The 56,187-nt window shown below is 65.0% G+C and carries 53 protein-coding genes (1 of these 53 only partly in view); 7 read left to right on the top strand and 46 right to left on the bottom strand.

Annotation, left to right across the window (positions count from 1 at the left end; all coding sequences use genetic code 11):
* Positions 1 to 1,533, top strand: partial view of a methyltransferase domain-containing protein gene (locus tag BW39_RS03710; RefSeq protein ID WP_043819890.1) — the final stretch only. The gene continues 2,259 nt to the left of window position 1, outside the view; only the last 1,533 of its 3,792 coding nucleotides appear in the window; its start codon lies off the left edge, out of view; its stop codon occupies positions 1,531 to 1,533.
* On the opposite strand, the gene BW39_RS03705 is transcribed toward BW39_RS03710, so the two are convergent.
* The 22 genes from BW39_RS03705 to BW39_RS03600 all read right to left on the bottom strand — a co-directional run bounded on the left by BW39_RS03705 (position 1,511) and on the right by BW39_RS03600 (position 23,933).
* On the bottom strand, positions 1,511 to 2,611 hold the full coding sequence (locus BW39_RS03705) for an acyltransferase family protein (RefSeq protein ID WP_043819889.1): 1,101 nt from the start codon (positions 2,609 to 2,611) through the stop codon (positions 1,511 to 1,513). The two genes, BW39_RS03710 and BW39_RS03705, sit on opposite strands and share 23 nt — an antisense overlap.
* A 23-nt stretch (positions 2,612 to 2,634) precedes the next feature.
* Positions 2,635 to 3,666: an acyltransferase family protein gene (locus BW39_RS03700; protein WP_043819888.1), complete on the bottom strand. Its 1,032-nt coding sequence runs from the start codon at positions 3,664 to 3,666 to the stop codon at positions 2,635 to 2,637.
* A gap of 7 nt (positions 3,667 to 3,673) precedes the next feature.
* A complete protein-coding gene (locus BW39_RS03695) occupies positions 3,674 to 4,534 on the bottom strand; it encodes a class I SAM-dependent methyltransferase (RefSeq protein ID WP_043819886.1) in 861 nt (286 codons plus the stop codon).
* A 40-nt stretch (positions 4,535 to 4,574) separates the two neighbouring features.
* Positions 4,575 to 5,474, bottom strand: coding sequence for a class I SAM-dependent methyltransferase (locus tag BW39_RS03690; protein ID WP_043819882.1), 900 nt, complete (start codon positions 5,472 to 5,474; stop codon positions 4,575 to 4,577).
* Between the two features lie 40 nt (positions 5,475 to 5,514).
* Positions 5,515 to 6,576: an acyltransferase gene (locus BW39_RS03685; RefSeq protein WP_081816120.1), complete on the bottom strand. Its 1,062-nt coding sequence runs from the start codon at positions 6,574 to 6,576 to the stop codon at positions 5,515 to 5,517.
* 3 nt (positions 6,577 to 6,579) lie between these two features.
* Entirely contained in the window at positions 6,580 to 7,863 is a 1,284-nt protein-coding gene (locus BW39_RS03680) for an ABC transporter ATP-binding protein (RefSeq protein ID WP_043819877.1), read from the bottom strand.
* Positions 7,860 to 8,660 (bottom strand): ABC transporter permease, encoded by an 801-nt coding sequence (locus BW39_RS03675; RefSeq protein ID WP_043819875.1) that lies wholly within the window; start codon positions 8,658 to 8,660, stop codon positions 7,860 to 7,862. The genes BW39_RS03680 and BW39_RS03675 overlap by 4 nt, the downstream gene beginning before the upstream one ends.
* Before the next feature lie 174 nt (positions 8,661 to 8,834).
* Positions 8,835 to 9,743 carry a peptidylprolyl isomerase gene (locus BW39_RS03670; RefSeq protein WP_052155272.1) on the bottom strand — a complete coding sequence of 303 codons (909 nt, stop codon included), beginning with the start codon at positions 9,741 to 9,743 and terminating at the stop codon, positions 8,835 to 8,837.
* 99 nt (positions 9,744 to 9,842) lie between these two features.
* A complete protein-coding gene (locus BW39_RS03665) occupies positions 9,843 to 11,510 on the bottom strand; it encodes a hypothetical protein (protein WP_052155271.1) in 1,668 nt (555 codons plus the stop codon).
* A gap of 223 nt (positions 11,511 to 11,733) precedes the next feature.
* On the bottom strand, positions 11,734 to 12,204 hold the full coding sequence (locus BW39_RS03660) for a hypothetical protein (RefSeq protein ID WP_235264145.1): 471 nt from the start codon (positions 12,202 to 12,204) through the stop codon (positions 11,734 to 11,736).
* A gap of 23 nt (positions 12,205 to 12,227) precedes the next feature.
* Positions 12,228 to 14,717: a type II secretion system secretin GspD gene (gene gspD / locus BW39_RS03655; RefSeq protein WP_043819873.1), complete on the bottom strand. Its 2,490-nt coding sequence runs from the start codon at positions 14,715 to 14,717 to the stop codon at positions 12,228 to 12,230.
* Positions 14,718 to 14,755: 38 nt separating this feature from the next.
* A complete protein-coding gene (locus BW39_RS31620; RefSeq protein WP_200871499.1) occupies positions 14,756 to 15,436 on the bottom strand; it encodes a hypothetical protein in 681 nt (226 codons plus the stop codon).
* Positions 15,433 to 16,008: a type II secretion system protein GspM gene (gene gspM / locus BW39_RS03645; protein ID WP_152547181.1), complete on the bottom strand. Its 576-nt coding sequence runs from the start codon at positions 16,006 to 16,008 to the stop codon at positions 15,433 to 15,435. Before gspM ends, BW39_RS31620 begins: the two co-directional genes overlap by 4 nt.
* Positions 16,005 to 17,249, bottom strand: coding sequence for a PilN domain-containing protein (locus BW39_RS03640; protein WP_081816119.1), 1,245 nt, complete (start codon positions 17,247 to 17,249; stop codon positions 16,005 to 16,007). Before BW39_RS03640 ends, gspM begins: the two co-directional genes overlap by 4 nt.
* Complete coding sequence (locus BW39_RS03635; RefSeq protein WP_052155269.1) at positions 17,204 to 17,944, bottom strand: hypothetical protein; 741 nt, start codon at positions 17,942 to 17,944, stop codon at positions 17,204 to 17,206. Before BW39_RS03635 ends, BW39_RS03640 begins: the two co-directional genes overlap by 46 nt.
* 50 nt (positions 17,945 to 17,994) lie before the next feature.
* Positions 17,995 to 18,657, bottom strand: coding sequence for a prepilin-type N-terminal cleavage/methylation domain-containing protein (locus BW39_RS03630; protein WP_043819869.1), 663 nt, complete (start codon positions 18,655 to 18,657; stop codon positions 17,995 to 17,997).
* A complete protein-coding gene (locus BW39_RS03625; protein ID WP_268749020.1) occupies positions 18,654 to 19,058 on the bottom strand; it encodes a type II secretion system protein in 405 nt (134 codons plus the stop codon). The genes BW39_RS03630 and BW39_RS03625 overlap by 4 nt, the downstream gene beginning before the upstream one ends.
* The gene (locus tag BW39_RS03620; protein ID WP_043819865.1) at positions 19,058 to 19,504 is read right to left on the bottom strand and encodes a GspH/FimT family pseudopilin; all 447 of its coding nucleotides are present in this window, start codon (positions 19,502 to 19,504) and stop codon (positions 19,058 to 19,060) included. The genes BW39_RS03625 and BW39_RS03620 overlap by 1 nt, the downstream gene beginning before the upstream one ends.
* A gap of 52 nt (positions 19,505 to 19,556) precedes the next feature.
* A complete protein-coding gene (gene gspG / locus BW39_RS03615; protein ID WP_043819862.1) occupies positions 19,557 to 19,997 on the bottom strand; it encodes a type II secretion system major pseudopilin GspG in 441 nt (146 codons plus the stop codon).
* Between the two features lie 32 nt (positions 19,998 to 20,029).
* The gene (locus tag BW39_RS03610) at positions 20,030 to 21,250 is read right to left on the bottom strand and encodes a type II secretion system F family protein (protein ID WP_043819860.1); all 1,221 of its coding nucleotides are present in this window, start codon (positions 21,248 to 21,250) and stop codon (positions 20,030 to 20,032) included.
* Entirely contained in the window at positions 21,243 to 22,949 is a 1,707-nt protein-coding gene (gene gspE, locus BW39_RS03605; RefSeq protein ID WP_043819858.1) for a type II secretion system ATPase GspE, read from the bottom strand. Before gspE ends, BW39_RS03610 begins: the two co-directional genes overlap by 8 nt.
* Before the next feature lie 171 nt (positions 22,950 to 23,120).
* Entirely contained in the window at positions 23,121 to 23,933 is an 813-nt protein-coding gene (locus BW39_RS03600; RefSeq protein ID WP_034390266.1) for a type III pantothenate kinase, read from the bottom strand.
* Between the two features lie 185 nt (positions 23,934 to 24,118).
* Here BW39_RS03600 and lysM point away from each other — a divergent pair, with 185 nt between their 5' ends.
* The gene (lysM, locus tag BW39_RS03595; protein WP_012203227.1) at positions 24,119 to 24,589 is read left to right on the top strand and encodes a peptidoglycan-binding protein LysM; all 471 of its coding nucleotides are present in this window, start codon (positions 24,119 to 24,121) and stop codon (positions 24,587 to 24,589) included.
* A gap of 169 nt (positions 24,590 to 24,758) precedes the next feature.
* On the opposite strand, the gene BW39_RS03590 is transcribed toward lysM, so the two are convergent.
* Positions 24,759 to 25,517 (bottom strand): maleate cis-trans isomerase family protein, encoded by a 759-nt coding sequence (locus BW39_RS03590; protein ID WP_012203226.1) that lies wholly within the window; start codon positions 25,515 to 25,517, stop codon positions 24,759 to 24,761.
* A gap of 1 nt (position 25,518) precedes the next feature.
* Positions 25,519 to 26,493 (bottom strand): Bug family tripartite tricarboxylate transporter substrate binding protein, encoded by a 975-nt coding sequence (locus BW39_RS03585; RefSeq protein ID WP_013804238.1) that lies wholly within the window; start codon positions 26,491 to 26,493, stop codon positions 25,519 to 25,521.
* A 105-nt stretch (positions 26,494 to 26,598) separates the two neighbouring features.
* Between BW39_RS03585 and BW39_RS03580 the strand changes: the two genes are divergently transcribed.
* The gene (locus tag BW39_RS03580) at positions 26,599 to 27,534 is read left to right on the top strand and encodes a LysR family transcriptional regulator (RefSeq protein WP_043819856.1); all 936 of its coding nucleotides are present in this window, start codon (positions 26,599 to 26,601) and stop codon (positions 27,532 to 27,534) included.
* Positions 27,535 to 27,556: 22 nt separating this feature from the next.
* On the opposite strand, the gene BW39_RS03575 is transcribed toward BW39_RS03580, so the two are convergent.
* The 6 genes from BW39_RS03575 to glyQ form a co-directional block, all read right to left on the bottom strand.
* Positions 27,557 to 27,997 carry a rhodanese-like domain-containing protein gene (locus tag BW39_RS03575; protein ID WP_043819854.1) on the bottom strand — a complete coding sequence of 147 codons (441 nt, stop codon included), beginning with the start codon at positions 27,995 to 27,997 and terminating at the stop codon, positions 27,557 to 27,559.
* A gap of 90 nt (positions 27,998 to 28,087) precedes the next feature.
* Positions 28,088 to 29,023 carry a M48 family metallopeptidase gene (locus tag BW39_RS03570; RefSeq protein WP_043819853.1) on the bottom strand — a complete coding sequence of 312 codons (936 nt, stop codon included), beginning with the start codon at positions 29,021 to 29,023 and terminating at the stop codon, positions 28,088 to 28,090.
* 16 nt (positions 29,024 to 29,039) lie between these two features.
* A complete protein-coding gene (locus BW39_RS03565; RefSeq protein WP_013804242.1) occupies positions 29,040 to 29,780 on the bottom strand; it encodes a lysophospholipid acyltransferase family protein in 741 nt (246 codons plus the stop codon).
* A gap of 150 nt (positions 29,781 to 29,930) precedes the next feature.
* Entirely contained in the window at positions 29,931 to 30,500 is a 570-nt protein-coding gene (locus BW39_RS03560; protein ID WP_012203220.1) for a D-glycero-alpha-D-manno-heptose-1,7-bisphosphate 7-phosphatase, read from the bottom strand.
* Between the two features lie 166 nt (positions 30,501 to 30,666).
* Entirely contained in the window at positions 30,667 to 32,778 is a 2,112-nt protein-coding gene (glyS, locus tag BW39_RS03555) for a glycine--tRNA ligase subunit beta (protein ID WP_043819850.1), read from the bottom strand.
* A 34-nt stretch (positions 32,779 to 32,812) separates the two neighbouring features.
* Positions 32,813 to 33,751, bottom strand: a complete 939-nt coding sequence (glyQ, locus tag BW39_RS03550) for a glycine--tRNA ligase subunit alpha (protein WP_012203218.1) — start codon at positions 33,749 to 33,751, stop codon at positions 32,813 to 32,815.
* A gap of 358 nt (positions 33,752 to 34,109) precedes the next feature.
* Between glyQ and BW39_RS03545 the strand changes: the two genes are divergently transcribed.
* On the top strand, positions 34,110 to 35,225 hold the full coding sequence (locus BW39_RS03545) for an SPFH and helix-turn-helix domain-containing protein (RefSeq protein ID WP_043819849.1): 1,116 nt from the start codon (positions 34,110 to 34,112) through the stop codon (positions 35,223 to 35,225).
* 79 nt (positions 35,226 to 35,304) lie between these two features.
* Positions 35,305 to 36,477 carry a zinc ribbon domain-containing protein gene (locus BW39_RS03540; protein ID WP_043819846.1) on the top strand — a complete coding sequence of 391 codons (1,173 nt, stop codon included), beginning with the start codon at positions 35,305 to 35,307 and terminating at the stop codon, positions 36,475 to 36,477.
* A gap of 12 nt (positions 36,478 to 36,489) precedes the next feature.
* On the opposite strand, the gene BW39_RS03535 is transcribed toward BW39_RS03540, so the two are convergent.
* The 6 genes from BW39_RS03535 to BW39_RS03510 form a co-directional block, all read right to left on the bottom strand.
* Complete coding sequence (locus BW39_RS03535; RefSeq protein WP_043819845.1) at positions 36,490 to 37,605, bottom strand: TIGR03364 family FAD-dependent oxidoreductase; 1,116 nt, start codon at positions 37,603 to 37,605, stop codon at positions 36,490 to 36,492.
* Between the two features lie 33 nt (positions 37,606 to 37,638).
* On the bottom strand, positions 37,639 to 39,417 hold the full coding sequence (locus BW39_RS03530; protein ID WP_043819843.1) for a putative 2-aminoethylphosphonate ABC transporter permease subunit: 1,779 nt from the start codon (positions 39,415 to 39,417) through the stop codon (positions 37,639 to 37,641).
* Complete coding sequence (locus BW39_RS03525) at positions 39,414 to 40,487, bottom strand: ABC transporter ATP-binding protein (protein WP_043819841.1); 1,074 nt, start codon at positions 40,485 to 40,487, stop codon at positions 39,414 to 39,416. The genes BW39_RS03530 and BW39_RS03525 overlap by 4 nt, the downstream gene beginning before the upstream one ends.
* Positions 40,488 to 40,501: 14 nt before the next feature.
* The gene (locus tag BW39_RS03520) at positions 40,502 to 41,545 is read right to left on the bottom strand and encodes a putative 2-aminoethylphosphonate ABC transporter substrate-binding protein (protein WP_043819839.1); all 1,044 of its coding nucleotides are present in this window, start codon (positions 41,543 to 41,545) and stop codon (positions 40,502 to 40,504) included.
* 197 nt (positions 41,546 to 41,742) lie between these two features.
* Positions 41,743 to 42,492, bottom strand: a complete 750-nt coding sequence (locus BW39_RS03515; RefSeq protein WP_043819837.1) for a GntR family transcriptional regulator — start codon at positions 42,490 to 42,492, stop codon at positions 41,743 to 41,745.
* Positions 42,493 to 42,502: 10 nt separating this feature from the next.
* A complete protein-coding gene (locus tag BW39_RS03510) occupies positions 42,503 to 43,954 on the bottom strand; it encodes an NCS1 family nucleobase:cation symporter-1 (protein ID WP_043819835.1) in 1,452 nt (483 codons plus the stop codon).
* 213 nt (positions 43,955 to 44,167) lie between these two features.
* Here BW39_RS03510 and BW39_RS03505 point away from each other — a divergent pair, with 213 nt between their 5' ends.
* Positions 44,168 to 45,049: a LysR substrate-binding domain-containing protein gene (locus BW39_RS03505; protein ID WP_043819832.1), complete on the top strand. Its 882-nt coding sequence runs from the start codon at positions 44,168 to 44,170 to the stop codon at positions 45,047 to 45,049.
* Positions 45,050 to 45,055: 6 nt separating this feature from the next.
* On the opposite strand, the gene rfbC is transcribed toward BW39_RS03505, so the two are convergent.
* From rfbC to BW39_RS03455, 10 genes are all read right to left on the bottom strand, one after another.
* Positions 45,056 to 45,604, bottom strand: coding sequence for a dTDP-4-dehydrorhamnose 3,5-epimerase (gene rfbC / locus BW39_RS03500; protein WP_043819830.1), 549 nt, complete (start codon positions 45,602 to 45,604; stop codon positions 45,056 to 45,058).
* Complete coding sequence (gene rfbA / locus BW39_RS03495) at positions 45,601 to 46,491, bottom strand: glucose-1-phosphate thymidylyltransferase RfbA (RefSeq protein WP_043819827.1); 891 nt, start codon at positions 46,489 to 46,491, stop codon at positions 45,601 to 45,603. Before rfbA ends, rfbC begins: the two co-directional genes overlap by 4 nt.
* Before the next feature lie 41 nt (positions 46,492 to 46,532).
* On the bottom strand, positions 46,533 to 47,435 hold the full coding sequence (rfbD, locus tag BW39_RS03490; RefSeq protein ID WP_043819825.1) for a dTDP-4-dehydrorhamnose reductase: 903 nt from the start codon (positions 47,433 to 47,435) through the stop codon (positions 46,533 to 46,535).
* Entirely contained in the window at positions 47,432 to 48,502 is a 1,071-nt protein-coding gene (rfbB, locus tag BW39_RS03485; protein WP_034390233.1) for a dTDP-glucose 4,6-dehydratase, read from the bottom strand. The genes rfbD and rfbB overlap by 4 nt, the downstream gene beginning before the upstream one ends.
* A gap of 165 nt (positions 48,503 to 48,667) precedes the next feature.
* A complete protein-coding gene (gene fabB, locus BW39_RS03480) occupies positions 48,668 to 49,891 on the bottom strand; it encodes a beta-ketoacyl-ACP synthase I (protein WP_043819823.1) in 1,224 nt (407 codons plus the stop codon).
* Positions 49,888 to 50,412 (bottom strand): bifunctional 3-hydroxydecanoyl-ACP dehydratase/trans-2-decenoyl-ACP isomerase, encoded by a 525-nt coding sequence (fabA, locus tag BW39_RS03475; RefSeq protein ID WP_012203203.1) that lies wholly within the window; start codon positions 50,410 to 50,412, stop codon positions 49,888 to 49,890. Before fabA ends, fabB begins: the two co-directional genes overlap by 4 nt.
* 178 nt (positions 50,413 to 50,590) lie before the next feature.
* Positions 50,591 to 52,231 carry an apolipoprotein N-acyltransferase gene (gene lnt / locus BW39_RS03470; RefSeq protein ID WP_043819820.1) on the bottom strand — a complete coding sequence of 547 codons (1,641 nt, stop codon included), beginning with the start codon at positions 52,229 to 52,231 and terminating at the stop codon, positions 50,591 to 50,593.
* Positions 52,232 to 52,304: 73 nt separating this feature from the next.
* A complete protein-coding gene (locus BW39_RS03465; protein WP_013804259.1) occupies positions 52,305 to 53,186 on the bottom strand; it encodes an HlyC/CorC family transporter in 882 nt (293 codons plus the stop codon).
* Between the two features lie 105 nt (positions 53,187 to 53,291).
* A complete protein-coding gene (locus BW39_RS03460; protein WP_013804260.1) occupies positions 53,292 to 54,017 on the bottom strand; it encodes a GNAT family N-acetyltransferase in 726 nt (241 codons plus the stop codon).
* Positions 54,018 to 54,154: 137 nt separating this feature from the next.
* Entirely contained in the window at positions 54,155 to 54,637 is a 483-nt protein-coding gene (locus BW39_RS03455) for an Lrp/AsnC family transcriptional regulator (RefSeq protein ID WP_012203199.1), read from the bottom strand.
* Between the two features lie 375 nt (positions 54,638 to 55,012).
* Between BW39_RS03455 and BW39_RS03450 the strand changes: the two genes are divergently transcribed.
* Positions 55,013 to 56,095, top strand: coding sequence for a Bug family tripartite tricarboxylate transporter substrate binding protein (locus BW39_RS03450; protein ID WP_081816118.1), 1,083 nt, complete (start codon positions 55,013 to 55,015; stop codon positions 56,093 to 56,095).
* The last annotated feature ends 92 nt before the right edge of the window (positions 56,096 to 56,187 follow it).

Raw genomic sequence — 56,187 nt, 5'->3', positions numbered from 1 at the left:
CACACAGGCGGCGTGAGCTTCGGAGAAAGCAAGAGCCCGCGCGAACGTGCCGCCATGGAAACCCTGCGCCGCCTGCATCCGCGCTACGAAGCCGATGTCATGGCCTTCGTCCAGGCCGACCCTGCGCGCACCGCACGCCTTGCGCTGGACGTGGCGCGCCTGCAGGCAGAGGCCGCACACCAGCCTGTGGTGCTGGCCGTGCTCCACGACCGGGCGGGCGGCACGGTGCGCCATGTGCGCGAACTGGCGCAGTTCCTGCAAGGCAAGGCGCTGTTCCTCATGCTCTCGCCAGCCGCAGGTGGCACCGTGGTATTGCGCCGTGCCGAGGAAAAGGAAGCATTCGAGCTCGCCTTCCGCATCGCCGACCAGATGGAGGAGCTGGTGCAGGCCCTGCGCCAGCTGGGCGTGGTGCATGTGCACTACCAGCATCTGCTGGGCCACAGCGAAGCCATCCTGGACCTGCCCGCCCGTCTGGGTGCGGCCCATGACTTCACGGCCCATGATTTCTATACCTACTGCAAGAACATCTCGCTGACCGGCATAGACAACCGCTACGTCGTGTCGCCCCGCGCGGGCGAGTGCGGCTGCTGCGAACCCACGGACACAGCCCCCTATGCCGGCACCGTGGCCCAGTGGCGCCATCGCAATGCGCTGCTGCTGAACAACGCTCGCCATGTGCTGGCCCCCAGCCAGGACACGGCCAACCGGATTGCCGGTTTCGTGCCCGGTGCCCGCGTCCAGGCAGTTGCCCACACCGACCTGCCGGCACAGCTGCCGGCCCCGGTGGCACACCCGCTGGCCGCCACGGCCCCGCTCAAGATCGTCGTACTGGGAGCCATGAGTGCCATCAAGGGGGCTGACGTGCTTGAAGCCGTGGCCATCGAAGCCGCCAAACGCGGAGCTCCTGTGGAATTCCATCTGCTCGGCTATGGCTACCGCAGCCTGCAGACCCAGCCGCGCGCACGCCTGACCGTGCACGGCGGCTACAAGGAAGAAGAACTGCCTGCTCTGCTGCAGTGGTTGCAGCCCGACCTGGCCTGGTTCCCCGCCCAATGGCCGGAGACCTACAGCTACACCCTGAGCGCCTGCCTGGCCGCCGGGCTACCGATCGTCGCGCCCGACATAGGGGCCTTTCCCGAAAGGCTGGCGGGCCGCGACTGGTCCTGGGTCATGCCCTGGGACGCCAGCGCCGCCCAATGGCTGGACTTCTTCGCGCAAATACGCGAACGCCACTTCATTGAAGGGCAGCCACCGCAGCAACCCACCGCGACAGGGAGGGCGGCCGCCCAGCCGGGAGCCACTTTCTATGGCGACGGTTATCTCCAGAGGCTGCAGCCGCGCGATCAGGCCCTGCTCCAGCCACTGGATGCGGCCTTCCTGGCCACACATCGCCTGCAACGCCAGGACCATGCGGCAAGATCTGGGGCCTTGATCCTGCTGGCCCATCTGCGCTCGCTACCCATCCTGCGCGGCGTGGCCAGGCGCATTCCCGCGCACTGGCAGCGCCGGGTCAAGAATTGGCTGCAGGCCTAGGCTGTGCCCCTCCAATGGCAGGCCAGCGCTTCAACCAACGCTTGGCCGCCTGAATGCAGGGGCGCTCCACACAATGCCAGGACAGCAGGGCCAACGCCAGGATCAGCCCCAAAGACAACAGCAAGCTGACCCACAGCGGCCATACCCTGCGCAGACACAGTTCAACGACGGCTTGCTGCACAGGGAAAGCGTAGATGTATACGCCATAGGACAAATCTGCGCGCCAACGGCTGCCAGCCTTCGGATTGCCCACGAAGGCCACATAGAGCGTCCCGCAGGCAATCAGGACCCAGACGGCAACCTGCCGCCAAAGCGCAACGTCAGCCAGCAATGCGCATACGATGGCGCCCAATGCAATTGCAGCCATCCATGCACGGGGACGAACGCGGTAGACTGCCATCGTGCTGCCCAGAAAAAACGGCACGCCAAAGCCACAGAAATCCCGCCATCTGAACAACTCGGCCACCGGACCACCTGTGGCGGCCAAGGCTTCATCCCACCCGCCGCTGCGGGCAAGTTGCCACGCAATCGCCAGCAGGAAAGCCGACAGGGGGTAAATCCAGCGGCGTCCACTGGCAAACCATGCCAGCGACGCCAGCAGCAGGTACATGAAAAGCTCGTAGCGTATGGTCCACAGCGAACCATTGACTGCGCGCGCAAACGGATTTGACTCGAACACACCTGGCAGGGTCTGGACGGTCGCCAAGCCCATCACATTGTTCAGGAAGTTGTTCCAGGTTCCTCGCGCGGCCCAGTATTCAGCAGACGGCATCGTGGTGACGGCCCAGCCCAGCACAAATACCGAAAACGCGACAGCTACCGCCAGACCCGGGAAGATGCGCATCAAGCGCTTCAGCCAAAAGGCGCGCCACATGGGTGCCCGCATCCAGCTCTCGCAAACCAGATAGCCGCTGATAAAGAAAAACACATAAACCGCCAACGACCCCAGGCTATGGCCCGGAAATGGCACGGGCAGATGGAGTCGATACAGAAAATCTCCGTGCGCGGCGAAGACGGCCAGAGCCGCCGCAAGGCGCAGAAGATCAAAGCGGTTGCCGATGCTTTGGGAATTCTCCATGCAGCATTAACCCCCTGCCAAATTCAAAAACGATGCGCCAGACGTTTGAAGCGCAAGGCGGGAGCCTCCACCAGATGCCAGGAGGCATAACCAGCAACCAACGCCAGCATGATCGCGGCCAGAAGGCTCCAGGCAAACGGCAAATGGGGCCACGTCGCCTGCACTGCCTGCTGTATCGGGCATCCCAATACATAGATGCCATATGAAGGGTCTCCTGCCCGGTGCAGCCAGGAAAAGACAGGGGCGCGCAAAGATCCAAGATAGACCAGAAGCGGAGGAAGCAGCAGCAGCCCCGCCGTGTGCTGAAGCTTCAATCCGAAGAACAGCACGGCAGACAACGGCAGCAGTACCAGCACCATCACACCGCCGTGCTCAGCAAACCGCTGTTGCCACAAGGCAAGCAGACTGCCGAAGGCAAAGTAGGCAGGATACTCAAACCAATGCCGCATTGACCCTGTCAGGTCCGCATTTCTCATTGCCAAAAAGAAGGCCAGATAGGCCAGAAGCAAGGTACATGCCAATGGCCTCCAGCGGAAAACCCCCAGGGCGCCCGCACCCACAAGGACGGCGTAGCACAACAGCTCCAAGGGAATCGTCCATAAAGGGCCATTCATCAGTCCTGCCAGTGGATTTGCAGGGAACACCCCAGGCATCACGACATAGGCCTTGACAAGCAAGAGATTGCGCCAATGCGCCAGCGTTTCCGGATGAATCAGGAATTCGCCCAGTGGCAATGACGTGAAGATGGGACCGAACAGAAATACGCCCAACAAGACGGCGACAAGCATGCCTGGCCAAAGTCGCAGCAACCTCTTGAAAACGAATGCCAGAACCCGAGGATCGCGCAACCAGCTCAATGTGACAAGAAAGCCGCTGATGCTGAAAAAGGTCATCACAGCCACTCCGCCCACCATGTCTGCGTGCAGCCACCCGGGAGGCTTGGTGCCCGTGATGTGGAAGTGATGGCTGAATATCACGGCAGACGCTGCAGCCATGCGCAACACATCAAAGCCATTGTGATGCGCAGGCCGCGCCGTGAGGCCAGGAGCACTCATCGCAAGCTCAGCTCTTGCCCAACAAAAGCAAAATCTCGTTGTTGCGCAGCCACTCCTCGGGATAGCGCCCCGCCAGCGCCTCGGGAATGGCCATGTCCACCTGGCGCCGCTCCTCGCGCAACACCTCAAAACCGGCCTGACGAGCGATATCGACCAGCTCGTCTGCCGTCAACCGGTTCAGCGCCTGGTACTCCTTGAAGACAAAGCGCTTGTAGCCATCGACACCGAAATCGGCAAAGCCGAAGTCCACCTCGGCGGCGTCCAGCGGACCTTCATGCTTTTCGATGATGCTCCACAGTTCCTCCTCCGACGCCAGCAAGTGGTGCCAGGGCACATCGTCGTAGCGGCGCAGGTGCGAGCCCCAGGGAGAATGAAACAAGGGCTCGATCTGCAGGAAGAACACGCCTCCCGGGCGCAGGCAGGCATGCAGGTCGGACAGGATCGGCAGCACCTTGTCGCGCTGCACATGCTCGAAGGTAGACCAGCTGAGCAATCCGTCATAGTTCGCATGCCGGCCGGCCAATGGCGAATTCGGCACGATGGTCTCGAAGCTCAGCGCAGCGGGAATACGCGACATGCCCAACTGCTCGCGTGCAATGCGCGGCAGCTTGGCGTACTCCTGGCGGATATCGATGCCATGGATGGAGGTTGCGCCATGGCGCAGCACCAAAGCCAGATCGGTGATGCCATCGCCACATCCGAAATTCAGCAACCTGGCCTTGGACAAATCCAATGACTGTCCCAGCCAGTCATGGGCCAGATCCGCTGCATAGTTGAAATGCGCACGAAACCACTCATCGGTGATCTTGCCGGCATCCCATGGCGCCAGGCCGAACAGCCTCTCCTGCAAACGCAGCATCCAACTCATGCAATCGTCCTCTTTGTTCTATATACAGCCCTGCCAGCGCTCACAGCCGCTGAAGCACATAGGCATCCTGGTGGTTCCAGAAATGCACAAGTGATCGATGGCGCAGCGCATCGGCGCCCCAGGTTTCGGCAATGCGATCCAAGACGAATTGCTCGGAAGTGAACGCCGTTCCATACTCATTGGCATCGATGGCATTCGACTCGCTGGACGGGGCAAAGAAAAATCCCTCGTCATCCAGCTTCACGCTGTCGAAATCTGCGGCCTTCATGCCGTGCGTGCTGAAAACCAGCAACCCGCCAGGAGCCACCGCATCACGCAGCACCTGCAGCCAGCGCGTCCAGGTCGAGCGCGGCAGATGGCTGAACAGCGAGAGCACGAACACCAGTTCGTACTGCTGCGGCCAGCGTACCTGCTCCGGCACGCTGGCCGAAGCAAAGCCCTTCACGCCGAAGGTCTGCTGCGAAAAATCCACAGCATCGACCACGATGTCCGAGACTGTGACCCGTTCCGCCCCCAGCGCCTTGACCAGGTGCCGCGTAAAGCGGCCGTGACCGCTGGCGAACTCCAGGACGCTGGCCGTACGCAGCAAGGGCTTGTCCACAGCCTCCAGCAGCAGCATCAGCTCCGACAGCGTGCGCCAACCGTCGGCGAAGTAGTCGCGCAGGGGATTCAGGCTGGAAGGGTGGCCGCAGAAAAATCCGAAAATATCGTCCTGGGGCGAAATCCGGCACTCCAGCCCCATGATGTTGGAGAACGAGCCCACAAGGCCATGGGCCTCGATCAGTTCATGCGCCTGAAGCAGCGTATCGCGCTCGCTGCGGGCCCGCATCAGGACCTGCGCTGCTCCAGCCAAGTCTCCTTGAACCAAAAGCTGCTGCGCCTCAAGCAACAGTCGCTGTCCTTCACTGGTTATCGCGGGAGAAGAATTCGTTGTATTCATCGGTATATCAAAAATTGCGGGAGAGGCTTTGCCGCCGATCTCAGCTCACCAGGCGTCTCAACCCGGGAATCGAAAAAAGAGTCAGCGAGGTCAGGGCAGACAAGGCAAACACCACCAGCGTCAGCACTGGCCAGTATCCGCCTGCCTGCGGCAGGCCATAGCCCCAGCGCGCCAGCATGTCGATCCAGAATGGGTGAATGGCATAGATGCCCAGGGTCGCCTTGCCCAGGTGGTTGACCCAGGCGGGCACGGCTTGAGGCGGCAGGCGCAATGCCAGCAAAAACACCGAGAAAGTCAGCAGCATCGCAAAGGGGCTACGGTTGCTGTAGAAAAGCACGAAGGCCCAATCCTTGAGCACCGGATAGGCCCCCGCCACGCCAACCGCCATGCCCGCAACACCCAGCACTACACCGGCCACAAGCTGCCAAGTGGCAATGCGCACCGGACGCCGCAGCAGATAGTAGCCACCCAGGAAATAGACAACAAACAAGGGTGCCAGACCGATGAAACTGGCGTGTGATGTCTTTTGCAGCGTCTGAGCGATGGAGGCAAACCAGGTCATCCCTGCCGCCACCATCAAAAGGTGACGCCAGCCTGGCCCCTCCCCCACGCCCAGGACCGCGTAACGCATGGCCGGCATCATCAGATAAAGGCCCAGCATCATGTACATGAACCACAGGTGGTACCAGGGGCTACCCAGCACGACATCCTGCACGATACCGGGCCAGGTGATGCCGCCCCACATCCATTCACGCCAGGCGAAATAGAACACCGACCAGAACAGCAGTGCAGGCAGCAGGCGGGACAATCGCTGGCCGACAAAACCCCAGGGATCACGCTCTGCAGGACGCGCCAGCAATACGGCTCCCCCGACCATCACGAACATCGAGCTGCCGAAACGCCCTGCCGCATCGCCAATATTGGCCACCCACCAGCCCAGGCTGTGCACGTCTACCTGAGAGACCCGCAGAACCGCCGTGTGCACCATGATCACGGCGAACGATGCCAGCACCTTGAGCAAATTCAAGCGCGGATCAACGCCCCTCCTCGCTTCGCCGGTGGGTGACGCGTGCTGCTGCAATCGTGCCGACTCCTGCGCCATCGTTCAGCTCCAGTGATGAGGAAGGCGCACAAGCCCTGGCAACGGCTTTGGGAAGATAAAGCGCAGATGCAGGAACTGGAACCACTCGTCATAAACGGCAAGTCCCGTCTCATCGAACAGGAAGGCACTGATCACATAGTCCCCGCTGTGCAAAGGCAACTCGGGAAAGGTCAGCACCGTCTGCCAGCTTCCGTCCGGCAGTTGCCGCGGGAACGCATTGTCTTCGTGGGTGGCCAGCGATGTGATTCCCACGCCTTTGGATTGCTCGATCATGAAGCCTATGTGCGGCCGCTCATTGCCACGCCCTCGCGCCGTGATGGTGACCACCAGATCCTGGCTCTGCAGCAGTCCAGGTTGGTCGCCCACGGGCTCCGCAAGGTCCTTCACATCCACCGACAGGATGCAGGCCGTGCCGCTGTCCACCGCAGCCACGGGGCTTGCAGGAGACGCCGTGGCCTCGCATGCATTTTCCTCCTCATGGCCCGGCACCCGCGGCGCGACCGCGCCCTCCAGCGCAAGCTGCTCACGCTCCTGGCGTTCGCGGGTATGCAGATCGTAGGCGGCCAGCACCGGCTCGGTATCGCCGAACTGTGCCACCTGCCCACCGCGCAGCCACAGCGCAGCATCACAGAGATGGCGAATGTGATACGGACTGTGGGAGCAGAACAGGATGGTGCAGCCGCTGTTGCGGAACGCCATGATGCGCTCTATGCACTTCTTCTGGAAATGCTGGTCGCCCACGGCAAGAGCCTCGTCGATGATCAGCACATCAGGCTGCACCGCCGTCACCAACGCAAACGCCAACCGAACGGTCATGCCTGACGAATAGGTCTTGACCGGTCGCTCCATCGCCTCGCCCAGCTCGGCAAAGGCAGCAATCTCAGGCTCCAGCTCGCGCATGCGTTCAGGACTGATGCCGATCAGGCTACCGCCGAAATACAGATTGTCCCGGCCGCTGAAATCAGGATGGAAGCCCGCGCCCAACTCAAGGATGGCCGTCACCCGGCCCACCCGCTCGATCGTTCCGAAACTGGGCTGCAAGGTGCCCGCCAGCAGCTTCAGCAGCGAGCTCTTCCCCGCACCGTTATCTCCGATCACGCCAATGCACTGGCCGCGGCGCAGTTCGAACGACACATCACGCAGCGCCCAATGGCTACGGTGCGTGGCAGCGCCCGTCAGCAGCGCCTTGAACCGTGCACGCGGCGACGGGTAAAGCTTGTATTCCTTGCCCAGGTCACGCACGCGCAGGACCAGATCTTCGGGCAGCTCGACATGCTTGGCGTTCATAGCCAGTCCACCAATTGATCGCGGCTGCGCCGCACCAGGCCGTTGAGCAGCACGGCCAGCACCAAGAGCCATGCGACAAGCGCCACCCACACGGAGGCCTGCGGCCACAATCCCTGAAGCAACACGTTCTGGTAACCCAGCACCAGCGCCGTCATGGGGTTGGCCCAGAGCACCCAGCGCCACCGCTCAGGAAACAAGGCCAAGGGAAACAGAATGGGTGACAGATAAATCCCCACCGACAAAAGGAAGGTCACCAGCTGGCCTACGTCACGCAGCGCCGCCGTCAGGATGGCCAGTGCATAGGCCAGCAACGCGCACAGCAGCAACTGCCCCAGCAGCAGCGGTACCAAGGCCAGCATCGATGCGTTCAATCCATGCTGCGGCAGATAGGCCAGAGCCACCAGCACGAGCAGCGGCCCGAAAATCACGCTGCTGGCCAATACGGCGCGCAGGGGGAAGAGCACAGGTGGCAAAGGATTCTTCTGCAGGATGCCGCCCGCCTCGACAAGACTGTTCATGCCGCGCGACGTGGCATCGCAAAACGCCATCCAGGGCAAGGCGCCCACGACCAGGAACGCACCCACGGCATGCGTGGGCGCGTTGTCCCCCAGGCGCATGGAGAACACCACGTCGAAGACAAGATAGTAGGCAGCCACCGTGAGCAGCGGCTGCAGATAGGGCCAGAGCACGCCAGCGGCCGTGCCTGCATGGCGAGCCGCCACCTCGCGCCGGGTCATCACCCACAGCAGGCTGCGGGCCTGCCACAGCGCGCGGCATTCGCCGAGTAAAGAGTACATGCGTTGTAAAGCAAAAGCGCCGCGCCCCAGAAACGGTAGCGCAGCACTTCATTCATGCCAAACCTGCGATTTTCGCGCATTACACACGCAATGTGTCACTGCCGCATGGGCAGCTTGCGCAAAGATTGTCAGTTTTTGCAGCCGCAAGACAGTGCCACGCGGCCCCTGTGGCGCTCAGCGCTTGCCTAAACCCGCGCTGAAGGCGCGGATTGCCTCGGCATCAATCTTGCCCTTACCTTGCAGCTTCTCGACTTCTGCATCGATTGCATCCTGCACGGCCTTGTTGCGCACTTCGGTCAGCAGCTGCTCCCTAACCTCGGAATAGGGCTTCACACCGGCAGGACGGCGCTCCTCAAGACGAAGAATATGGTAACCAAACTGGGTCTTGACCGGCTCGCTGAGCTCACCAGAGGTCTTGAGTGCAAAGGCCACTTTGTCGAATTCGGGAACCATGCGCCCAGGCTCGAAAAAACCCAGATCTCCACCCTTGGCTCCGCTGCCCTTGTCCGCAGAATTCTCCTTGGCCAGTTCGGCAAAGTCAGCACCTTTCTTGAGCTGGGCCAGCAGCTCATCTGCCTTGGCTTTTGACTCTGGCTCAGCGCCAGCAATCAGAATGTGGCGCACATGAACCTGATCCAAGTGCTCAAAGCGCGCGGGGTTCGCGTTGTAGACATTGCGAGCCTGCGCCTCTGCCAACTGGTCAGGCAGCTTGTGCTTGACCTGCATCTGCTGCAGCCACGCATCCGACAGAACCTTGTCCCGCGCCAGCTGCAATGCAGCTGCAACATCGCCCTGCTTCTGCAGACCTTGCGTTTGCGCCTGATCCGCCAGCGCACGACGCACATAGAGGTTGGAGACAACCTGCTCAACCTTCTTGGGATCGGCGAGCAACTGGCTGCGCAGCGGCTCAGGAACGCGCTGGGCATCCGCAGTCACGTCAGCTGCGGTAATCCTGACACTCCCATCCATCAGGGCCTTGCCATCATCGGCCCAAACCGAGGAGTTCAACAGGCCACCCGCAAACAGTGCGACAGCTATCGAAGCTCGTGGCAGGAAAGGAAAAACAGACTTGGTCACTTGCATGGTTGGTATGTTCTCTCGATACAAATAAAAAAAGCGGGACTTGCGTCCCGCTTTTTTGAGTGCTACTTAGCGTGTAAGTTGCTTGCCTAGGCAAACAATTTACTTCACGTAGCGGTGGGGCCAGGTGATGCCGTAGGTGCCGGAGAAGTTAGCACCAGCACCGGGGTTGGTCAGCTTCAGGAAAGCGGAACCGATCACGGGCAGGCCAACGCCGCCGTTGGTCACGTCGACATTAGCCCAGCCGCGGTTGAAAGCGGAAGCGCCAGTGTCTTGACGAGCAACGGTAGCACCCAGAACCGAGACACCGCTATCAGCGAAGCTCAGAACGCTGGTTTCGCCGCAGAAGCGAGCTTGAGCGACTTCACCAGGCGACAGGATGGCGCCGGATTCGATGGCTTGCTCTTCACGGCCATAGAAGGCTTGACCAGCAGCGTTCACGCAGATCTTGGCGTCAGCACGGGCTGCCGTCACTTCGGTGTTGCTGCTGTGGAAGAAGGCAGTAGTAGAGCCATCACCCAGGATGCCTGCCGAGAACACGGAGACTGCGGGCACCGTGGTGTCCGAACCCTTGTAATCCAGCGCAACGCTGTAACGGCGTGTGGGCATGGAGAACACCCAGTCAGTCTTGCCGGAGACGCTGGCGTCGTTGGCGTACTGATTCATCACGCTACGGGTTGCCAGAGCGTTGGACAGCGAGGCAGCCTGAACCAGAGGAGCGGTTTCAACAGTTGCGGGAGCCAGGTAAGGCGTCGACATGTCAGGCAGGTCGTACAGGCCAGCAGTGATCACCGCAGTGGTGATCGTGGTGCCGGAGATCACACCAGTGCTGCTCTTGGTAGTACCAACAGTAGCACCCGTACGGAACAGCGGGTCGGCCGTAACGTTGTTCACCACTGCCGAGCCAGCAGCAGATGCCGCCTTTTGCGGGAACAGCACGAAGTTGCCACGTGCGGCAGCGCGAGCAGCGTTAACAGCTGTCAGAGCAGTTGCAGCGCCCGAGAACGTCGTGGTCTGGGGCACATTCATGATGTACCAGTCGCCCATCAGACCGGTCGTGGGCGTAGCCAGACCAGCACCAGCTGCTGCAAGTTCCGTCGTGTAGTCAGTGTTGAGCACAGCGGGGTTCAGAACCGTGCTGTCGCAAGCTGCCACGCCAGAGCTGTTGTGCTTGATGGTCTTGTACAGAGCCGATTCAGTGCCGCGGACATTGGCGTTCGGGATGTCAGCCATGTTGAAGATTTCAACATAGCCTTCACGCGTACCGGCAGCCTTGCCTTCGGTCGACAGCTTGGGGTTCAGACGGTTGGTGCTGGCCTTGAAAGTGCCGATGCCGTTGGCTGTCTTGCCGGTCAGGGCAGGCAGCGTGCAGGTGTTGTCGGAGCTGGTCAGTTGCAGGATGCCATCGGCACCTTGCGTGACGGCAGCGGTCCACACGTCTTGGGGCGACAGGAAGACTTGGAAGTCCATCAGGTCGTCAGAGTTGGCGGCGCCGCGGAAACGCACCTTGACGGCCTTGCCGTTCTGGGTGTCGGTGTTCACCAGGTGCAGAACGGTCATGTTGCCGTTTTGCGCGTTGAAGTAAGGCACCACCAGGTTGTGGCCCGTGCCGCCTTCGGACACCACGAAGTCCGTAGCGTTGGAAGCACCCAGCACAGTAGCGGAAGGAGCAGCGCCGGTACCGACGATCACACCAGCCGAAGCCGCGCCTGCGAAGCCCAGGCCACCAACCATGGCAGCAATGCTCAGGGCCAGAACATTTTTCTTCATAAGAACTATCTCCAGTAAAAAAGATAAGGTAGTTGCAACCACCACGATTGATCGCCGAGGAATCGTAGCACAGCCAGTTCAGCCCCTCTGTGGCTTTTTAGAGGCGCTCAAGAGCAGTTTTGCGAAAAAAACAACACTTGCCTGACTTTGCGCCGGTATACAGGGACGGCGAATTATCCCTGATATTTACTTTTGTGCACAAGGAAAGCCCTGCAGGCGGGGCTCAAGGCAGGAACAGCCACCACTGCCCATCTTCGCTCACCCAGGTCTCAGTGACGCTCATTGGGACCTGGGCATTGCTCATCATCGGCACCAGAGCCGTGAAGTTGCGCCTTACCACGCAGCGTGTTGGCTCGCACGTGGCAGACAACAGCTCCCCTCCCTGGAGCGTCGTGGCAGCGCCGTTCTCAAGGCGGAATCGGTCTTTGTCCTTGACGGCACGGTATGACGGAGGCAGATACCCGTAGGCCTTGTCCACATCTCCGGCCTGGCGGGCCTTCAGATATTCCGACGAACGCTTGGTCACGGCGCCTTCCGGTCCCTGGCCCGAGGTCGTGGCACATCCACCCAGGACTGCAGCACAGACCAATCCCACACCACACATCAGCCAGCGCGAGCGGCGCTCAACCAAAGAAGTAAATGTCGAGTTTTTCATAAGGTTTTTTCTCTCCAAAAAAGAGGGTTGGAGGTTCATGCCCCTCGAATGTTCCGAATTCTTCATCGCAAAGCCGGCGTGAGCGGCCCAACCTCCACCGAGGCCTTTGAAGAGCCACCAGAAGTCACGGACGACGAAGACGGCGATTTCAGAATGGGTGCCAAGGCACGCATCTGCTCACGCAGATCATCGCTGACCTCACGCACGTCGATGTCCGTTCGCACCACACGAGGGGTGATGATGACGATCAGTTCGGTTCGTGCACCCGAGTTGTTGGTGGAACCAAACAGGTTGCCGACCACGGGCAAATCATACAAATAAGGTATCCCCGAACGGCCCTCACTCGAATTCTCCTGAATCAGGCCACCCATGACGATGGACTCCCCAGACCGCACAGCCACACGGCTCGATATCTGCCGCTGCAAGAACGCACGTTGTTGAGTCACTTCATCCCTGGCTCCCACATCTGTCACGGATTGATTGACTGTCATAGTGACAAGATTTCCGGCATTGACAGAAGGGACAACCTGCAAATTTACCCCTGTGTCCTTGTAGGAAAAATTGTCGATGGTGGTCCCCGAAGTACCAGTCACGGTGGTGCCGGATTTGTAGGGCTGCTGCGTACCGACGGCGATAGCCGCCGGATGGTTATCCAGCACCATCAAAGTGGGACTAGCGACCACCTTCACTTGGGTCTTGCCCGCCAGAGCAGTCAGCACGGCTTTGATATTGCCCAGGGAGTTTTTGAGCGTGTAGTTAAAGCCCTGCCCAAGGCTCAAATCGGCCAATCCTCCTGTGGCAGCGTCCAAGGCTGCAGCACCGGGCGGGCGGCCGTCCCCACCTTGACCCAACACCCCACCATTCCCGCTATAGCCTTTATTGCCCACATCGCCGCTAAAGGCCCACTGCAATCCGTAGCGCAATGTGTCATTGAGGGTCACTTCTACAATGCTGGCCTCGATCAACACCTGAGTGGGCGGCAGATCCAGCTTCTTGAGTGACGCTTCAATGCGCTCGTACTCTGCGGGCGTGCCCCAGACAAGAACGGAGTTGTTGAGCTCATCCGCCATGACCCGGACGCTGCCCAACGTGGCAGTGACCGAGCCTGTACCTTGGCCGACGCCCGTCTGGTTGCCGAACCCGGATGTCATGCCGGACCCGAACCGCTGACCCGAATTCGAGCCGAAGCCACTATTGCCGAAGCTGCCGCTGCTGCCAAAACCGCTGTTGCCGAAGCTGCCGCTGCTGCCAAAACCGGTATTGCCGAAACTGCTGCCACTGCCAAAGCTGTTGTTACCGAAGCCGCTGCTGCCAAAGCCCGAGGCTCCCGATGTGGACGTTCCCAGCCCGGGGGCAACTCCACTGTTCGCCGTGCTGCCAGAGGAGGCGCCGCCGAAGATTCCTGCCAAAACGCCGGCAAGGTGCTTGGCATTGCCGTTCTGAACACGGTAGATGTTCAATTGCGGCTGCGATCCGCCCGAGCCGGGCTGGTCAAGCTTGGTCAGCCAGCGCCGCGCTTCGTCGAGATAGGCGGCACGCGGAGTGATCACGATCACGCTGTTGAGCCGCTCAATGGGGATGATGCGCAAGGCGCCGAACATCGGGTTGCCTTCGGTCAACGCCGTCGCAGCACCTGCGCCAGCTGCTGCCGCAGCGGCGCCCGGCCGGGCGGCTCCTGCCGAAACGCCAGGCGCTGCGGGCGCCGATGCCCCCGCTCCTCCGCCGTTCATGACTTGCAGCGCAAGGCTGACTTCCTGGATGGACACATACTTGAGAGGAAATACGCCCACGGACATGCCTTCGAGAAGGTTCACGTCAAATGTACGCACCATGTCCAGCCACCCCTCGGCCTGTGCCCGTGAACCTGACATGACAAGCAGGTTGCGGATGTTGTCCACACGCAAGATGGCATCACCTGGCACCATGGGCCGCAGAATGGCAGCCATTTCATTGGCGCCTATATATTGCAGCGGCACGATGATGACGCCATAGCCCGGCGCCAGCGGCGTGGTGGGCGATGCCTGTCGAACAGTCGCGCCTATGCTCTTGAGCGCATCCACCCGACCCACATGGTAGGTGCCGCGTGCATCGCGCACCATTGCCATGCCATTGGCCTGCAGCGCCGTCTCAAGCAAGTTGAGCGCCTGATCGGCTGGAATGTTGTTGCGTGTGCTGAGAGTGATCGTGCCCGAGATGGGCGGATGAAGCACATAGTCGAGCGAAAGAATATCGCCCATCACTGTGCGAACCACCTGCGCCAGCGGGGCGTCCTCGAAATTGAGCTTCACAGGAGAACCCGTCACAGGGGGCAGGGTCTTGGCCTCGCCCAGCAGTTTTCCTGTTCCCTCAAGAATCCGTGGCTGGGGCGACTGCACCGAGGCATCCGGCTTTTTACTGCCCTGCTCCTCCTCAGGGAGAAACACATAGTCCCCCTGGGCCAGATCGCTGCGGAAATGATTGACAAAATTGTTCTTGGGCTGCGCACAGGCCAGCAGCAACTGGCACACGGCCAGTGCCAATACGGTTCGGATAGGACGATTAGGCAGTTGCATAGCTTTTCTTAACTGATTGTTGGGTTCCTGGCGCCTCTTCAACGCACGATTCCACCACCCAGGGACGCGCCCTCTTCGGGTGGAGGAGGTGCCGCCTGCGCAGCCTCTCGGGCGTCAGGCGACGGAGGTTGCCCTGCAGAAGGCCCCTGGTAATTGGGCAGCCTTCCACCACGACCACCTCCTGCGGGCACAGGAGGGCCTTTCTCAAGCGCAGCCCTGGTAAGCGACAATTTGCGCTGCACACCATTGCGCTCAAGCTCAATCTCTCGACCTTGCACGCGCAGCAGCTTCCATCCGCCCAAGCTTTGCCCCACCATCAAGCGCTGCTCCTTGCCGTCGTACTGCACGATTGCCCCGGTGACGGTGCCATCAAAGAGCCCTGAGACCTTGGCCATAGCCCATTGATCCGGCTCCGGCGGGGGCTCTTGTTTCTTGGGCGGTGGCGGCGGCGGCGGCGGTGGTGGGGGCCTGCGGCTGAGCGCAAACAGAGGCCTCTCCTGCATCTGGAGCAGCAATTGCTCTTCCTTGCGCGCCTCGGGCGGCAAGGCCTCGACCTGCTTGGGAAGCAGCGCCTGGATATCCACTTTGACAGGCTCGGGCGGTTGCCATTCGCTGTCCTTGATCTGCAGTTGCGGGGTGAACCAGGCCCAAGCCAAGGCACCTCCGAGCAGTACCTGGGCGGATGTCGTGGCCCAGCCCAGCCAGTTGATCTGCTTCACGATGTCTTGCTCCGGAGAATGCTGAAAGTGAATTGCGCACTCAGCCGGGGAGCCGCCTTGGGGTTGGCGTTCTGCAGGCCTGCCTGCAGATTGAACTCGACGTCGTCCAGCCAGACGGTAGGCGAGATGTCACGCAAAGACATGAGCGCCAATTGAATGGCGGGCCACTCACCTTCGGTGGACATGATGACGTCAATACGCTCGTAGGGACCCTCTTCCGGATTGGGGCGGACCTGACTGCTCACGATGGACAAGCCCGCGCGATCCATTGCCGTACGCAGCCTCTGCTGTATGGCATTGCCGGTCTGGGTGGTGTCATTTTCTCCGGGATATATGTGATTGGCCTTGACATCAGCAACGCGCTCCAACGCCTGCTGGATCTCAGCCTCCTGCTGCTGCATGCCCAGCAGCCGGGCATAGCGTGGCTCCAGAGTAGCCAGTTGCTCTTCGGCCCATTGGTGTTTTGCGTACACCCACAGGCCCACCAGAACCAGCGGAAGCAGCAGCAATCCAGCCAACAGGGCCAGGATTGCTCCTTGCCGCCAGGCCAGCCTAGATTTCATTTTTGTCATGCGCCTTCCTTCGGAGCGTTCTGCCCGTCGGGCTCATCCGGCGCTGCTTTGGGCTCTTCCGGCAAGACATTCAAACCAAGGATCGCCGGATCGATCACAGCTTCCAGCGTGAAGCTCTCCTTGCTGGAGCGCGAGGCACGCGTCACGGCGCTGGGCAGGCGCACCTCACGGAAGCCGGGCTCGCGCGACAGCAATCCGACCACCTCGGAGGTATTGTCGCTCAGGCCCTGTACGCTCAATTTCGTGCCTTTGATCTGCACCCGCTGCACTGCAGTGTCGTCGGGCAGCACCCTGGTCAGTGCAGCCATCACCCGCACATGATCGACCTGCTGCTGCTGGCGTGCCAACAGTTCTGAAACGCTTTCCGCCTCCGCCACCAATCCCTGCCGCTTGGCTACTACCTCTGACGTGGACTTGGTCAGCTTGCCGAGCTGGTTGACGGCGTCTAGGGCTCGCAACCTCAGTTGCATCGTCGGCGTGACGGCCAGCCCAAGCGCCAGTACCGCCGCACTGAATAGGCCTGCTCCCAGCCAACGCCGCTGCCTTGCTTCGCTCGCCAACCTGCGCTTCTCGCCAAAGCCAGGCAGCATGATCGATGCGGCACCGGTACTAATCCAGACTTCAGGCTCTACCCCTTGGGACAATCGCGCCTGCTGCTCGCGCAAGTCCTCCGCCACCAAATCACGCGAAGTGATCACGACATCCACCTGCTGTGTAGCGGACGAGTCAGCGCCGGGGCGCACAGCATAAGCCCACAACGTACGGTCTTCCCCAAACGGCGACATCATCTGCACATCAAGCAACACTGCCCCCTGAAGTGCCTTGGGCGACATGGATGGGAGGTGCAAGGTGCGCAACAGCGCATTGTCGGCAGACAGAAGAACGGCCGCATACGCAAGCTCCCTCTGCTCACCTGCCTGCGTGCTCCCATCCCAATACAGGCGATCTGAACGGACCCAGGCAACAGCGCCAGGACCCGCGTCGGCACTCAAAATCTGGATCGGGCTGGCCGGCAAGGTGCGGCGAAGCAACGGCAGCTGCTCCAGATGCCGCAAAGCATCGCGCACCTGGCCACCCAGAAAACCCAGATCAAGGCCGAACAGCTTTGCGTCGGAAGTCAGCAATGACATACGTCCCGCCACCTCATCAAACTTTGTGCCATGTTGAAATTCTTCCTTTCTTGGCAAATGGGACGCTACATGCGCCCCCTCCAGGCCTGGGATGCCGAGAGAATGATCCATGGCAGGCGCCCCGGCCGGCCTCCGCCTTCCAGATCCACCTGACGCACGACCAAGGCATCCCCCGCTCCTTCGAAGGGCACCTTGGCAATGAATGAAAACCGGGGGCTTCCTATACCTTGTTGCGAGGCCATGCCACCCTCTCCAAGCCATAGTCGCAATGGCTCAGGCGCCGCCGCAGGATTGATACCGCCTCGCCCATCGGAATCTGCGACGATGAAGTCGCGGATGCTCGCCAGGATTCCGTAGGTCATGCCGGGCACCTGCAGCAGGTCTTCCGGAGCGTCCCAGGCCGGGCGCAACGGCCGTGTCCCACCCGACACCAGTCGCGCCTGGACGATGGCCTGAGCCAAAGCATCCGCAGCGCCACCATCAAGACCTGCCGCGCGGGAAAGCAGCAGAGATAGAAGGGCTGGCTGAGCATCATTGATGTTGACCAACCCGCTCCAGGGAGTGATGGAAACCTCTATTATCCTGTCCCCCAGCGATACGGGCACGACCGTGTACTCACGAAAATCCAGAGGTTTGAGCACCATGCGTTGCAATAGCTGATAAATAGCGGCCTCCCCTATGGCCCGTCCTTCCGCCATTTGGCGCGCAACTCCTGCCACCGCAGCCTCACGCCGCACTACACCACCTAGACTATTGGCAAAAATTGCCAACGCCGCCACGATCCAAAGCACCAGAACCAGCGCCATGCCACGCCCTCTGCGTGAAGGCCAAACAGCTTTGGAGCCAACGTATCTCACTAGAACGAACCTCCGCCCAGCACGGCACCGCCGGAGCTTTCGGGATTCGAACCCGCCGGAATACGCATGGCAATAATTGTCAAGGGCCATGGCCCGCGATCCGTCTGCACCTCGATCTGTACGGCAGATGGCAGTTCCTTGTCGTTGTCCTTCTCGGGGCCCCATTGCGGCTGCCAATGTGCCACACCCACCCGGGCGTTCTGGTAACGCAAGGCAAAAGCAGTGACGCCACGATCGAGCACATAAGACTGGCTTTGGCCCCAGTCAGGCTCGACATCCTGGCCCTGCCATGGTGCGAAGCGCAGCACCAGCGCATCGCCTTCGACAGACAGTTGAAAATGGGTACGCCCGCCCGCGCCGAAGCGTGCAGGCATGATGCCCAGCCAGCGCATCCCCTGGGGCCCGCCCTGGAAGAACAGCTCGCTTTCCCCCTGCTTGCGAATGCCTGCCATCCGCCTTACACCCGAGGCCTGACCCATGACCGAGCGCAGAAAACCAACGGACACGCGCAGATGGTCCATGCGATCAAGCCGTGCATCGATACGCTCCTGCGTCTGCGATACGGTGGACATCACAGAGGCCAAACCCAGCGTCAGCATGGACAGGAGCACCATGGCCACTAGAAGCTCGACCAGAGTGAAGCCTTCTTGGCGCCCCGTCATCGCGTTACCTCACCGGGCTGCACAGGCCGTTGAGGGCGCAGCGTTTCATAGAGCCAGCTGCGCCCCTCTGCCGTAATGGTGATGCGCAAGGCATGCAACGGCACAGCCCTCTCGGGCAGATCACTAACAGGAAAGGGCGCCGATAGGACTTGCCATGCATAGAGCCCATCCTGCCCGGAGGCCTGCACCCCTGCCGCATCGACCATGGGAAAGGCATCCATCAAAGAGTCCGCCAACAAGGCTGCCCCCTGGGCCTGATCGAGCTTGGCAACGCCACGCGCCGATCCACCTACAGCGCGATAAATCATGGCAACCGAGATTGCCATGATGGTCAGCGCCACCAGCAACTCCAGCAGGGTCATGCCCCGCACCCTGGGGCGGGAACCAGCGCGCCGACGCACTACAGAGCCTCTTTGGTGACCTGGCCGGACAGCCAGTCCACGCGCAGACGCACACCGCCGCCGCTTTGCGCGCGGGCGAGCGAAATGCTGCCGCCCGTGGCGCCGCCTTCAGGCAGAAAGACGATGGTCTGGCTGCCGTCGGGCAGCGCCATTCCGGCTGCGGTGGTCAATTGCACTGTCAAGGTGTCCGGCAATTTGGCAGTCGCCTGCCCGGCAATGCCGTACTGGCGGCTATTGGTATTGACGGCAAACGCCACGGGCATGCCCTGCAGCGTCGCCTGCTGCCGTGCCTTGCGCAGCAGGGCCGTGACGTCCTGCACGGTCTGGCGGTAGGCGACCGCATCCCGCAGCTTGCCCATGGCAGGCGGCACGATGCCGATGATCGCGGCAAGGATGCCGAAGACCACCAGCAACTCGATCAGCGTGAAACCATGGGCGCGCTTCAAGACATATTCCCGGCACGGAGGCAGCGTTGCACTACGGCGTCAGACCAGCAACTTACTTGGTGTTGCGGATATCGGAGGCCTCGCCGTCGCCACCGGGTGTGCCGTCGGAACCCAGCGAGAGGATTTCGAGGTCGCCATTGGCAGCCGGGTAGGTGTAGCGGTAAGGATTGTTCCAGGGATCATTGGGCACGCCGCCCTTGAGGTAGGGGCCCGCCCAGCCGGCAACGCCGGCAGGCTGCTTGACCAGCGCGTCCAGGCCCTGCTGCGAGGTGGGATAGCGGCCCACGTCGAGCTTGTACAGCTCCAGCGCCTTTTCGATGTCGGCGATCTGCACGCCGGCCGTCTTGGTCTTTGCTCCACCCAACTGGTTCAGCACCTTGGGGCCGACCAAGCCTGCCAGCAGGGTCAGGATGGCCAGCACGACCAGCAGTTCGATCAGCGTGAAGCCACGCTTGCGGGCGCGGGAGGACAGTTGCTTTTGCATGCGCATCATCTTCTACATACCTTTCAGTCAATTCAGATTCATCAGACGGCCAGATCGTTGACGGACAGGATTCCGAGCAGGATCGACACGATGATGGAGGCGATAAGGATACCGAGGACCAGGATCAGCGCCGGCTCCAGCATGGTCAGGAGGCGTTTGATCGCGTTTTCGACCTCGCGGTTCAATATGTTGGACAGCTCCAGCATCATGTCGCCCAGGCGGCCGGTTTCTTCGCCGACCCGCACCAGATTCAGGGCCAGGGGCTCGAATTCTCCGGTTTTCTGGGCGGCATGGGCCATGCGATGGCCTTCCTTGACCATGGGACCCATTTTTTCCAGGCGCTCGCGGATGGCGACGTTGGAGACCGTGTCGCTGGCAATGCGCAGTGCGGTCAGCAGCGTGACGCCATTGCCCAGCAGCGTGCCCAGCGAGCGGCTGAACAGGGTGAGCTGGTACTTGCGCACCACGCCACCCAGGCCCGGCAGGCCCAGCAGCCACGATTGCCAGGTCTGGCGCCCGTGCGGACTGCGCATCCAGCGACGCAAGGCCCATCCAACGACAACAGCAACGATCAGCACGACCCAACCATAGCTGCGGAACGTCCTGCCGAGCCCCATCACAAACTGTGTCGGCAGCGGAAGAGCATCACCCATGTCGTTGAAGAGTTGTTCGAACTGAGGAACCACGAAGCCCAACATGGCCACCAGCGAGAGCACGGCCACCGCCAGCAAAATGGCCGGGTAGATCGTGGCCGAGACCACACTGTCACGCAGCGCTCTCTGGCGCCCGATGTGCTCGACCAAGCGATTGAGCACCGCCGACATTTGTCCGCTGGCCTCACCAGAGCGAATCATATTGATGTAGAAATCGCCAAACAAATCGTGGTGCTTGTGCAATGCCTGGCTCAGTGGCATCCCGGCCTTGACGCTCTCAAGCACTGACTGCAGCATGCCCTGCACCTCGATTTTGTGACTCATCTCCACAAGCACTTTGAGTGCGTTGTCCAGCGACAGACCCGCACGCATCATGATGGCCAGCTCCGTGGTCATTGCCTCGATGTCATCGGATTTGATGCGCCCCTTTTTGAGGCGATGGACACTCCCCACCGGCTGCTTGGCCAGCCCCGCAGCCTCCTCGACTTTCACGGGGGACAGGCGGCTCTTGCGCAGATGGACGACCACCTCGGCTACGGTGGCCGCGGCATGGGTACCCTTGACCATTTGCCCCCTGCTGTCGAAGGCCTCCCAGCTGTAATCAGGCATCGCTCTGGTCCTGGGTCACGCGCAGCACTTCGTCCAGCGTGGTGGCGCCCGAGGCCACCTTGCGCAGGCCGTCGTCGTAGAGGCTCAGCATGCCGCTCTTGGCCGCCATGGCATGCAGGGCGTTGGCGTCCTGGCCTTCGATGATGGCGCGGCGCAGCGGCTCGTCGATGACCATGAGTTCATGGATGCCGGTACGGCCCTTGTAGCCCGTGCCCCGGCAATGCTCGCAGCCGACGGCGCGGTAGATGGGCGAGCCCTCGCGCAAAAAACGCTTGAGGCCGCTGCCCTCGACGGCGGCGGCCGGCAGCGTGTCGGGCTGCTTGCAATGCGAGCACAGCGTGCGCACCAGGCGCTGGGCCAGCACGCCGTTGACCGAGGACGTGATCAGGTAGCTCTCCACCCCCATGTCGCGCATGCGGGTGACGGCGCCTGCGGCCGTGTTGGTGTGCAGCGTGGACAGCACCAGGTGGCCTGTCAGCGCGGACTGCACGGCGATCTGCGCGGTTTCTCCGTCACGCATTTCGCCGATCATGATGATGTCCGGGTCCTGGCGCAGGATGGAGCGCAGGGCGTTGGCAAAGGTGAGGTCGATCTGCGGATGGACCTGGATCTGGTTGATGCCGTCGAGCTGGTATTCGACCGGGTCCTCGACGGTGATGATCTTGTTGGAAACCGCGTCGATCTTGGACAGGGCCGCGTACAGCGTGGTGGTCTTGCCCGAGCCCGTGGGCCCAGTGACCAGCACGATGCCGTGCGGCTTGGCCAGCAAGGTGTTGAAGCGCTCCAGCGTATCGACCTCGAAGCCCATGCTTTCCAGGCGCAGGCGCACGTTGGCGCGGTCCAGCACCCGCATGACGATGCTCTCGCCATGCACCGTGGGCGCGGTGGAGACACGCAGGTCCAGTTCGCGGCCCTTGGCGCGGGTCTTGATGCGGCCGTCCTGCGGCAGGCGCCGCTCGGCAATGTCCAGATGGGCCAGCAGCTTGACGCGCGAGCCCACGGCTGCGCTCAGCCGGGGCGGCACGAGTTCGGCCGCATGGATCACGCCGTCCATGCGGTAGCGCACCTGCAGGCCGGCTTCGAAGGGCTCAAGGTGGATGTCGGAGGCGTGCAGCTCGATGGCGCGGGAAATGATGCCCGTGACCAGGCGGATGACCGGCGCCTCGCTGGCCAGGTCCTTCAGGTGCTCGACGAAGTCGCCACCCGTGGCGTCCGACTCCCAGTCCTGGCCTTCTTCGCCTTCGGGTTCCTGGCCGGCTTCGGACAGGGCCTTGCGGATGTCGGCTTCCAGCGCCAGCACGGGCTTGATCTGCAGACCCGTGGCCAGGCGCAGCGCCTTGGTGATGAAGGGATCCTGCGGCACGGACATGGCCACTTCGAGCACGCCGTCCTGCAGCGAAATGGGGCAAACGCACTGCGCATCCAGAAAGCTGGCCAGCAGGCCCGGCACATCGGGCAGCAGGTCAGGAAACTCTTCCGCGCGCAGCCAGCGCATGTGCAGCTGCTCGGACAGCGCCTGGGCCACGTCGGCTTCCGCCACCACGCCCAGCTGGACCAGCACCTGGCCCAGGTAGCCGCCCAGCTCCTGCTGCGCCTGCAGGGCGTTTTGCAGATCGCGCTCGTTCAGCTTGCCGGCGGAAAGCAGGCGTTCGCCCAGCCGCCCCTTGATCGGGGCTTCGACACCGGCAATCGGTTCCATGACGTGATTGGTGGAAGACATTGCCGCGGATTATCCACTGTCGCCGCATCCCCCGCGAAAGGCTTCGGATGCGAGGTCCACGGCCGCCCCTGCACCCGGCACCAGCGCTGTCATCAACTGTTACGCAACGGATATAACGGCGCGATGCTGCGCCGCACGATCGAAGTGGCTTCAGGCCGCTTTGACCGCGTCGGCAGGCAGGCCGCTGGCATCGCCCCAGCGGCGCTGCGCCATGACCAGCAGGCCTTCGAAGATGAGGTTGTCCACCAGCTCGAAGGGCCGCGTCATGCTGGGCACCATCTTCCAGCCTGCACCGCCGGCCATGACGCAGGCAGGCTCCATGCTGCAGTGCATGTACAGATGCTGGTACATGCGCTCCACGGCCCCGGCGATGGCGTAGGTGCCGCCACTGGTCAGCGCGTCGCTGGTGTTGGTGGGGAATGGCGTGACTGCACCCGTGGGCACGTGCAGGCCGGCCGTGCCGCTTTCCAGGGCGCGCAGCATGATGCCGTGCCCCGGCAGGATCAGACCGCCCATGAAGTGGCCGTGCTGGTCCAGCGCATCTACGGTGACGGCGGTGCCGATCATGACCACGATCAGGGGCCGCTCTGGCCCGCGCTGCAGGATGTGCTGGCGCGCGCCGATCATGGCCACCCAGCGGTCCGCCCCCAGGCGCGAGGGGAAGTCGTAGCCATTGGTGACTCCGGCCTCGGCCGCGCCGGGCACGGCCCACTGCGGCTCGAAATCCCATCCCAGCATCATGTCGATCTGGTCGTGCACGCGCCGGCGCGCCGTGTCGCCGGCCACCACGCAGCCCAGCATGCGCGTAGGCGTGGGCAGGTCGCTCCACGGCCCTTCGGCCAGGTGCTCGATGTGCTCCAGGAACTCCGCGCCGTGCGCCAGCAAAGCGGCGCCAGGCCGATGCGCGTCGTACATCGCCCATTTCAAGCGGGTGTTGCCGATGTCTATGGCCAAAAAAGTCATGGGCGCGATTATCGGAGTTTTCCGGAGGATAGCGTCAGCCATGGACGACAACTGAGTGAGGACGTGAACGCAAGAATGGCGCAAATGTCAAAAATCCGGGAGCGCTCCTGCCCGGCAGCGCGCGCTGCCACTGTTAGGCGTTACATTGGCCTTTCCGTTTTTCCACCCACCAACAGGAGTCACCCATGGGACTTTTCAGTTTCATCAAGGAAGCCGGCGAAAAGCTGTTCGGCGGCAGCGCCGCACAGGCAGCCGAGCCTGCGCAAGACCTGAATGCCAAGGCTGCCAAGGCCATCGAGACCTATATCGGCACGCAGAACCTGGGCGTCAGCGACGTGAAGGTGCAGTTCGATGGCTCGCAGGGCAAGGTCACGGTGCTGGGCACGGCCCCCACCCAGGCGGTCAAGGAAAAGGTGACGCTGTGCTGCGGCAACGTCTCCAGCGTGCAGTCGGTGGACAACCAGATGACGGTGACCAACCCCGAGCCCGAAGCCCAGTACCACGACGTGGTGCGCGGCGACACGCTGTCGGCCATCGCCAAGAAGTTCTATGGCGATGCCAACAAGTACCCCGTGATCTTCGAGGCCAACAAGCCCATGCTGAGCCACCCAGACAAGATCTACCCCGGCCAGAAGCTGCGCATTCCGGCAATCTAAGCCCCCCCTGAGCGGCGTCGCCGCTTCCCCCTGAGGGGGACGACACCCTCGCGGCGGGGCGGCCCTTGCTCGGTGTCTCTGACCTGGCTCATGCCAGTTCTGGATGCCGCGAATTAGACCTACCCCGCTCCGAGAAAGGCCGCAATAGCGGCCTTTCTCAAGGAAAGATTCAGTATTTACCGCTCAACAGCGCACCGAATCCCGGAACGGCTGTAGGCAAGCCCAGGCGCTTGAGCATCATGAACGTCGTGGCCACCGAGGAAGACAGTACCGGCAGGCCCACGCGGTCCTCGATGGGCTGCACCGAGGCCAGCGAGGGCATCTGCACGCAGGCCGAGGCGATGACCGCATCGGCATTGGCCGTGTTCAGGCGCCGCGTGATCTCGATGGGTGCGCGCGCATCCTGCGCACCCACCTGCAGGTTGTCGGCAATCTCCAGCGAGATGCTGTCCACCACTTCGATGCCCTCGTTCTCTATGTAGTCGATGACCAGCTGCGTCAGCGGCTTCATGTAGGGCGCCAGCAGCGCCACCTTCTTCGCGCCGATGGCGTGCAGGCCATCGACCAGGGCACCGGCGCTGGTGACCACGGGCGCGGGGCCGCCGTTGTCCACGGTGCGCTGGTGCAGGCGCGCTTCCGAGACACGGTGGTAGCCGCGCCCCATGCTCATGATGGCCACCAGGCAGGCATAGCCGAGCACATCGACACGCGCATCCGACAGTTCCAGCGCGCAGCGGTCGCTGTCGCCGTCCATGGCGGCCAGTTCCTCCTTGGTCACATGCTTCATGCGCATGCGGCTGGAGTGGAAGGTGAAACGCTCGGGCGCCAGCGCCTCGCGGGCGCGCAGGATGGCGGGGATCTCGGTCTCCATCGTGGTGTTGGAGCTGGGCACGATCTGCCCGATGCGGAAATGGGTTTTGGCTGTCATGTCAATCCATCGTGATGTGGTTGGCCTTGATGACCTTGCCCCAGTGGTCCGTCTCCCGCTGGACCAGGGCGCCCAGCGCCTGCGGGCCGAGGAATCGCGGCTCCACGCCCTGCAGGGCCGCGCGCTTTTGCACGTCGGGCGACTCCAGGGAGGTCTTGAGCGCGTCCGACAGCCTGGCGATGGCCTCGGGCGGCGTGCCCGCAGGTGCGAACAGGCCGACCCAGGCTTCCAGTTCGAAGCCCGGCAGGCCCGCTTCGGCCGTGGTGGGCACATCGGGCAGCATGGGATGGCGCGTCTTGCTGGTCACGGCCAGGGCCCTGAGCTTGCCCGTCTGCACATGGCCCAGCACTGAAGGCGGCGTGGTGATGAACATCTGCACCTGGCCGCCCAGCACGTCCTGGATGGCAGGGCCGGACCCCTTGTAGGGCACATGCGTGATCTGGGTCTGGGTCACCTGGGCGAACACGGCCGTGCCCACATGGGACAGCGAGCCATTGCCCTGCGACGCGTAATTGACCTTGCCCGGGTTCTTGCGCAGATAGGCAATGAACTCCTGCAGATTGTTCGCCGGCACCGAAGGATGAACGGCGATCACATTGGTGGCGGCCACGATCAGCCCCACGGGCGCCAGCTCGGACTGCGCCCAGGGCAGCTTGGGGAACAGTGCCGGATTGCCCACGTGGTAGGCCGAATACGAGGCCAGCAGCGTGTATCCGTCCTTGGGCGACCGGGCCACCATCTGGTAGGCGATGTTGCCGCTGGCGCCGCCCCGGTTGTCCACCACCACCGACTGCCCCAGCAGGCGCGACAGCGGGTCGGACGCCAGGCGTGCAGCCGTGTCCACCACGCCGCCGGGCGGATTGGGGACCACGAGGGTGATGGACTTGGTTGGAAAGGCCTGGGCCTGGACGGTTCCTGCGCCCAGCAGGGCGGCCGCTGCCAGGCCGGCGGCCTGCAGCACAATGCGTCGATTCATGCTTGTCTCCATGTTCTCTTTGTACCGGCGCATTCTTGCGGGCCTGCGCACGGCCGAACAGCCGTATCTCGTTGATCCATCCTTCGTCTGCGGTGGAGGATGGGAATGATCAACCTGCACCGATTCGATCTGCTGACGCTGCGCCTGTATGTGGCCGTGGTCGATGCCGGCAGCCTGACGGCCGGCTCGCGCACGCTGGGGCTGTCATTGGCGGCCGCCAGCAAACGCGTAGCCGAGCTGGAACAGCACTGCGGCGTGACCCTGCTGGTGCGCAGCAAGCGCGGCGTCACGCCCACGCCCGCCGGTCAGAGCATGTACCACCATGCCGTGGACGTGGTGGCCCGGCTGGAACATCTGGCCCTGGCCATGGACGACTTTCGCAGCGGCGCCACGGGCCAGTTGCGCCTGTGGGCCAACAACTCGGCGTTCGCAGGCTTTCTGCCCCGGCTGCTGGCCGACTTCATGGCGGCCCACCCGGGTGTGTCGGTGGACCTGGAAGACGCGCTGAGCGAGGAGTCCGTGCGCGCCGTGCTCAGCGGCGTAGCCGAGCTGGCCATCATCGGGGAGAACACGCCCCTGGAAGGACTGAGCACCCAGGTCTGCGATGTGGACGAGCTGGTGCTGGTCATGCCGCGCGGCCATGCGCTGGACACGGACGACGACTCCCCCGTGCCCCTGGCCACCGTGCTGGACCACGACTTCGTGAGCCTGGCCCGCTCCACCTCGCTGATGCGGCGCATTGCGGCCGAGGCCGAATCCATCAACCGGCCTGTGCGGATCCGCATCCAGGTGCGCAGCTTTGATGCCATGTGCCACATGGTCTCGGTGGGTCTGGGGCTCGCCATCCTGCCGCGCGCCGCCACCGCGCCGCACCTGGCAGCGCGGGCACTGCGGCTGCGCCCGCTGGGGGCGCTCAACACCCGGCGCCGGCTGCTGCTGGCCATGCGCTCGCAGGCCACGCTGTCAGGACCGGCCCAGGCCCTGGTGGACATGGTGGCTGCCCGGGCGGCGGCGTTGGGATTCGCGGAGCCGCCGCTCTGAACGACGCCAGGTCGGCGCCGGCTTACTGGCGCCAGGGCAGGCCGCGCAGGCGCCAGCCGCCGACATGGCCGCGCTGGCCGTTGGCGTCCACATCGCCCTCGAAGCCTTCGAGGATGTTGTAGGCCTCGATGCCCAGTTGCGCCGCGCGCTGGGCAGCGGCCACCGAGCGCACTCCGCTGCGGCACAGCAGGACCACCTTGCCGCCTTCAGGCACGGCGGCGCGCAGCTGGCTGTCGAAATCGGGGTTCATCGCCATGGACGGCCACTGCTTCCAGGCCACTGCCACGGCACCCGGTACGCGGCCCACCCAGTCGCGCTCGGCATCGGTGCGCACATCGACGAGCACGGCTTCGCCGGATTGCTGCCATTGCCAGGCGAGTTCGGGAGGAATGTCGCCGGCATAGCCCTGTGCGGGCTGGACGGTCAGGGGAATGGCTGCGGGAACGGGAGCGCTTGCGGACATGGATTGGCTTTCTTGATAGGACGCGGTTGTGTGCCCGGCAAGAATAACCGTCCAGCCCGACTGGCGCCGGCTCGCCGGTGCCCGAATCGCCTATTCCCAGGGAGGCAGCAGCCTGTCACGCAGCACCTGGCGCTGCGCCTCCCAGCCCGGCATCACGCTGGCCACCGTGGCCCAGAAGCGCGGGCTGTGGTCCATGTACCGCAGGTGGGACAGCTCGTGCACGACCACGTAGTCGATGACCTCGGGCGAGTGCTGCATGAGCCGCCAGTTCAGCCGTATGGCGCCAGCCGAGTTGGCACTGCCCCAGCGCGTGCTTGCGCTGGTCAGTCTCAGGCTGGTCCACTGCACGCCCAGGAGCGGCGCGTGGCGCTGCAGGCTGGCCGTGAACCAGGAGCGCGCCTCGCGCAGCATCCAGGCCTGCACGCAGGCGCGCACCTCGGCGGCCGATGCCCCGGGCGCCAGCGGCAGGTGCAGGGACTGGCTGCCGTCGGCCGCCTGTTCACGGTGTACCTGGCGCGTGCGCAGCGGCTGGGTTTCGCCGCCGGTCAGGCACAGCTGCAAGGGGCGGCCCAGATAGCCGATCTCTGCGCCGTGCTCCCAGCGGATGCGTGCCGCCTGCTGGGCTTGCTGGCGCTGGCCGGCCTCATGCAGCTTGCGCAGTATCCAGCCCGATTTCGCCTCCAGCGCCTGCGCGATGGCAGCCATGTTGACCCAGGCAGGTGCGCTGACCACCAGCCCCTGCGCGCCGATGGTGAAGCCTATGGTGCGCCGGCGCGAGCGCTGCAGCCGGTAATGCAGCACCTGCCCCTGGAGGACCGCCTGCTGGTTGGCCTCCGGGTGGATGCGGGGACTGGGCTCGGGGATGGCGGATGGAGATGGGAGAGATGGAGGAGAAGGAAGAAGAGGCGCGGACGAAGGCTGAACGGGGGGAGCGGCCCTGTCACGGCGCGGCTTCAGCCCGCCGTCCTGCGTTTGCACGGCAGGTGGCAGCAGCCAATCCCAACTGCGCTGTGCCGGGTCCGCCATGCCGCTCTCCGGCGCCTCAGGCGCGGTAGGCCTCGGGGTCGAGGCGCTGCATTTCGGCCTCAATCCAGTTTTCGACTTCCACCATCAGCTCCTCGTGCTTGCGGCCCACGGAAGGAATGGGCTTGCCGATGGAGACATCCACCACGCCCGGCGTCTTGATGAAGGCCTTGCGCGGCCAGCACTTGGCCGAGGTGACGGCCACGGGCACGACGGGCACGCCGGTCATGATGGCCAGACGCGTGGCGCCGGTCTTGTACTCGCCCCTTTGGCCGCGCGGGATGCGCGTGCCTTCGGGAAACATGATCACCCAGGTTCCCTGACCCAACAGGCGCTTGCCCTGCTCGACCACCTTGTGGAAGGCGCGCGAGCCGTGCTTGCGGTCGATGTGGATCATGTCCATGCTGCCGATGGACCAGCCGAAGAAGGGCACCATGAGCAGCTCCTTCTTGAACACATAGGCCAACGGGCGCGGCATGATCGCCGGCATGAGGAAGGTCTCGTAGGTGGACTGGTGCTTGACCAGCAGCACCACGCCCTGCTTGGGGTCGGTGGGCAGGTTCTCCATGCCCTGCACGCGGTGGCGCACGCCCATGATGACGCGGGCGCTGTCCACCGACAGCTTGAGCCAGGCACGTGCCACGGCATAGACGCGACGCGGCCCACCACCCAGCCAGCGCGTGAGCAGCACGGCCAGGGTGTAGGGGATCACGGTGATGCCCATCCAGAGCATGTGGAGGGTGGAGCGGATCAGGGACATGGCGGCAGTGTGGTGCAGAAAGCGGCGCAGCGGCCGGGCGGCAGGCCCGGGCCTTGCGCCCTCAGGAATCGGAATTCACAAAGATAGCATTGTGCGCAGGACGGCAGGCCGGCGGCGCATGGGCAAATTGCCGTTCGGGCGTTCAGGCGTTCAGGGAGCGGGTGCGGCATCTGCCGGAACCAGCGCATCGGCCAGCGCGGCCAGGCTGGCATGGCGCTGGGTGCCGGGCGGCAGTCCGGGCGGCAGCGCCCCATCCAGAGACACTCCGGCGCTGGCGCCCGTGCAGACCAGGTGCAGGCGCGCGCCCATGGCGGCGCCAGCCTGCAGATGGGCCACGCAGGAACCTATGACCCACAGCTGGTGCCCCTCAACGCCGAAGCGCTCGGCAATCTGCTCGAACAGCGCCGTGCCGGGCTTGCGACAATGGCATTCCTCGTCCGGCGCATGGGGGCAGTAGAAAACCGCATCGACGCGCGCGCCTGCCGCCGCCATTTCGCGGTGCATGCGCGCGTGCACGGCATTGAGCTCGGTCACGTCGAACAGGCCCCGGCCCAGGCCTGGCTGGTTGGTGGCGACCACCACATGCCAGCCCGCCCGGTTCAGGCGCGCCACGGCTTCCAGCGCCCCGCGCTGGGCCTTCCAGGCCTCGGCCGAGCCGATGAAGCCCTCCTCACCGATCTGGTTGAGGGTTCCGTCACGGTCCAGGATCGCAATTTTCATGGTCGGGTCCCAAGAATGTCAGAACTCAATTGCGCGCGTCCCAAGACGAGGGACACCGAGGAAGGGCCGCCCCGCACCGAAGGTGTCGTCCCCCTCCCTTGCGAAGCAAGTAGAGAGGCGCCGTGCCACGGGGGGAAGGCGCGAAGCGCCTCAGGGGGTGCTCCATTTACGCCAGACGAGACAGGTCGGCGACCCGGTTCATCGCTTCATGCAAAGTCGCCAGCAGGCCCAGGCGGTTGGCCTTGAGCGCCGGGTCTTCGGCGTTGACCATCACATGCTCGAAGAAGGCATCGACCGGGGCGCGCAGCGCGGCCAGGGTCTGCAGGCTGGCCGTGTAGTCGCCGGCAGCAAACTGCTGCTGCGCCTTGGGCGCCACCGATTGCAGGGCTGCGTACAGGTCCTTCTCTGCCACCTCGGCCAGCACGGCCGCGTTGACATGGGCCTGCACGGCCTGGTCGGCCTTCTTGAGGATGTTGCCCACGCGCTTGTTGGCGGCGGCCAGGGCCGGTGCCTCGGGCAGCTCGCCGAAGGCGCGCACGGCCTCCAGGCGCTTTTGCACGTCGGACAGGCGCTGCGGGCGCAGGGCCAGCACGGAATCCACTTCCTGGGCCGAGAAGCCCTGCTCGCGCAGGTTGCCGGCCAGGCGGTCGTAGATGAAGTCGGCCAGCTGGGGCGTGGCGTCCTCGATCTTGTCGCCGAAGGCAGGCAGCACGCTGACCAGCAGGGTTTCCAGATCCAGCGCCAGGTCCTTCTCGACCAGCATGCGGATCACGCCCAGCGCATGGCGGCGCAGCGCGAACGGGTCGCGGTCGCCCGTGGGCAGGTTGCCGATACCGAACATGCCGACCAGGGTTTCCAGCTTGTCGGCCAGGGCCACGACCACGCCGGCGTTGCCGCGCGGCAGTTCGTCGCCCGCAAAGCGGGGCTTGTAGTGGTCCTCGATGGCATCGGCCACGGCCACGTCCAGGCCGTCGTTGAGCGCGTAGTAGCGGCCCATGGTGCCCTGCAGCTCGGGGAACTCGCCCACCATGTCGGTCACGAGGTCGGTCTTGGCCAGTTGCGCGGCCAGGTCGGCCTGCTGGGCCAGGCCCGTGTCGCCCAGCTGGCGGGCAATGCTCTTGGCGATGGAGCGCACGCGCTCCACGCGCTCGCCCTGGGTGCCGAGCTTGTTGTGGTAGACCACCTTGCCCAGCCCGTCCACGCGCGAGGCCAGGGTCTTCTTGCGGTCCTGGTCGAAGAAGAACTTGGCGTCGGCCAGGCGCGGGCGCACCACGCGTTCGTTGCCGCCGATGACGGCGCTGGCATCCTGGGGGCTGATGTTGCTGACCACCAGGAACTGGTGAGTCAGCTTGCCGGCGGCGTCCAGCAGCGGGAAGTACTTCTGGTTGGCCTTCATGGTGAGGATCAGGCATTCCTGCGGCACGTCGAGGAATTCCTTCTCGAACTCGCAGACCAGCACATTGGGGCGCTCGACCAAGGCCGTGACTTCGTCCAGCAGGGCCTCGTCCTCGATGGGACGGACACCGCCGCCCACGCGCTCGGCAGCGGCCTGCAGCTGGCGCGCGATCTCGGCACGGCGCTCGGCGAAGCTGGCGATGACGGCGCCTTCCTCGCGCAGCTGCGCGGCGTAGTCATCGGCGGAGCGGATGACCACGGGATCGACCGCCGCCTCGAAGCGGTGGCCATGCGTGGCCGTGCCGGCCGTCAGGCCCAGGGCCTTGACGCCGATCAGCACCTCGGTGCCATGCAGCACCACCAGGCCGTGGGCCGGGCGCACGAAATGGACGCTGCTCCAGCCGTCGGCCAGCTGGTAGCGCATGACCTTGGGGATGGGCAGCTTGGCAATGGCTTCGTCCAGCGCCTTTTGCACGCCGTCGGCCAGCATCACGCCGCGCACGGTGGAGGCGTGGAACAGGGCTTCGGCCTTGCCTTCACCCTGGCGGGTCAGGCCGGCAACGGCTTCTTCGCCGGCGCCCAGGGCGGCCAGCTTCTTGATCAGGGCGGGCGTGGGCTTGCCGTCGGCGTCCAGGCCCACGGAGACGGGCATGAGCTTTTGCGATACGGCCTTGTCCTCGGCCTGGGGCAGGACTTCGGTGATATGGGCGGCCAGGCGGCGCGGCGAGGCATAGGCCGTCAGGCGCGCTTCGCTGGAGGCCAGCAGGCCCTGGGCCTTGAGCTGCTCGAACAGCACGCCGGCAAAGGCGTCGCCCAGCTTTTGCAGCGCCTTCGGGGGCAGCTCTTCGACAAACAGTTCAACAAGAAGATTCGATGCGTTCATGGTCTGGTGTTCTCTCGGTGCAGCGGTGTCCGCCTCAGGCGGCCTTCTTGCCCTGTTGTTCGGCGGCCTTGGCCAGCTCGGCCAGCACTTCGTCGGCATGGGCCTTGGGCGCCATGGGGAAGCCCAGGCGCGCACGGCTGTCCATATAGGCCTTGGCCACGGCGCGGGCCAGGTTGCGGATGCGGCCGATGTAGGCGGCACGCTCCGTCACGCTGATGGCGCCGCGCGCATCGAGCAGGTTGAAGGTGTGGGCGGCCTTGAGCACCTGCTCGTAGGCCGGCAGCGCCAGCTGTTCGCCGATCAGGTGGTTGGCCTGCTTTTCGTAGGCGCCGAAGGCGGTGAACAGGAAGTCGGCGTCCGAGTGCTCGAAGTTGTAGGTGGACTGCTCCACCTCGTTCTGGTGGTAGACGTCGCCGTAGCTCAGGCCGTCGGTCCAGGTCAGGTTGTAGACGTTGTCCACGCCCTGCAGGTACATGGCCAGGCGCTCCAGGCCGTAGGTGATCTCGCCCGTGGCGGGCTTGCAGTCGATGCCGCCGACCTGCTGGAAGTAGGTGAACTGCGTCACCTCCATGCCGTTGAGCCAGACTTCCCAGCCCAGGCCCCAGGCGCCCAGCGTGGGGTTCTCCCAGTCGTCCTCGACGAAGCGGATGTCGTTCTTCTTCAGATCGAAGCCCAGGGCTTCGAGCGAGCCCAGGTACAGCTCCAGGATGTTGTCGGGCGCTGGCTTGAGCACCACCTGGAACTGGTAGTAGTGCTGCAGGCGGTTGGGGTTGTCGCCATAGCGGCCGTCCTTGGGGCGGCGGCTGGGCTGCACGTAGGCGGCCTTCCAGGGCTCGGGGCCCAGGGCGCGCAGGAAGGTGGCGGTGTGCGAGGTGCCCGCGCCCACTTCCATGTCATAGGGCTGGAGCAGCGCGCAGCCCTGGTCGGCCCAGTAGGACTGCAGCTTGAGGATGATTTGTTGGAAAGTGAGCATGACTTGTTTCAGGCGTCGCACGCAGGCCGGGGCCGCGCCGGTGAATGAGAGGCGGCTCGCGCCGCGCAAACGACGATTTTAAGGCGCCGCCCGGCCCTGCGCCGTGGCGCGGGCCTGCGGCCCCACGGCAGACGCTCCACAGGGCGATCTGCATCAAAAAACGGAGCAGGCGACACATGCCGGCAAAGGCCGTGGCGCGCGAAGATCCGAAAGCCCGCCTTGCACGACGCATCCGGATCATTTTTTGACAATTCACCAGGGCAGCGGCCGGTGACCGTTCGCCACGCCGCCATGCACGCCCCCTAGAATGGCCCATTGACCTTTTTTGTCGTGGACCACCACCGCCCCGGAGCCTGCCATGAACCTGATGAACATCATCACCAAGCAACTGATAGAGATCATCGAGTGGACCGATGACTCGCGCGACACGCTCTCCTACCGCTGGCCCGATGACGACAAGGAAATCAAGAACGGCGCCCAGCTCATCGTGCGTGAGTCGCAGCAGGTGCAGTTTGTCTCGGCCGGCCAGTACGCCGACCTGTTCAGCCCCGGCAAGCACACGCTGACCACGCAGAACATTCCCATCCTGTCCACCATCCAGGGCTGGAAGTACGGCTTCAACTCGCCGTTCAAGTGCGATGTCTACTTCATCAACACGCGCCTGTTCACGGGCAACAAGTGGGGCACCTCCAACCCCGTGATGGTGCGCGACAAGGACTTCGGCGCCGTGCGCCTGCGCGCCTTCGGCACCTACGACTTCCGCATCGTCGAGCCGGCCAAGTTCCTCAAGGAAGTGGCGGGCACGGACCAGAACTTCCGCATCGACGAGTTCGCCGACACCATGCGCTCGCGCATCATCAGCGTGTTCACCGAGTCGCTGGCCAAGGCCCAGGTGCCTGTGCTGGACGTGGCCCAGCGCTATGGCGAGCTGGGCGATGCGCTGCTGCCGCTGATCAACCCGGCCATGACGGACAAGTACGGCCTGGAGATCACCAGCTTCGTGCTGGAGAACGTGTCCGTGCCGCCCGAGGTGGAGCAGGCCATCGACAAGCGCTCCAGCATGACGGCCATCGGCAACCTCAACGACTACGTCAAATACCAGATGGGCCAGGCCATGACCACGGGCGGCGAAGGTGCTGCCGCAGCCACCCTGCCCGCCACCATGGCCATGGGCTTCGGCATGGCGCAGGAGATGATGAAGAGCATGCAAAACGGCGGTGGCGGTGGCGCACCGGCCGGCCAGGGCCAGGCGTCCGATCCGTTCTCGCCCGCTGCCGCACAGGCGGCCCAGGCCCCCGCAGCGCCCGCCGCCAGTGGACTGCAGGTGCTGACCCCGGCGCAGGCGGCCCAGGTGCTGGGTGTGAGCGAGGCCGATGTGCTGGCCGAGATCCAGGCCGGCAACCTCAAGGCGCGCCAGATCGGCAGCCAGTGGCGCATTGCGCAAAGCGCTCTGGACGAGTTCCTCAAGGGCTGAGCGCCCTCGCTTTCTGTTAGCTTGAACCTTCCCGGCGCCAGGCCCTGCCTGGCGCCGTACGCTTTCCAGGACCGATGCCGTGAGCGCGCCCTCCCCCCGTTCTTCTTCCACTCCCGCCTCCGGCTCCGGCTCCTGGGAGGCGGCAGCCGCCGCGCCCGCCATGGTGCGCAAGCACCCCTGCCCCGAATGCGGCGCCAACCTCGAATGGAATGCCCAGGCCCAGGCGCTCAAGTGCCCGTACTGCGGCACCACGGTGCCCTGGAGCGAGGAAACGCGCGAGGAACTGGGCCGCGATGTGGTCGAGCAGGACCTGGCCGAGGCGCTGCGCAACCCAAAGTCCGGCCGGGGCTGGGGCACGGAGGACCGCTACGAGGTCCAGTGCCAGAACTGCCGCGCGATCTCGGTCTTCGTGAACCGCACCGTGGCCCAGCGCTGCGACTTCTGCGGCTCGCCCTCCATCGTCGCCCATGAGGACCAGGGCGATGCCATCACACCGCAGAGCATCCTGCCCTTCAAGATCAGCGACGGCCAGATCCGCGACCGCATCCGCCAGTGGTACGGCAGCCGCTGGTTCGCGCCCAACCGCCTGAAGTCCGCCGCGCTGACCGACACGCTGCACGGCGTCTACCTGCCCTACTGGACCTTCGACGCCCACGCCAGCGCCGACTGGCAGGCCGAGGCGGGCTTCTACTACTACACCACCGAGTCCTACCGCGACAGCAACGGCAACGTGCAGACGCGCCAGGTGCGCCATGTGCGCTGGGAGCCGGCCTCGGGCAGCCTCGCCCATTTCTTCGACGACGAGCTGGTGCCCGGCACCGTGGGCGTACACGCCAATCTGCTGCGCCAGGTGGAGCCCTTTCCCACGACCACCGACCTCAAGCCCTACACGCCCGAGTTCGTGCGCGGCTGGACCGTGGAGCGCTACCAGATCGACCTGGGCAAGGCCGCCCAGGTCAACGTGCAGGACATGGACGAGCAGCTGCGCGCCCTGTGCGCGCGCCAGGTGCCCGGCGACACCTACCGCAACCTGCAGATGCAGCGCGAGTACCAGGGCCGCACCTTCAAGCACATCCTCGTGCCGGTCTGGCTGGTGGGCTACACCTACGGCAGCAAGACCTTCCAGATCATCGCCAACGGCTACACGGGCCAGATTGCGGGCGAGCGCCCCTACAGCGCCCTCAAGATCACGCTGGCCGTGCTGGCCACGATCATGGTGCTGGCGCTGCTGTGGGTGATGTTCGGCAAGTAGGCCGGCTGCCGCTCACCACGCGCTCCAGACCTCTTCGGCAAGCCCGAAGGCAGTGCTCGCGCCGGAACCTCCGGTGACCGCCACCACCCGCGTGGCCTCGTCGGGCGCATGCACCACGCAGGGCGCGTCCTGCGCACTCGGGTAGACGCCCACCCAGCGCTCCACCACCTGCGCATCGCGCAGGTGCAGGGCCTCGTTCATGTGGCGCAGCATCAGCCGGTCCACGGCTTCGCTGGCAAAAGGCGGGGGCGCTGCGCCGTAGTGGTGGGAGTCGCCCACCACCAGGCTGCCGTCGGCGCTTTGCACGGCGATCAGGTGGATGCCGTGGGCCAGGCTTTCGCCCTCCTCCCGCTCCAGTTCGGCGCGCAGCGCGGCGGCTTCGGGCAGGGCGCTGTAGCCCTCGTATCTGACCATGCTCAGGTCACCCATGACCGAGCCCTTGAGCCGAAAGCCCGGCTGCGGCCGCACGCGCAGCATCTGCAGCTGGCACAGCTGGATGCGGTGCGGCGCCCATAGGCCGGCGAACAGGCCGCCCGGGTCGGCGTTGTTGCAGACCACCACGCGTTCGCCGTGGTAGCTGGCGCGCGTGCTGCGCACCCGGGGCGCGGCCACGTCAAGCACGGCCTCGCCAAAGCGGAAATCCACGCCCATGGCCTGCTCCAGCCACTGCGCCAACCTGGGAATGGCCGTGCGCGACTCCACGCGCAGTTCATGCGGGCTGTAGAGCACGGCGGACAAATCCTCGGTACGCAGTGCAGGATGGCGCTCGGCGGCCTGGGCCGGCGTGAGCAGCTCGCAGCGCTCGCCCATCGCCGTGCTCAGGAAGGCATGGAGCACGGCCTCGGCGCTGGGGCGGCGCGCCGTCAGCCACAGGCCGCGGTGCACGACCTCGATGCCGGCCTGCGGCGCGATCTCGGCCCAGGTGTCGCGCGAGCGCATGGCACGCCGCCAGTGGGCACCGGCCTGCTGGCCCGTGACGGTCACAAAGCCGAAGTTGCGGATGGAGGCGGAGATGCAGGCCGCGTCGCGCTCGATGACAAGCACGCTGCGGCCACGGCGCGCAGCCGCATAGGCGTGGGCCAGGCCGACAATGCCGGCCCCCACCACGATCAGGTCGTAGTTCTTCATAGGAAAAAAACGGAGGGAGGAAGAGAGAAGGAATCAGCGCTGGCGCCAGCGCTGCGTGCGCCGCTGCACCCAGGCATCCAGTGCCGCGATCAGCAGCCGGCCCGTGGCGGCGGTGGCAAAGATCAGCGTGGCCATGGCGGCGGCGGGCGCAGTGTCGCCCGCGTCGTCCATGGCCAGCACGGCCACCGAGGCCAGCGTGGTCTCGGGCGAGTAGAGGAACACCACGGCCGATACCGTGGTCATGGCGTTGACGAAGAAGTAACCGGCCACCTGCATCACTACGGGCATGCACACCGGCAGGTGCACGCGCCACAGCAGCGTCCAGAAGGCCACGCCCAGAGAATCGGCCACGCGCTCGTATTCGGCATCGAGCTGCTGCAGCGCGGCCAGTTGCGTGATGTGCGCCACCGAGAAGAAATGCGCCACCGAACACAGCACCAGGATGGCCATGCTGCCGTACAGGAAGTGCAGCGGATTGCCCTGGGCATTGAAGAACAGGATGTAGCCCAGGCCCAGCGCCAGCCCCGGCACGGCCATGGGCAGCGTGGCCACGGCATGCAGCCACTGGCGCGTGCGTGCCCAGCGCTGGGGTTTGGCCACCAGGTAGGCGGTCACAAAGCTCAGCACCGCCCCCACCACCGCCGTGGCCAGCGCCATGGACAGCGAGTTGCCATAGCTGGCCCAGCCGCCGCCGTCCATCATGTCGAAGCGGTAGTTCTTGAACGTCAGCGTGAGGTTGTAGGGCCAGTAGCTGACCAGGGAGGCCAGCACGGCCGTACCCATGACGGCCAGCAGCGCCAGCGCCACCAGCGCGCAGTACGCAAGCAGCGCGCGGTCCAGCGGCGCATGGGGCTGGGGCACCAGCGGCACGGAGCGCACGCCCATGGTCGCCGCCTGGCGCGCACGCAAATGGCGCTCTGCCGCAAAGGCCAGGCCGGCCGGCACCAGCAGCAGCATGGCCACCACGGCACCCATGGACAGCTTTTGCTGGCCGATGACCTGCTTGTAGATATCGGTGGCCAGCATGGCCGTGTTGCCCCCGATGACCTTGGGCACACCGAAGTCGGTCACCACGAGCACGAAGACCACGATCCAGGAAATCATCAGTCCGTAGCGGCTGGCCGGCAGCGTGACCTGGCGGAAGCTGCGCCAGCGGCTGGCGCCCAGCGTGGCGGCCGCCTCGTACAGGCGCGCATCGCCCGAGGCCAGCGTGGTGCACAGGATCATCAGCGCATGCGGAAAGGTCCAGAGCACCGAGCCCACGATGATGCCGAAGGGCCCGTAGGCCGAGCCCCCCTGCAGCCAGCCCTTGAGCAGGCCCTGGCTGCCGAACAGGTAGATCAGGCTGATGGCCATGAGCAGCGAGGGCGCCAGCAGCGGCACCAGCGCCAGGCCCCGGAACCAGCGCGCCAGCGGCATGCAGCTGCGCACCACGCCGTAGGCGTAGACATAGGCCAGCAGCACGCAGACCGTGCTGCTCACGGCCGACAGCCACAGGCTGTTGAACAGCGATTGCGCCACGCCCGGCATGCGCGCATAGGTGATGAACTGGGCCAGGCCCGTGAAGCGGCCCGTGTCGTCCCAGAAACTCCTGCCCAGCAGGCTGGCGACCGGCAGGGCGATGGTGGCCAGCAGCCAGGCCAGTGCGCCCAGCACCAGGGCGCCCAGCCACCAGCGCTCCCAGCCTGCGCTGCGCCCCCGCGGACGCACGGGCCCTGCAGGCACGCTGCGGCGGGCGGGAACGGAGCGGTCCACCGGCACGGGGACGGGCACAGGCACGGAAATGGCCGTGTCCATGGGATGCGCGCTCATGCGGCCTTCCTCGCATCGGGCGCCGCCAACGGCTGCAGCGCAGCGGCGGGCAGCTCCATCAGCACCTCGCCCTGCAGCCAGTCGGGCAGGCCCACGTCGTGGCGCAGGGGCCACTGGGCGTCAACCTGGCATTGCAGCGTGGGGCTGAACAGGCGCACCAGGGCCATCGATCCCAGGAACGAGGTCTCCACCACGCGGGCGCGGAACAGGTTGGCCAATGCCGTGGGCTGGGCCGGGTGCAGCACCACGCTCTCGGGCCGCACGCCCACCAGCAGGGCAGCGCCAGGCTCGAAACCGGCCAGCGCGCAGCGCAGGCTGGCCTCGCCGATGCGCACCTGGTCCGCCGATTCGGCCATGGCCGGCAGCAGGTTCATGCGGCCCACGAAGCCGGCCGCGAACTGGCTCACGGGCCGGGCATAGAGCTGCTCGGGCGAGCCCTGCTGCTCGATGCGGCCCTGGTGCATGAGCACCACGCGGTCGGCCATGGACAAGGCCTCTTCCTGGTCGTGCGTGACCATGATGGAGGCAATGCCCAGCTGGCGCTGCAGCTGGCGGATCTCGCTGCGCAGCTCGGTGCGCACCTGGGCATCGAGCGCGGACAGCGGCTCGTCGAGCAGCAGCAGGCGCGGCCGGGGCGCCAGCGCACGGGCCAGGGCCACGCGCTGCTGCTGGCCGCCCGACAGCTGGGCGGGGTAGCGCTGGGCCTGCGCGCCCAGGCCCACCAGGGACAGCATCTCGGCCACACGCTCGCGCGCCTGCGCCGCAGGTTGCCCGTTCAGCCCGAAGGCCACGTTCTGCGCGGCCGTGAGATTGGGAAACAGCGCATAGCTCTGGAACACCACGCCAAAGCCACGGCGTGCGGCCGGCCAGCGCGTGATGTCATCGCCCTCGAACAGCACCCTGCCCTCGTCAGGCATGTCGATGCCGCAGACGATGCGCAGCAGCGTGGTCTTGCCGCAGCCCGAAGGGCCGAGCAGGCTGACGAACTCGCCCGCCTCCACGTTCAGGTCAATGCCGCGCAGCACCTGCTGCTCGCGGTAGCGCTTGGCGATATGGTCTATGCGCAGCATGGCGTGGCTCCGGCTTACTTTTTCTCTGCCTTGGCTTCGTAGCGGCGGCTCCACTCGGCCAGGATGCGGTCGCGGTTATCGGCGGCCCAGTTGAAATCGTTCTTCGCCAACCGCTTTTCCAGATCGGCAGGAATGAACTCCAGCTTCTCCTGCGCCTCGGGCAAGGCCAGCACGGCGAAGTTGGCGGCGTACAGCTTGTTGGCCTCTGGCGTGACGGCCCAGTCGGCCAGCGCCTTGGCGGCTTCCTGCTTCTTGCTGGTCTTGAGGATGGCCGTGGCCTCCACGTCCCAGCCCAGGCCTTCCTGCGGGAAGACGATGTCGATGGGCGCGCCGTCCTTCCTGGTCTTGCTGGCGCGGTACTCGAAGCTCAGGCCCACGGGAAACTCGCCGGCCCCCGCCTGGCGGCAGGGCTTGGAGCCGCTGTGCGTGTACACGCCCATGTTCTGGTGCAGGCCGTCCATGTAGGCCCAGCCCTTTTCCTCGCCCATGATCTGCAGCCAGGCCGCGACCATCAGGTAGCCCGTGCCGCTGGAGGCCGGGTGGGGCATGGTGATCGTGCCCTTGAACTCGGGCCTGACCAGGTCGGCCCAGCTGGCGGGCACGGGCAGCTTGCGCTTGCCGGCTTCCACGGTGTTGAAGCAGATGGCCGAGGACCACAGGTCCATGCCCACCCAGGTCGGCTGGGCACGCGGATCGCGCATGTTGGCGCGCACCTTGTCCAGGCCCTTGGGCGCATAGGGCTGGAGCATGCCCTGCTTGTCCAGCAGCATCAGCGAGGTGGCGGCCACGCCCCAGATCACGTCGGCCTGGGGATTGGCCTTCTCGGCCAGCAGGCGGGCCGTGATGATGCCCGTGCTGTCACGCACGAACTTGAGTTCGATCTCGGGATGGACCTTCTCGAAGCCGCTCTTGTAGGCCTTGATCTGGTCGGCCTCCAGCGCGCTGTAGACCAGCAGCTCGGTCTTGGCCGCGTGGGCCAGGGAGGCGAAGGAGGCGACGGTCAGCGCCGCAGAGGCAATGGCGAGGCGGCGGCCCAGGGAGGCAAGGGTGTGGCGCATGGCGTGGCAGTTCCGTTGTGGGTTCGTGGACAGGTGGCAGGTTCACCACCTCTGACACCCACTTTAGGAAGCGCAGGTGAAACGCCCGTGTCACACAACGGAAATTTGGCGAAGCGGGTATTCGCGGATTTGGGTGCCCCCCATCGCCCACCCGTCACCCGACCATCACCCTGCCATCCGCCACGCTCCCCGCTTCTTCAGCCGCGCGGCTTGCCCCTGCCTGTGCGCGTTGCCTGGGCGGCCTGGGCCGCCTGGGGCTGCAGTGCATCCAGCAGCCGGTCCTGCAGGCGCGCGCGGTGGGCAAGGTTCTCATCCAGCCGCGCGGCCAGCGCGTCGATGTGCTCGCGCATCAGTTGCTCGGCGCGCGCCATGTCGCCGGCCGCCAGCGCATCGACGATGGCCTCGTGGTCGGCATTGGAGTGCTGGGCCTCGGTCTGCGACTGGTACAGCGCAGACACCAGGGTGGTGCGCGCCGAGAGGTCGGCCATCATGGCCGTGAGAAAGCGGTTGCCCATCTGCTCGGCCAGGCAGACGTGGAAGTCGGCCAGCAGCACGCTGCGCTGGCCGGCGTTGTCAGCCTCGGCGATGGCGCCCCGCTCCTGGGCCACATGCTCGCGCAGCGTGCGTATGGCCGCCTGCAGCGGCCGGCCCGCGTCGCGCAGCATGCCGGACTCCAGTACGCGGCGCGCGGCATAGGTTTCCTGGGCTTCCTCGAACGAGGGCTCGACCACGTACCAGCCCTGACGCGAGCGCACCTCGACGAAGCCGCGCGCCTGCAGCTGCATCAGCGCCTCGCGCACCATGGTGCGGCTCACGCCGAAGACCTCGGCCAGTTCCTTTTCGCCCAGGCGTTCGCCAGGGCGCAGCTTGCGCTCGACGATGGAGCACATGACACGCTCGGCGATCAAGGCCGGCCCGGTGGCCGGCGCATCCTGTGGCTCGGACATGGCGGCTTCCTCAGGCCACGGCCGGAATGCGGCGCGGGCGCAGCGTGGCCATCACCCAGTACACGCTGCCGCCTATCAGCACACCGAAGAACCAGCCGTAGGTGCCCCACCAGACCGGCAGCAGGCTGGTGAAGTTGGGCAGGATGGTGGAGAACACGCTGCCGATGCCGGTGGCGATGAGCGCGTTGACGTTCCAGCCGCCCTCGTAGCGGTACTCGCCATGTTCGTCATACAGCGCGGCCACGTTGATGTTGCCCTTGGCCACCAGGTAGTAGTCCACCAGGATGATGCCCAGCAGCGGCCCCATGGTGGCGCCGATGGCGTTCACGAAGTGGGCAGCGCCGCCCTCCCATGGTGCAAAGGGGTAGAGAGCCAGGGCGATCAGTGCGGCGATATATCCGCCGCGCTTGAAGTCGATGCGCTTGGGAAACACGTTGGAAATATCGAAGGCCGCCGAGACGAAGTTGGCCACCACGTTGATGCCCAGCGTGGCCACGGCAAAGGTGACGGCGGCCAGCAGGGCCAGCACCCAGCTGTCGAACTTGGCCGAGATCTGCTCGGGGTGCAGCAGCACCTCGCCATAGACCTTGAAGGCCGCAATCGTGGTGATGCCGGCCACCAGCGAGAACGCGATCAGATTCACGGGCAGGCCCCAGAGGTTGCCCTTGGCGACCGCTTCCTTGTTCTTCGCATAGCGCGAGAAGTCGCAGAAGTTCAGGTACAGCGCCGCAAAGTAGGTGATCCAGGTCGCGCCCACGGCCATCAGCGCCCAGAAGCTGCCCGGCGCGCCGCTCACCCCCGCATCCTTGGTCTTGTCCAGCAGCACATCCATGGGAATGCCGTGGTCGAAGCTGAAGCCGCCGGCCTTCACGCACAGGCCGATGGCCAGCACCAGCATGGCGATCCACACGGCAGGCCCCGCCCAGTCCTGGAATCGCCGCACGGTCTCCATGCCCCTTTGGATGATCAGCAGCTGCAAGGCCCAGATGACCACGTAGCAGATCACCTCCAGCCCCGAATGGCCCAGCCAGTGCGTGGTCTGGTGGAAGGACAGCAGGGCGTCATTGCGCACCATCAGCGCCACCATGGCGCCCGAGGCGGCCGCCGTCTGCGCGCCATACCAGAAGCAGGCCACGACGGCGCGCACCAGTGCCGCCAGATTCGCCCCCCAGACACCGAACGAGGCACGCGCCAGCACCGGGTAGGGCACGCCGGTCTTCTCGCCCGCATAGCCCACCAGGTTCATCAGAAAAAAGATGACCAGGGAGCTGATGCCGATGGCGATCAGAAAATTGACGAAGCTGCCGCACAGCAGAAACAGGCTGGCCGCCAGGTAGTAGCCCCAGAGGCTGTGCACGTCCGAAGTCCAGACGTTGAAGATGCTGAAGGCGCCCCAGCGGCGGTCCCTGGTGGGCGCCAGATCTTCGTTGTAGAGACCTGGCGAGGGGTTGCGGATGTCCATTGATGCGCTCCTTGACCACGAGTAATCACTGACACAAGACCAGCCGAAACCCATGATCAGCTGGCACACAAACTGGCACGCAAACTGGTATGCAAGAAGTGTGCCTTTGGGCGCAGGAGTTTTTTCCCAGGACATACCCGGCCACCGCAGGCCTTCGGGCTGCGGCGACATGGTGAAATATGGAGCCGGACCTCCCCTCCCTAAGACCTCGCCATGTTCGTCACGCAGCTCAAGTCCTTTTTCTGGGTCGCCCGCCTTGGCAGCATCACGCAAGCCGCGCGCCAGCTCGCACTGAGCCAGCCCACCGTGACCACCCAGATCCGCGCGCTGGAAGAGCACTACGGCGTGGAGCTGTTCCATCGCCAGGGCGGACGGCTGTCCATCACCGATGCCGGCTTGCGCCTGCTGCCCGAGGTCGAGCAATTGCTGCTGCAGACCATCCAGCTGGAGTCGGCGCTGCGCCATTCGGGCGATGCCAGCCAGGGCCAGCTGCGCATAGGCGCGACGGCGCCCTACTACGTGCTGGACATCGTCAAGCGCTACCAGCGGCGCTTCGAGCGGGTGGAAGTGGCCATCGTGGGCGGCAACTCGCGCCAGATGGTGCAGGCGCTGGTGGACTACCAGGTGGACCTGGCGACCTCGTCACACCTGGAGAGCGATCCGCGCCTGCTGCGCGTGGAGCTGGGCCAGGACCCGCTGGCCCTGCTGGTGCACCGCAGCCACCGGCTGGCGCAGCGCACCATGGTGCAGGCGTCCGATCTGGTGCACGACACGCTGATCCTGCGCGAGCGCGGCTCCATGACCCGCCAGCTCACCGAACAGATGCTGGCCGCCGCCGGCCTGGCACCGCGCCACATCATGGAAATCGCCAGCCGCGAAGCCATCCGCGAGGCCGTGATCCGCGACATGGGCATCAGCGTCTTCGCCCGGCATGAAGCCTCGGCCCACCCCGACATCGTCGTCCTGCCCTTCGCCGGCCCCGTGCCGCGCCTGCCCGAATACCTGTACTGCCTGCGCGAACGCCGCCAGGCCCGGCTGATCGCCGGCTTTCTGGAGGAAGCCGTGCCGGGCGGGGTGCTGCCGGACCAGATGTGAACCGGCTCAGGCCAGCTCGGCATCCGCCAGCAGCGGCTGCTTGAGATCCTTGTCCGACAGCGACAGCTCCACATCGAGCTGCGGCCACTGCACACCGATGGCCGGGTCGTCCCAGGCAATGCCGCGATCGGCCTGGGGCGCGTAGAAGGCCGTGGCCTTGTAGAGGAAGTCGGCGCTGTCGCTGAGCACCATGAAGCCGTGGGCAAAGCCTGGAGGCACCCACAGCTGGCGGTGGTTGTCTTCCGTCAGTTCGGTTCCCACCCATTGGCCGAAGGTCGGCGAGCCCTTGCGGATGTCCACGGCCACGTCGAACACGGCGCCGCGCACCACGCGCACGAGCTTGCCCTGGGCATGGGGCGGCAGCTGGTAGTGCAGGCCGCGCAGCACGCCTTTCTTGCTGCGGCTGTGGTTGTCCTGCACGAACTGGTGGTCCGTGCCCGTGGCCTGGTTGAAGGCCTGCTGGTTGAAGCTTTCGAGGAAGAAGCCGCGATCGTCGCCAAAGACCTTGGGCTCGATCAGCATCACCTCGGGAATGGCCAGGGGTGTTGCCTTCATGCGTGCGCCTTTTCCTTGAGGATCTGCAGCAGGTACTGGCCGTAGCCATTCTTGGCCAAGGCCTGGCCCAGTGTCTCCAGCTGTGCCTGATCTATCCAGCCCTGGCGAAAGGCGATCTCCTCGGGGCAGGAAACCTTCAGGCCCTGGCGCTGCTGCAAGGTGGCGATGAACTGGCCGGCTTCCAGCAGGCTGTCGTGCGTGCCCGTGTCCAGCCAGGCATAGCCACGGCCCATGAGCTCCACATTGAGCTGGCCCTTGTCCAGGTACAGGCGGTTGAGGTCGGTGATTTCCAGCTCGCCGCGCGCCGAGGGCTTGATGGACTTGGCCAGTTCCACCACCTGGTTGTCGTAGAAATACAGGCCCGTGACCGCGTAGTTGCTCCTGGGCTGCTTGGGCTTTTCCTCCAGGGAAAGAACCCGGCCCTGGGCATCGAACTCGGCCACGCCATAGCGTTCCGGGTCCTGCACATGGTAGGCAAACACCGTGGCGCCTTCGCTGCGCTGGTCGGCACGCTCGAGCAGCTTGGCAAAGTCGTGACCGTAGTAGATGTTGTCGCCCAGCACCAGGGCGCTGGGCGCGCCGGCCAGGAAATCCTCGGCAATCAGAAAGGCCTGTGCCAGGCCGTCCGGGCTGGGCTGGACTGCATATTCGAGCTTCAGGCCCCACTGCGAACCATCGCCCAGCAACTGCTCGAAGCGCGGCGTGTCCTGCGGCGTGCTGATCACGAGGATCTCGCGGATGCCTGCGAGCATGAGGGCGCTCAGCGGGTAGTAGATCATCGGCTTGTCGTAGACCGGCAGCAGTTGCTTGCTGATGGCCAGCGTGGCCGGATGCAGGCGGGTGCCGGAGCCGCCCGCGAGAATGATGCCTTTGCGTGTCTGGTTCATGTTCTGGATCCTGGGGTTCTTGCTGGAGCGCGCAGCCGCGCTCAGATGACTTCCTGCAGCATGCGGTCCACGCCGGCTTGCCAGTGCGGCAGGCGCAGGCCGAAGGTCTGCTGCAGCCGGTCGGTGTTCAGCCGGGAATTGTGCGGACGCTGCGCCGGGGTGGGAAAGGCGCTGGTGGGCACGGCAGCTATGCGCTGCACCTTCCAGGGGCGTTCGGGCGCGAGTTCGCGCGCCTTGGCGATCACATGGCTGGCGTAGGCGTGCCAGGTGGTCTCGCCACCGGCCACCAGGTGGTACAGGCCCTGGTCGCCGGGTTGGCGCTGCAGCTGGCGGATGGCATGGGCCGTGACGTCGGCGATGAGGTCCGCGCCCGTCGGTGCGCCCCATTGGTCGTCGATCACGCTCAGCGCCTCGCGCTCCTGGGCCAGGCGCAGCATGGTCTTGGCGAAGTTGCCGCCGCGCGCCGCATAGACCCAGCTGGTGCGAAAGATCAGGTGGCGGCAGCCCGAAGCCTGGATCAGTTGTTCGCCTTCGAGCTTGCTGCTGCCATAGACGGACAGCGGCGCCGTGGCCTCGGTCTCCGTGCGTGCGGCGCTGCCGCTGCCGTCGAAGACATAGTCCGTGCTGTAGTGCACCAGCAGCGCACCGGTCTGCGCCGCCTCCCGGGCCAGCACCTGGGGTGCCAGCGCGTTGAGCAGCCGCGCCTGGTCAGGCTCGCTTTCAGCCTTGTCCACGGCCGTGTGGGCCGCGGCATTGACGATGACATCGGGGCGCAGAGCGCGCACGGTGCGTGCAAGCTCATCGAGGCGCGAGAGATCGCCGCACAGGCCCTGGCCACCAGCGTCGCCCTGGCGGTCCAGCGCAATCAGCTCGCCCAGTGGCGCCAGGCTGCGCTGCAGCTCCCAGCCCACCTGGCCATTGCGGCCCAGCAGCAGCAGCTTCATGCGCCGGCTCCCTCCGTGTACTGGCGGCTGACCCATTCGCGGTAGGCGCCGGACTGCACATCGGCCACCCATTCGGGGTTGTCCAGGTACCACTGCACGGTCTTGCGGATGCCGGTCTCGAAGGTCTCGGCAGGCTTCCAGCCCAGTTCGCGCTCGAGCTTGCGCGCGTCGATGGCATAGCGCCGGTCATGGCCGGGGCGGTCCTTCACATAGGTGATCTGTGCGCTGTAGCTGGTGCCATCGGCCTTGGGGCGCAGCTCGTCGAGCAGCGCGCAGACCGTGTTCACGATCTCGACGTTGGGCTTCTCGTTCCAGCCGCCCACGTTGTAGGTGTCGCCCAGCCTGCCGGCCTCCAGCACGCGGCGGATGGCGCTGCAGTGGTCGCGCACATAGAGCCAGTCGCGTACCTGCATGCCGTCGCCATAGATGGGCAGCGGCTTGCCGGCCAGGGCGTTGACGATCATCAGCGGGATCAGCTTCTCGGGGAAATGCAGCGGGCCGTAGTTGTTGCTGCAGTTGGTCGTCAGCACGGGCAGGCCGTAGGTGTGGTGCCAGGCGCGCACCAGGTGGTCGCTGGCGGCCTTGCTGGCCGAGTACGGGCTGTTGGGCTCGTAGAGGTGGTCTTCTGTGAAGGCCGGTGCCGCAGGCGCCAGGCTGCCATAGACCTCGTCAGTGGAGACATGCAGGAAGCGGAAGGCCGCCTTGGCCTCGGCATCCAGCGCGCTCCAGTAGCCGCGCACGGCTTCGAGCAGGCGGAAGGTGCCGACCACGTTGGTCTGGATGAAGTCCTCGGGGCCATGGATGGAGCGGTCCACATGGCTCTCGGCCGCGAAGTTGACGACGGCGCGCGGCCTGTGCTCGGCCAGCAGGCGGGCCAGGGTCTGGCCGTCGCCGATGTCGGCCTGCACGAAGACATGGCGCGCATCGCCTTGCAGGCTCTCCAGGCTTTTGAGGTTGCCGGCGTAGGTGAGCTTGTCCACGTTGAGCACCGGCTCATCGCCGGCAGCCAGCCAGTCCAGCACGAAATTGGCACCGATGAAGCCGGCGCCGCCTGTGACAAGAATCATGGTTCAACCTTGCAAAAATTTCATTGTTCTTGGGGCGAGGATTCTGCAGCAGCATGGGGTGCAGCCTCCCGCCCGGCCTGGGCATTGTCGGCGCTCGCCAGTAAAAAAGCCCGCAGGAGGCGGGCTTTTTCCTTCAGGACACGCCTTTTACACACCAGGGCGTGTTCACTGGCCCAGCCAGCGGCGCAGCACCAGCGAGGCGTTCGTGCCACCGAAGCCGAAGCTGTTGGACAGCACGGTGTTCAACTGGGCATCGCGCGTGCGGGTGACCAGGGGCATGTCGCCCAATGCCGGATCGGGCGTGTCCACGTTGACCGAGCCTGCGATGAAGCCCTTGTTCATCATGATCATGCAGTAGATGGCTTCCTGCACGCCGGTCGCGCCCAGCGAGTGGCCGGTCAGCGACTTGGTGGAGGAGAACGGCGGCACCTGGTCGCCGAACAGGGCGCGCATGGCGCGCACTTCCTGCATGTCGCCCACGGGCGTGGAGGTGCCGTGGGTGTTGATGTAGTCCACGCCGCCTTCGATGCCTTCAAGGGCCTGCTGCATGCAGGCGATGGCTCCGTCGCCCGAGGGCGCGACCATGTCCTCGCCATCGCTGGTGGCGCCAAAGCCCACGACTTCGGCCAGGATGTTCGCACCCCGGGCCTGGGCGTGCTCCAGGCTTTCCAGCACCACGGCACCGCCGCCGCCTGCGATCACGAAACCGTCGCGGTTGGCGTCATAGGCGCGCGAAGCCTTTTCGGGCTGGTCGTTGTGCTTGCTGGACATGGCTCCCATGCCGTCGAACAGCAGGGCCATGCCCCAGGACAGCTCTTCGCCGCCACCGGCAAACATCACGTCCTGCATGCCCCAGGCAATCTGCTGTGCCGCAGCACCGATGCAGTGCGCCGAGGTGGAGCAGGCCGAGGTGATGGAGTAGTTGATGCCCTTGACCTTGAAATTGGTCGCCAGGCAGGCCGACACCGTGGAGCTCATGCAGCGCGTGACCTGGTAGGGACCGACGCGGCGAATGCCCTTCTCGCGCAATGTGTCGGCCGCCTCGATCTGGTTGGCCGGCGAGCCGCCGCCCGAGCCCATGATCAGGCCCGTGCGCGGATGGCTGACCTGCTCGGGCGTGAGGCCGGCCTGGGCAATGGCATCTTCCAGCGCGATCTGCGCATAGGCTGCCGCATCGCCCATGAAGCGCAGCTGCTTGCGATCGATCCGTGCCTCGACGTCGATCTCCGGCACACCGGCCACCTGGCTGCGCATGCCCAGTTCGGTGAACTTCGGCATGGCCTTGATGCCCGTGCGGCCCTCGCGCAGCGAGGTCTCCACGGTATCGAGGTCGTTGCCGATGCACGAGACAATGCCCGCGCCGGTGATGACTACGCGACGTTTGGTCATGCTGCCGTTCCCTGGCCTTCACCCTCGCGCAGGAACAGACCCACGCGCAGGTCATTGGCCACGTAGATTTCCTTGCCATCGGCCAGCAGGCGTGCATCGCCGATGGCCATGTTGAGCTTGCGCTTGATCACGCGCTTGATGTTGATTTCGTAGGTCACCAGCTTGACGTCAGGACCCACTTCGCCCGTGAACTTGACCTCGCCGGCGCCCAGGGCGCGGCCGCGGCCGGGAAGGCGCAGCCAGGTCAGGTAAAAGCCGATCAACTGCCACATGGCGTCCAGGCCCAGGCAGCCGGGCATGACGGGATCGCCCCGGAAATGGCAATCGAAGAACCAGAGATCAGGCTTGATGTCGAGTTCGGCGACGATCTTGCCCAGGCCGTGGGCGCCACCATCGGTGTCGATGTGCGTGATGCGGTCGAACATCAACATGGGAGGCAGGGGAAGACGTCCGCTGTCTGCGGAAAACAGCTTGCCTTCGCCCGAAGCGATCAGTTGCTCATACGAAAAAGAATCGGCCATTGTCTAACTTGCTCCACGGCGGCACTGACGCCACCTCTATCTCTGAATGGGTGCGGCCCGCAGCGGACCATGCAGCCGCGCATTATCGGGGTTGAACGTTGCCAGACTGCAACAAAACCCCGAGGCCGCATCAAAACTCTGCCACAAAAGCCACGCCGACCCAGGTCGCGGGCCTTGGCTACAGCCCCTGGACCGGCCGCTTGCGGCGCCTGATCCACGCCACCGCCAGCACCGCCAAGGCAGCCAGGCACAGCGGCACCAGACCTGCCGCGTGCACCCAGCGCGCGAATGGCGTCAAGACCTCGCGCCCCTGCACGCTGGCCTGCAGCACGGCGCGCTCGTAAGGCACCAGCGCCTGCGTGACCACACCCCGGTGGTCGATGGCAACCGTGGCGCCGGTGTTGGTGGCGCGCAGCATGGGGCGCTCGAATTCCAGCGCGCGCATGCGGCTGATGGCCAGATGCTGGTCGATGGCCACGCTGTCGCCAAACCATCCGATGTTGCTGAAATTCACCAGCACCGTCGGCGCCGTCGCCGCGTTGCCAAAATGCGCACCCAGCTCCTCGCCAAACAAATCCTCGTAACAGATGTTGGGCGACAGACGCTCGCCGGCCCAGGCCATGGAGGGCTGGCCCAGCGCGCCGCGGTTGAAGTCGCCCAGCGGTATGTTCATCATCTGCGTGAACCAGCGGAACAGCGGCGGGATGAACTCCCCGAAGGGCACCAGATGGTGCTTGTCGTATTGGTAGTCCTGGATCTGGCCGGGCTGCCAGCCCACGACCGAGTTCGTGTAGCCGGCCTCTTCCGACCCCAGGGGAATGCCCAGCAGCGCTGCCTGCTGGCCGTCCTTCTTCAGATACGGTTCGCGCAGCAGGTCCAGGTATTCCTCGGGCAGTTGCTGGGGCAGCAGGGGTACGGCCGTCTCAGGCGCCACGACCAGTTGCGCGGTGGCCGAGCGCAGCTCGCGCCCGTACCAGCCCAGCGCCAGCGGAATGCCGCTGCCGGCCTCGAATTTCTCATCCTGCGGGATATTGCCCTGCAGCAAGGCCACGCTCAGCGCCGGCCGTTCGGCCGACGGTGCATTGATGGCGGCATCGCGAAGCCACCACAGCCCGCCCCAGGCCAGGACCAGTGCCGCTGCAGTGGCCACCAGGCGGACGGGCCGGAGACCCTGTCTGTCCAGCAAGGCAGCCAGCCCATATGCCAGCCAGGCCGCCACGGCGCCCGTGCCATAGACGCCGATCCAGCGCGGCAGCACGGACAAGGGGCCTTCCACATGGGCATAACCGCCCGCGCCCCAGGGAAAGCCGGTCCACAGCCAGCCACGCGCCAGCTCGGCCAGCAGCCAGACGGCCGAAAACAGCAGTGCGCCACCCGCCGCACCAGCAGGGCGCAGCCTTTGCCAGCCCCAGGCGGCCACCGCGTAGTAGCTGCCCAGAAACGCCGCAAGCGCCAGCACGGCGGCAACGGCCAGCGGCGCAGGCAGGCCGCCGTAGACATGCATGGAGATGAACAGCCACCAGAAGGTGGCCACCAGCCAGGCCGTGGCGAAGAGCATGGCACGCCCTGCCGCCTGGGCCGGACGCTGCGCCGTCTGCAGGGCGCGCGCCAGCACGGCCAGCGACAGAATCTGCAGCCACCACAGCGGGCGGCCATAGCCGCCGATGAGGCTCAGCGGCCCGTCACCTTGCCCGCGCGCCCAGGGCCAGGCCAGTGACAGGGCCTGCGCTGCACCGGCCACAAGCAGCAGCACGCCATGGGCGAACCGGCCCATGCGCCGGCCGTCTTGCGAGAAAGCGGAAGAACTGGACAGGGGCATCGGCCGGTTGTGCGCAAAAAGAGGTAGGTCTCGGGTGAGAGAGGTCCAGCCAAGGGCAGGTTCAGGCGCAGCCTCAGCTGCGCAGCAGGCTGTCGGCGGCGGGATCACGCACCACCTTGAACCAGCGCACGGCGCCGCCCTTGGTGTGCAGCACGGTGAATTCCAGGCCCGCCAGATGGATCTGCTCGCCGCGCTTGGGCACATGGCCCATTTCGTGGGCGATCAGGCCGCCGATGGTGTCGAACTCATCGTCGGGATCGCGGGCATGCAGGGCGACCTCGAAGGTCTCGTTGACATGCTCGATGGTGGTGTCGCCCGCCACGCGGTAGCTGTTGTCGGCCAGGGCGAAGATGTCGCCCTCGTCCTCGGGGATGTCGAACTCGTCCTCGATCTCGCCGACGATTTCCTCCAGCACGTCCTCGATGGTCACCAGGCCCGCCACGCGGCCGAACTCGTCGATGACCACGGCGAGGTGGTTGCGGTTGCCCCGGAATTCACGCAGCAGATCGTTCAGGCCCTTGCTCTCCGGCACGAAGGCGGCGGGGCGCAGCAGGGCGCGGATGTTCAGGTCCGGCGAACGCTGCAGCTTGAGCAGGTCCTTGGCCAGCAGGATGCCGATGATGTTCTCGCGCTCGCCCTGGTAGACCGGGAAGCGCGAATGGGCCGTGGTGATGACCTGGTGCAGCAATTCATCGAACGGCGCGTCGATGTTGACCAGGTCCATGCGAGGGGCTGCGACCATGACGTCGCCGGCCGTCATGTCGGCCATGCGGATCACGCGTTCGAGCATGACGCGCGACTCGGGGCCGATGACCTGATTGTCCTCGGCGTCGGCCAGGGTCTCGATCAGCTCGTCGGGAGAGTCGGGGGCCGGGTGGATGAACTCGGCCACCTTTTGCAGGAAGCTTCGCTTGCTTTCCTTCTCGGAAGAGCGCGCAGGATGGGGGTCGGACACTGTCTTGGAGTGCAGGACGTGCGGTAGTGAAACAAGCTGCAAGGATAGCGGATTGCTCCGTCACCCCTGCATGCGCTGCGCCAATTCCCTTGCGGCGTTTTGCGCTTATTCGCCGGCCTGGTGGCGGCCATCCTGCACGCCACGGCGGATTTCCTGCACGTCGGCCAGGAAATCCCAGAACTGCTTGGCCTGCTTCTTGAACTGGTAGTCCACCTCGCCGATGTGCTCGGTCATCAGAGACGCCATGTGCGTGTCGATGCCGGCGGGCGGCAGTTGCAGGTAGGCCTCGGATTCGGAGCCATCGCGCTTGATGGTGGCGCCGGCCTTGCGCGCAATCCTGAGCATGGCCGTGTTCTCCGACAGCGCGTGGATGAACATCATGGACACGCCCTTGGTGCGTGCATGGATCACGGCGCGGTTGAACAGGCGCCCGCCATAGCCACGGCCACGTGCCTGCTTGAGCACGGAGACGCCGAATTCGGCGCAGCTCTTGTGCTCGGGATGCGAGGCAAAGGCCAGGTGCGCCATGGCGATCAGTTCGAGACGGCGGTTGTAGATGCCGAAGATGTCATCGCGCTCGAAGTCGAGCTGCATGGCATAGCGGCGGACCTGCTCGTCGCTGGCGGCATAGCCGAAGCGCAGGTAGCGGTCGCCTTCATCGAGCTTGAGCAAATGCGCCACCACGCGCTCGCGGTGGGACGGGCCCAGCGAGCGAATGGGCACCATGGACGCGGAGCGCCCATCGGGACGGTGCGGCTGGCCTGCGCTCGCACGCAACATGTCCCGGCCGGCCTGCCAGGACGCCTTCAACCAGTCTTTGGATGCATTCATAGCTCAAATATAGGTAAAAACCCGATGTCGAGCAACGGAGATATTGCAATGCAACAAAACCGTAAGGTTTTGGCATGCAAACCAATTTTTCCTCCCTGCACCTATCGACGGTCAGGCCCCTGTCCGAGCCTTCGTGGCTACAGAGGCACCGCCGTGGTCACCTTCACCCGGTCCATCACGAAGCTGGTCTTGCAGTCCTGCACGCTGGGGTGCTTGAGCAAGGTGTCCATGACGAAGCGCGTGTAGTGCTGCATATCGGCCACGACCACACGCATCAGGTAGTCCATTTCGCCGGTCAGTGACACGCATTCCACAACCTCGGGCCAAGTCTGCACGCTGGCGCGGAACACGTCCATGGGGTTGCGCTTGCTGGTCTCGGTGTACTTTTCCAGGCGCACGTTGAGATAGGCGGTCAGCCCCAGGCCCACCGTCTCGGGCTGGACCAGGGCCACGTAGCGATCGATCACACCGCCGTCTTCCAGGCGCTTGACCCGGCGCAGCACGGCGCTGGGAGACAGGCCGACCTGCTCCCCGATGACGTCATAGGTTTCCCGGCCGTTGGCCTGCAGGCGGCGCAAAATGGCCCGATCCAGTTTGTCGATGTTGTGCGTGGCGCTCATGGCGGTGGACTCGTAAATAAGTACAGATTTCTTCAGGGTTAACCCGAATTAACCAGTTAAATTGCGATAAACGAAAGAATTCCGCAATTTTCATGCATTTCGCATTTTCCCTCCACGGGCAAACGGCAAAAAGCTGAAGCCCCTCCCGCCTAAAGTGACAGCACCGATCGAGAAGACGCAGGCGCCGGCCATGGCGCCCGTCCGACTGTCCTGCACTGAACTGGCCGGAGATCCCCATGAATGCCCCGCTGAACCAGGCTGCCGCCCAGGCCTGCGCGCAAACAGTCAAGCGCCAACGGGACATGCATCGTCCACGCCTTCCGGCCTGCCCACGCTGCCTATACTGCGGGGATCGCCTCCATTTCGCTTCACGCCATGACGCCCCGCCACGACGCCAACCGCGCCATGTCACGCCATGCCCGAGCGCCTGCGCCAGCCGGCCCGCAGCCGTCGGCCCGGTTGGCGCGGCGCAGCCTGCTGGCAGCACTGGCCGCCCTGCCCTGGCTGCCTGCGGCGGCGCAGGCCCAGCAGCCCTCCGCCGCCCAGACGCGCGATGCGAAGTCCGACTCCCTGACCCTGATCGTTCCCTATGCGGCCGGCGGCCCGCTGGACCGCACGGCACGGCCGCTGGTCGAGGCCAGCACCGCGAAGCTGGGAGCCATCCAAATCCTCTATGTGCCGGGCGACGGCGGCGCCAAGGGCTCCAACATGGTCGCCCAGGCCACGGCCCAGGACCGCTTGCTGCTGATGGGCGCGGCCGCCACCCATGCCGTGCTGCCCTGGCTGCAGCCCCAGCTGGGCTACGACCCGCTGCGCGACTTCCAGCCGCTGGTGCTGGTGGCGCGCATGCCCAATGTGCTGGTCATGCGCAGCGATCTGGCACGCCAGTGGCGCATACGCACGCCGCTGGACCTGCAGCGCTTTCTTGCCAAGCATCGCCAGCCGCTGCGCTATGCCTCGGGCGGGCCGGGCAGCAGCGGCCACCTGTCGGGCGAGATGTACCAGATGCTCACGCGGCTGCCGCTGCTGCACCTGCCCTTCGGCGGCACGCAGCCGGCACTGTCGGCCCTGCTCGACGGCTCGGCCGACCTGCTGTTCGACAGCCTGGCGTCTTCGCTGCCGCATATCCGCGCAGGGCGGCTGCAGGCCCTGGCCGTGACCACGCTGGAGCGCGCGCCCCTGCTGCCCGAGGTGCCCAGCCTCAACGACACGGTGCAGGGCTTCAACATGGCCAACTGGTTCGGCCTGTTTGCGCCGGCCAGCTGGCCCGCGGAACAGGCGCAGCGCCATGCCGCCGCGTTCTCGCAGGCCATGCGCAGCCGCCCGGTGCAGGACACCCTGTCCGCCATGGGCGTGCTGCCCGAAGAACTGCAACTGCAGGAGTTCGCGCGCTTTGTGCGTTCCGAGCACAGCAAATACGGCCTGCTGGTACAGGCCGCCCGAATCCGCCAGCTCTGAGCCGCGCAGGTGCCTTGCCTGCCCCCGGCCTGGGGCGGCAATGACAAGATCCTTGGAGAGCACCATGATGAGCACCGCAGCGACCCCCACCT

The organism is Delftia sp. RIT313, from assembly GCF_000632165.1.
Classification (GTDB): Bacteria; Pseudomonadota; Gammaproteobacteria; order Burkholderiales; family Burkholderiaceae_C; genus Comamonas; species Comamonas acidovorans.
This window is presented reverse-complemented; position numbering and strand designations above follow the sequence as displayed.

What these genes read in the sequence shown, in the direction of transcription:
- gspD (WP_043819873.1), bottom strand. Translation starts at nt 14,717, where the DNA reads ATGCAACTGCCTAATCGTCCTATCCGAACCGTATTGGCACTGGCCGTG.
- rfbA (WP_043819827.1), bottom strand. Translation starts at nt 46,491, where the DNA reads ATGAACCAGACACGCAAAGGCATCATTCTCGCGGGCGGCTCCGGCACC.
- BW39_RS03675 (WP_043819875.1), bottom strand. Translation starts at nt 8,660, where the DNA reads ATGTACTCTTTACTCGGCGAATGCCGCGCGCTGTGGCAGGCCCGCAGC.
- BW39_RS03510 (WP_043819835.1), bottom strand. Translation starts at nt 43,954, where the DNA reads ATGGACATCCGCAACCCCTCGCCAGGTCTCTACAACGAAGATCTGGCG.
- BW39_RS03575 (WP_043819854.1), bottom strand. Translation starts at nt 27,997, where the DNA reads ATGTCCGCAAGCGCTCCCGTTCCCGCAGCCATTCCCCTGACCGTCCAG.
- BW39_RS03705 (WP_043819889.1), bottom strand. Translation starts at nt 2,611, where the DNA reads ATGGAGAATTCCCAAAGCATCGGCAACCGCTTTGATCTTCTGCGCCTT.
- BW39_RS03590 (WP_012203226.1), bottom strand. Translation starts at nt 25,517, where the DNA reads ATGACAGCCAAAACCCATTTCCGCATCGGGCAGATCGTGCCCAGCTCC.
- BW39_RS03580 (WP_043819856.1), top strand. Translation starts at nt 26,599, where the DNA reads ATGATCAACCTGCACCGATTCGATCTGCTGACGCTGCGCCTGTATGTG.
- BW39_RS03525 (WP_043819841.1), bottom strand. Translation starts at nt 40,487, where the DNA reads ATGCTGCGCATAGACCATATCGCCAAGCGCTACCGCGAGCAGCAGGTG.
- BW39_RS03660 (WP_235264145.1), bottom strand. Translation starts at nt 12,204, where the DNA reads ATGAACCTCCAACCCTCTTTTTTGGAGAGAAAAAACCTTATGAAAAAC.
- glyS (WP_043819850.1), bottom strand. Translation starts at nt 32,778, where the DNA reads ATGAACGCATCGAATCTTCTTGTTGAACTGTTTGTCGAAGAGCTGCCC.
- BW39_RS03560 (WP_012203220.1), bottom strand. Translation starts at nt 30,500, where the DNA reads ATGAAAATTGCGATCCTGGACCGTGACGGAACCCTCAACCAGATCGGT.
- BW39_RS03695 (WP_043819886.1), bottom strand. Translation starts at nt 4,534, where the DNA reads ATGAGTTGGATGCTGCGTTTGCAGGAGAGGCTGTTCGGCCTGGCGCCA.
- BW39_RS03600 (WP_034390266.1), bottom strand. Translation starts at nt 23,933, where the DNA reads ATGACTTTTTTGGCCATAGACATCGGCAACACCCGCTTGAAATGGGCG.
- fabA (WP_012203203.1), bottom strand. Translation starts at nt 50,412, where the DNA reads ATGGCCGATTCTTTTTCGTATGAGCAACTGATCGCTTCGGGCGAAGGC.
- BW39_RS03545 (WP_043819849.1), top strand. Translation starts at nt 34,110, where the DNA reads ATGAACCTGATGAACATCATCACCAAGCAACTGATAGAGATCATCGAG.
- rfbB (WP_034390233.1), bottom strand. Translation starts at nt 48,502, where the DNA reads ATGATTCTTGTCACAGGCGGCGCCGGCTTCATCGGTGCCAATTTCGTG.
- glyQ (WP_012203218.1), bottom strand. Translation starts at nt 33,751, where the DNA reads ATGCTCACTTTCCAACAAATCATCCTCAAGCTGCAGTCCTACTGGGCC.
- BW39_RS03505 (WP_043819832.1), top strand. Translation starts at nt 44,168, where the DNA reads ATGTTCGTCACGCAGCTCAAGTCCTTTTTCTGGGTCGCCCGCCTTGGC.
- BW39_RS03680 (WP_043819877.1), bottom strand. Translation starts at nt 7,863, where the DNA reads ATGAACGCCAAGCATGTCGAGCTGCCCGAAGATCTGGTCCTGCGCGTG.
- rfbD (WP_043819825.1), bottom strand. Translation starts at nt 47,435, where the DNA reads ATGAAGCTGCTGCTGCTGGGCCGCAATGGCCAGGTGGGCTGGGAGCTG.
- BW39_RS03685 (WP_081816120.1), bottom strand. Translation starts at nt 6,576, where the DNA reads ATGGCGCAGGAGTCGGCACGATTGCAGCAGCACGCGTCACCCACCGGC.
- BW39_RS03690 (WP_043819882.1), bottom strand. Translation starts at nt 5,474, where the DNA reads ATGAATACAACGAATTCTTCTCCCGCGATAACCAGTGAAGGACAGCGA.
- BW39_RS03670 (WP_052155272.1), bottom strand. Translation starts at nt 9,743, where the DNA reads ATGCAAGTGACCAAGTCTGTTTTTCCTTTCCTGCCACGAGCTTCGATA.
- BW39_RS03450 (WP_081816118.1), top strand. Translation starts at nt 55,013, where the DNA reads ATGACGCCCCGCCACGACGCCAACCGCGCCATGTCACGCCATGCCCGA.
- gspG (WP_043819862.1), bottom strand. Translation starts at nt 19,997, where the DNA reads ATGATGCGCATGCAAAAGCAACTGTCCTCCCGCGCCCGCAAGCGTGGC.
- BW39_RS03515 (WP_043819837.1), bottom strand. Translation starts at nt 42,492, where the DNA reads ATGTCCGAGCCACAGGATGCGCCGGCCACCGGGCCGGCCTTGATCGCC.
- BW39_RS03585 (WP_013804238.1), bottom strand. Translation starts at nt 26,493, where the DNA reads ATGAATCGACGCATTGTGCTGCAGGCCGCCGGCCTGGCAGCGGCCGCC.
- lysM (WP_012203227.1), top strand. Translation starts at nt 24,119, where the DNA reads ATGGGACTTTTCAGTTTCATCAAGGAAGCCGGCGAAAAGCTGTTCGGC.
- gspE (WP_043819858.1), bottom strand. Translation starts at nt 22,949, where the DNA reads ATGGAACCGATTGCCGGTGTCGAAGCCCCGATCAAGGGGCGGCTGGGC.
- lnt (WP_043819820.1), bottom strand. Translation starts at nt 52,231, where the DNA reads ATGCCCCTGTCCAGTTCTTCCGCTTTCTCGCAAGACGGCCGGCGCATG.
- BW39_RS03610 (WP_043819860.1), bottom strand. Translation starts at nt 21,250, where the DNA reads ATGCCTGATTACAGCTGGGAGGCCTTCGACAGCAGGGGGCAAATGGTC.
- fabB (WP_043819823.1), bottom strand. Translation starts at nt 49,891, where the DNA reads ATGACCAAACGTCGCGTAGTCATCACCGGCGCGGGCATTGTCTCGTGC.
- BW39_RS03530 (WP_043819843.1), bottom strand. Translation starts at nt 39,417, where the DNA reads ATGAGCGCGCATCCCATGGACACGGCCATTTCCGTGCCTGTGCCCGTC.
- BW39_RS03635 (WP_052155269.1), bottom strand. Translation starts at nt 17,944, where the DNA reads ATGGCGCTGGTTCTGGTGCTTTGGATCGTGGCGGCGTTGGCAATTTTT.
- BW39_RS03520 (WP_043819839.1), bottom strand. Translation starts at nt 41,545, where the DNA reads ATGCGCCACACCCTTGCCTCCCTGGGCCGCCGCCTCGCCATTGCCTCT.
- BW39_RS03570 (WP_043819853.1), bottom strand. Translation starts at nt 29,023, where the DNA reads ATGGCGGACCCGGCACAGCGCAGTTGGGATTGGCTGCTGCCACCTGCC.
- gspM (WP_152547181.1), bottom strand. Translation starts at nt 16,008, where the DNA reads ATGACAAAAATGAAATCTAGGCTGGCCTGGCGGCAAGGAGCAATCCTG.
- BW39_RS03460 (WP_013804260.1), bottom strand. Translation starts at nt 54,017, where the DNA reads ATGAATGCATCCAAAGACTGGTTGAAGGCGTCCTGGCAGGCCGGCCGG.
- BW39_RS03455 (WP_012203199.1), bottom strand. Translation starts at nt 54,637, where the DNA reads ATGAGCGCCACGCACAACATCGACAAACTGGATCGGGCCATTTTGCGC.
- BW39_RS03535 (WP_043819845.1), bottom strand. Translation starts at nt 37,605, where the DNA reads ATGAAGAACTACGACCTGATCGTGGTGGGGGCCGGCATTGTCGGCCTG.
- BW39_RS03665 (WP_052155271.1), bottom strand. Translation starts at nt 11,510, where the DNA reads ATGAAGAAAAATGTTCTGGCCCTGAGCATTGCTGCCATGGTTGGTGGC.
- BW39_RS03565 (WP_013804242.1), bottom strand. Translation starts at nt 29,780, where the DNA reads ATGTCCCTGATCCGCTCCACCCTCCACATGCTCTGGATGGGCATCACC.
- BW39_RS03640 (WP_081816119.1), bottom strand. Translation starts at nt 17,249, where the DNA reads ATGGATCATTCTCTCGGCATCCCAGGCCTGGAGGGGGCGCATGTAGCG.
- BW39_RS03700 (WP_043819888.1), bottom strand. Translation starts at nt 3,666, where the DNA reads ATGAGTGCTCCTGGCCTCACGGCGCGGCCTGCGCATCACAATGGCTTT.
- BW39_RS03630 (WP_043819869.1), bottom strand. Translation starts at nt 18,657, where the DNA reads ATGACGGGGCGCCAAGAAGGCTTCACTCTGGTCGAGCTTCTAGTGGCC.
- rfbC (WP_043819830.1), bottom strand. Translation starts at nt 45,604, where the DNA reads ATGAAGGCAACACCCCTGGCCATTCCCGAGGTGATGCTGATCGAGCCC.